Below are 45,459 nucleotides of genomic sequence, written 5' to 3'. Positions count from 1 at the left end.
CCACCCGATCGGGGCATGACCGCGCGCCCCACCCCGCCCCATCATCGGTGTCATGCCCCCATGGCGCTTACGCGACTTTCATGATGACGACCTGGACCAGGCCATCTCGGTCTGGGACCAGAGCCGGGAGCCGGCCGAGGCGGCCCCGGCGTTTCCGGTGTCCGAGGTGGTGTCGGCTGCCCGGGGCGGTCAACCCGCCGTGGTCGCCGTCGTCGACGACCAGCTCGTCGGCATGGCGGTGGCCCAGATCAGCGGCGACCGTGCGTGGATCACGATGATCGCGCTCAGCAGCGGCTGGCGGGACCGGGGGATCGGCAGCGCACTCCTCACCGAGCTCGAGGTCCGGCTGCGTACCTCGGGTGTGCGGCGCATCAGCGCGATGTTGCCCGAAGACGCCACCGGCACCGCCGCACTGCGCAACTTGGGATACACCGAGCGCACCGATCTGCGGTACTTCGACAGGGTCGATCACGTCGGGCCCGCCGACACCGGACTGCTCGCCGCACTCGGCGGCCGGATCATGACCCAGCGTTTGTGGGACGACATGGCCGGCATGGAGGCAGAGAAGCGGATGATCGAGCGCCGCATCGTGCTGCCGCTCGCTCAACCGGATTTGGCCGCCCGCTACGGGGTCTCTCCGCCCAAGGCGGCGATTCTGTTCGGGCCGCCGGGTACGGGCAAGACCAGCTTCGCCAAAGCTGTCGCCGGCAGGCTCGGCTGGCCGTTCATCGAGATCTTCCCGTCCCGGTTGACCGCGCCCGACGTCACGATGCCCAACGCCCTGCGGGACATGTTCGCCGACCTCGGCGAACTCGACGCAGCCGTGGTGTTCATCGACGAAGTCGAAGAGATCGCCGGCTCGCGGTCCGGCATCCCCTCGGACCCGGCACACGGTGTCACCAATGAACTCCTCAAACTCATCCCGACGTTCCGTCAGCAGGACGAACGGTTGCTGATATGCGCGACGAACTCCGTGCGATCACTGGATTCGGCGTTCCTGCGCCCGGGACGGTTCGACTACGTCATCCCCGTCGGGCCGCCCGATGACGCTGCGCGCAAGGCGATCTGGAAGCGCTACCTGGGCGCTGTCGCCGATGGCGTGGAGGTCGACAAGCTCGTCGAGGCCACCGCGATGTTCACTCCCGCCGACATCGAGTTCGCCGCACGCAAGGGCGCACAGTGCGCGTTCGAACGCGAGGTCGAGTTCCGCCGCGGCGAGCCGCCCAACACCGACGACTTCCTCGGCGCCATCGCCGACATCCGGCCGACGCTGACCGACGCGATGCTCGACGAGTTCAACGAGGACATCGCGATGCGGACCCGGCTCTGACGGTTCCCGAAACAGCAGGAAGCCTGCCGCTCCGGGGGGAAACGGCAGGCTTCCTGGTTTGTGGGTTGTCGCTAGGCGACGCTCTGCGCGCCCAGCACCCGCTGGATGTCGGGCTTCATCTGCAGCAACTGCTGTCCCCAGTAACCCCAGCTGTGCGTGCCCGCAGCCGGGAAGTTGAAGACGCCGTTGGTACCGCCGGCGGCGATGTAGTTGTCGCGGAAGCTGATGTTGGTCCGCAAGGTGAATCCCTCGAGGAACTGCGCAGCCAACAGGTTCTGGCCGGGGGTGCCCGCGTCCAGTTCCGACGGTGTGCCGGTGCCGCAGTACACCCAGACCCGGGTGTTGTTGGCGACCAGTTGGTTGATGTTGACCATCGGATCGTTGCGCTTCCACGCCGGATCCGAGGACGGACCCCACATGCTCTCGGCGTTGAAGCCGCCGGCATCGTTCATCGCCAGCCCGATCAGCATCGGCCACCAACCCTCGGACGGGTTCAGGAAGCCCGAAAGCGATGCGGCGTAGATGAACTTCTGCGGGTAGTAGATCGCATAGTTCATCGACGCGCTACCGGCCATCGACAGACCCACGACCGCGTTACCGTTCTTGGATACCCCGCGGTTGGCCTCCAGCCACGCCGGGAGTTCCTGCGTCAGAAAGGTCTCCCACTTATAGGTGTAGTCCTGACCGTTGCCCCGCGACGGCTGGTACCAGTCGGTGTAGAAACTCGACTGACCGCCTACCGGCATCACGGTGGACAGGCCGGACTGGTAGTACCACTCGAACGCCGGGGTGTTGATATCCCAGCCGTTGTAGTCGTCCTGGGCCCGCAGACCGTCGAGCAGGTACACCGCATGCGGACCGCCACCCTGGAACTGAACGCGGATGTCGCGATTCATCGCGGGGGAGAACACATCCAGGTACTCGACGGGAAGGCCCGGCCGGGAGAACGCCCCCGCGGTTGCCGAACCCCCGGCGAAGCCGATCAGCCCGGGCAGTGCAGCCGCCGTCAGGGCAGCAGCGGCCACCCGGCGCACCCACTTACCTCGAAACTTCTCTGTCAACCTCATAGCGGCAGCCAACCCACCTTTCCGTGCTCGCCTGGCAAAAACGCGGTCGCGTTGCACAGGTAATGCAACACGGTCGCCTCGGCGGGCCCGGCATTCGACACCACAAAACGACGTCGCGGTTGGCTAACGATTACAACTCGGCGCGGACTCGCCATCCGCCGATACGCTCTGTGACGGGTGTGAAATCTGTGACCACGATGGGCAGCGGCAATGGCCATGAACAGGTATTACGCCACTACCGCTCGGCTGGAGATGTCACCCGGTCCGGCGCGGCGAGTGGCATCGGCACGAATTCGCGGCAAACAGTCGTTGAAGCAGGTTCGGTGTCCTGCAAGACTCGGCGACACGATGAGTGAGGATCCGTTCGACCTCGGTCGCTTCGTCGAGGCCCAAGACCACGTGTACCCGACGGTGCTGACCGAACTGCGTGCCGGCGCCAAGCGAAGTCACTGGATCTGGTTCGTCTTTCCCCAGATGCGCGGCCTGGGCCACAGCGCGCCGGCACACCGGTTCGGGATCTCGTCGTTGGCCGAGGCGGACGCGTATCTGCAGCACCCGGTTCTCGGGTCGCGGCTACGGGAGTGCGCCGGACTGCTGCTCGCCGTCGACGGTCGGACAGCCACCGAGATCTTCGGCCACCCAGACGATCTCAAGGTGCGTTCGTCGATGACGTTGTTTGCCCGCGTAGACCGGGATCCGGTGTTCCGGGCGGTCCTGGACAAGTTCTACGACGGGTGCGAGGATCCCGCGACCCTCGAGTTGTTCGGCTAAGCGTCAGCGCGGTTCCAGCACCAGCCAGCCGTGGGGCGGCACGACGGCGTCGACCACGACCTCCGACGGTGGAGCACCCGACCCCGCGACCATCTCGCCAGCGGTGAAACCGAGGGCGGGCAGGGACAACGGCATCGCCGCGTCGTCGACGTTGAGTGCCACGACCAGAGTGTGGTCACCGTTGCGGGCGGCGTACACGTACCCGTGATTGGTCACATGCAGCGGGGTGGTCCGCGCGGTGTGCAACCAGGGATGGCGCCGCCGCAGGCCGATCAGGTGCTGATGAGCCCGGTACACCTGCACCCCGTGCTCGCCGACTCCTTTGTGGGGAGAATCGAATTCGGGCCGGACCGCGTCGTCGCCGCCGAACCTCTCCTCTTTGACACCCCGGTAGGCGGACTCGTCACCGGCATAGATGCTCGGGGTTCCGCCGGTGGTCATCAGGACGGCCAAGGCGTGTTCGACATGGTCGGGGTTGGTCAGCATGCTGGCGATCCGGGTGACGTCGTGATTGCCGATGAAGGTCATCGGCACGAAGGTGTCCAGAAACTCATTGTGACGGGTCAACGTCCAGTCCAGCTCATGGAAGTTCGCGTCGTTGAGGCTGCTCCAAATGGACTTCCACAGCTCGTACTGCGTGACGGAGTCGAATCCGGCCTGGTTCACGTGGGCGCCGTAGTCACCGTGGATGACCTCCCCGACGAACCACGCCTGCGGGTGCATCGCGCGCATCCGGGGCAGTACCTGCGCCCAGAAGCGGTCCGGGACCGCGTAGGCGGCGTCGAGGCGCCAGCCGTCGGCTCCACGGCCGAGCCAGTGACACATCACGTCGACGGTGTAGTCGATCACCTCGGCGTTCCGGTGGTTCAGCGTGATCAGCCCGTCATGGCCCTCGAAGGTCACAAAGTTGCCGTCGCGCTGTAGGAACCACGAGGTGTCCCCACCGTCGGCCGCCTCGCGGTAACGCGGGAAGTCGGCGCCCACGTGGTTGAAGACTCCGTCGAGCAGCACCCTCAGCCCTCGTTGACGGGCTTCGGCGACCAGGTGGTCGAAGTCGGAATCGTCACCGAGCCTGGGGTCGATGCGGTAGTGATCCGTGGTGTCATAACCGTGGGTGCGTGAGGCGAACACCGGCCCCAGCGCCAGCCCGGAGGCCCCGAGTTCGACTGCGTAGTCGAGCCAGTCGACGATCCTGCGGATCCGGTGTTCGTCAGCGGTGGGCGCGACGTCGGCCGGGTGCGCACCGACGAAGCCCAGCGGATAGATCTGCCACCAGATGACGTGTTCGACCCAGGCAGGTTCGGTCATCGGTCGACCTCCAGTCGGCACGCACACGAGGTCAGCACCGGGACGTCGGCCCGCGCCAGTGCGAGCTCGAGTTGTCTGCCGATGATCATGGCTTCGGCGTCACGGCCCAGCCGCGTCAGGCACTCGTGATAGCCGTGCAGGCTCCACACGTTGCCCGGATGCTGGCAGGGCCTGCTCAGCGTCGGGTCCAGCCCCAGGTCAGCGGCATACACCTGCGCCGCCTGCGCCACGTGGCCCTGCTCGAGCAGCAGCGCGCCGTACGCATGCCGGGTGGGCTGCATCCAACCCCATGGTTCGTCGTAGGGCAGGGAATCGTCGAGCTCGACCGCGCGCCGCAGATGGGCGAATGCCTCGTCGAATTGCCCTGCACGATAGTCGATTTCACCGTCGAGCATCTCGGCGGCGACCGCCAGGATGTCACGGCTGGTGTTGTTGAACAGATAGCGGCTCTCCGGGATCTGTTCGTACACCGTGGCGAACGACTCCCGCTCGGCCCGCGCTTTTCCGAGCTGCCCGGTCGCGGCGTACGCCACCCCCCGCCCGTAGTGGACGGTGGCCGCGGTTGTGCAGTACAAGGCTGGATCGTCGGGAACCGGCGTGGCGATCAAGTCAGCCCACCGGCCGAACCGGATCAGCACGTGCACCCGCAACGGCACGAACGCTTCCAGCCAATCAGCCATCGGCGGCGATTCGATGGCGAGCAACTCGGGGGTGAGCTGAGCCGCGAGCTGGTTAGCGGCCCGCAACGCGATCGCCGAGTTCCCTTCGAACATGGCCGAATACACCACGAAGTGCAGATTGTGCGCCCGGTAGAGCGAGTAGAAGTTCAGCGGGCCCTCACGCTCGACGAATCGCTGATCAGCCTGTACGGCAGCCAGATTCGCCACCACCGAGTCACGGTAGTTGCCGCACAACACGTCGATGTGGCTCGGCATGTGGCGCAGGTGCCCGGCGTCGGGCACCAGGTCACGCAGCAGGTCCGCCGCGGGAAGCGCCTCCTGGGGCGTCGTCGACATCTCCATGGTGTGCAGATACAGGTGCAGGATCCCGGGGTGTTCGCGGCCGGCCGGAGTCGCGAGCGCGTCATCGAGGATCCGCTTGGCCTCGACCACCCGCGAGCCGGGGGCGGGCTGCCCGGTTCGACTGTCCCACAGCGCCCATGCCGTGACGTTGACAAGTGCGTCGGCGGTCAGTGCGGCGACGTCGATATCGGCGGGATGGGTTTTCGCCAGTGCCGACATCGCGTCGGCGTAGCCGGTGTGACCGGACTGCAGCGCCGCGGTGTCATGCGGGTCATCAGTGCGATAGCGCGCGGTCAGCGCATCGATGAGGCCGCGTTCGACGGCGCCGGCGCGGCCGTCTGCGGCCCGTGCCAGCTCCGTTCGAGCCCGCTGCAGCGAAGCGGCCAGATCGACCGGGTCGAACGCCTCCCACGGCTTGTTGTAGTTGGGTCCGACGGCGTATGCGATGCCCCAGCGCGCGATCGCCAGGTCGGGGTCGAGTTCCAGCGCCCGGTCGAAGCAGCGAATCGCCTCGTCGTGATTGAACGCGTAACACCAGATCATGCCGCGGTCGAACCAGACCTGCGCTCCCGCCGAGGGGGTCTCAATCGGCCGATGGAACGAGCCGAGATCGTAGTAGTCCTCGGTGTCGCCGAGTCCACTCGGCGCGGCGTTCATAGAGGGCACGATAGTTCACCCTCGCGGCGGTGGCGAGGATCGCGAGCAGGCAGCCCGCGCCGGCCCAGATGCCCAGCGTGGCCAGGGGGACGGCGGCGCCGTGACCGCCGAAATAGGAGATGCTGCGCAGCAGCGACACCCCCGAGCCCTGGGGCACGACCGAGGTGAACGTCGCGTAGAAGCCGGACAGCAACGGACGGCCGACCGGGCCGGCCGCGGCCGCGTTGCCGACCACGACGAGGAAAAGTCCGAGCAGCACCGAGGCCAGCATCCCGAACGCCGCTGCGACTCCGGTCACCGCTCCGCCGACCGCCATCGCGTACAACCACAGCACGCCGAACACCTGCCACGTGTGGGTGGTGAGGGCACCCAGCACCGGCCCCACATACACCGTCACCGAACCCGCCAGCACCGCCGAGAACGCGGCGAGCGACAACGTGCGCCGGCCGAGGGTGGCGGGGGTACGCACCGGGCCCATCAGACGGCCGAGTAGTGCCGCCCCCAGGGAGGCGCCGATCGAGATGAAGATGACGGCGTAGAACTCGACGGTGCCGGACGGATCGCCCGCAGACGTCGGAGCCACGTCTTCGACTCTGGGGGTCAGACCGGCGCGCTCGGCCGTCGCCTGTCCCACGGTCTCGGCGGCCAGCGCCACGCTGTGCCCGCCGCCGCCGGCCACGTAGATCGTCATGTCGTGCTCAGAGGTGACGGCGAAGGCTGTGTCGGCGCGGCGCTCGTACACCTGCTGGCGGGCGGCGGCTGGATCGTCGACGACGTTGAGCGCCAATTCATGCTGGTGCCTGAGATTTTCGACGATCTGGTCCGGGGCGGACACCGCAACCGTCAGGTGGTGCAGCGTCGGTTTTGCGAATGCGCCCGAGTAGCTGGCGACCATTGCGAGGACGAAGACGGTCAACCCCGCCAGCGCGAGCGCCACGGTGCGCACCGCGGACCGGTCACGACCCGCGGTGGTCTCGGGGGAGTGGTGTCTACCCACGTCATGATCCTTTCTGAACTGTTGAGATGCCCAGCAGCGCATCGACGGTGTCCAGCGCCGCGGTCACCCGGGCGGACAGGTCTGTGGCCTCGGGGTCCTCCATCCACGACCGCAGAACCTCCATGAAGCCGCCGACCAGGAACCGGGTGACGGATTCGGGGGGGAGTGGACTGACGATTGAGAGCACCACCATGCCGTGCGCCGCGATCTCCTCGCAGGCCGGGAGCAGTGCGGCGCGAAACGCGGTGACGACTCGCTGGGTGACGGCGCTGGGCACGACATTGCGGTACATCGCACGGTGGTCCTCGGCGAAGCTGAAGAGTTGCAGGATGCGCCCGCGGGCGTCGTCGCCGCCGCAACCGGCCACGGCGGCGGTGAACGCGTGGGAGATCGCCGCGGCGACCGCATCGTCGCGGTCGCGGAAGTGCCGATAGAAGACCTGGCGGCTGACCTGCGCCCGGGCCACTAGATCGGCGACGGTGATCTCGTCGACGGGACGCTCGTGTGCCATCGCGAACGCCGCACCCCGCAGGCGGGCACGGACGCGTTCGGCGCGAGGATCGGCACTGTGGCCGCGATCCGGTGTTCGGGAAGGCACTGTCAGAGAATAGGGCACTTCGTAGACACATGACTACGAAAGATCAGGTTATCTAAGCCACGTCATGGTCGTGTTGTGACCGCCGTCGCGTCACGTGGGGGCGGCGGTATCCGGCGGGCATTAGGCTGCTGTGTCGTGCAGCGGACGCGCTTCGACACCGCTCGTATCCGGGCGGCGCGCCAGATGATCGACCCGGTTTTCCTCGATAGTCCGCTCTACCCGTGCGAGGCACTCGAGCCCGGCCTCGGGTGCGCCGTGAGCGTCAAGCTCGAGACGGCGAACCCGGTGCGCAGCTTCAAGGCTCGCGGCACCGAGGTGGTCGCGAGCCTGCTCGTCGCCGGTGGTCCACGAGCGGCGGTGTGCGCCAGCGCGGGCAACCTCGGCCAAGCCCTGGCCTGGTCCGGACGTAGCCGCGGGCTCGACATCACCGTGGTGGCGCCGCATGTCGCGCCAGCGGCCAAGCTCGACCGCATCCGCGCACTCGGGGCCAGGTTGGAGTTGGTGGACGGCGACATCGAGGCCGCACGCGAGCGGGCGGTGACGGTCGCTCGAGACGAGGGGATCCGGTTGGTCGAAGACAGCCTGGACATCGAGACGTGTGAAGGTGCAGCGACAATCGGGCTGGAACTGGTGGATTCTTCGGCCGGCTACGACGCCGTGCTGGTGGCCCTCGGCGGCGGCGCCCTGGCGACTGGCGTAGGTCACGTGATGAAGGCCTTGTCGCCCCGCGTCGAGGTGATCTGTGTCCAGCCGCTCGGCGCACCGGCGATGACGCACTCATGGCGTCAACGACGCGTCACCACCACCGAATCGACTGACACCATCGCGGACGGGGTCGCCGGTCGGCATCCCATCGCGGCCGTATTGGACGATCTCCTCCTGGTTGCCGACGACGCCGTGCTGGTCCGAGAAACCTCCATCATCATGGCGATGCGGATGCTTGTCGAACACGCCGGTCTCGTCGTCGAGCCGTCGGCCGCGCTCGGCATCGCCGCGATCCTCGAAGACCGCGAACGTTTCGCCGGCCGGCACGTGGTCACCATCGTGTGCGGCAGCAACGTCGACCCGGATGCCTATCACCGGTGGGTCACTGACTTACCCTCTTGACGGAACTGACCGGTTCAGTACCGATTCAGTGGCCTGCCACGACATCTGGTTCTTCCACATCGACGGGATCGTCGGCGCCGGGCAAAAACGAGAACACCACACAGACGATCCCGAACATCAGATACCCGAGGGCGACCTGTGGGCTCGCCGCCCACGCCACCTCCGGCGCATGGATCAGGCCGATGAAGGACAGCGCCGCACCCACTGCTGCGGCCCCTGCGGCATAACGGAACTTCTTGTCCAGGATGAAGGTGACCATGGTTCCCAGGATCAAGCCGACCAGCACGGCGCCCTCACCCAACGTTTTCAATCCGTCGTAGACCACACCTGCTCCGTTGAGCGCCTCGGAGGTCACCTCGGCTGCCGACGTGCCCGCCGCGCTGAGCGCGTTGTCGATCATCCCCCGTCCCCACTCGGCGAGATTGGGCAAAAGCGCAGCCACCACCGCCACGGCGTGCAGCCGGGGCACGGCCTGAAACGCCTGCGCGCCGATCAACAAACCGATGTAGAGCAGGATCGGCACGATGGCCGGAACCGGGAGCAATGCCGCGAGTACTCCGAAAAGTCCGACGAAGCAGAGCATCCCGATGACCGCGCCACTGGCCAGTGAGTAGCTAGCTCGGCCGCCGGCATCCTTCCATCCGGGGTGTCCGATGTAGACCGCAGGCGGAAACGGCGAACCGAATGCTGAACCGACCACCGCGCCCGCACCATCGGCCAGCAGCACGCTGCGCAAGTTGTAGCTGTCTCCGGCGGCCGCGGCACTCTCGACGTTGCTCATCGCCTCGGTGAAGTTGTAGACGCCGAGCGGAATGGCGGTACCCAGCAGCGGAGCGAGATCGGCAAGTCCGTTGAACAGCAAGTCGAATCGCAGGTCCGGGACACCGATGGCGATGTCGCTGACCGCCTGTCCGACGTCGGGTGCCGACATGTAGCCGCCCGCCCAGCCGATCGCGGTCCCGACCAGCAGTGCCACCAACCCGATCGGTACACCGCCCGGGATCCTCACATTGGTGAAGAAGCCGATCAGGATGATGGCCAGGACTGGCAAACCGATCCAGGCCACCTCCCACATCTGCGCCGCCGGACGCATCGAGATGAAGGTGATGGAGATGCCCGCGAGCGTGCCCAGCATCGCCGCGCGCGGGGTGAGCTTGCGGATGTAGGGCCCGACGAATGCGCCGATCATCACGATCACACCGATCAGGAACGCCCACGCCAGACCCGCCTGCCAGGCCTGGATCGGATCGTCGGTGGCCAGATACACCGGCAGCATCACGACGAAGACCACGATGAACATGTGTGGCACACTCGGGCCGTACGGCAGGGCGGTCACGTCGGATCTGTTCTCGCGCTGGGCCAGTCGGCGCGCAAGAAACGTGTAGTACAGGTTGCCGAGGATCAGCGCCACACCGAGCGCGGGCAGTACGGTGCCAAGGACGTCGTCGGCGGGCACTGCGACCACCGCGATCATCAGCCCTGTCAGCGTCAGGACGTTGACCAGGATGTTGAAGCCGAGACCAAAGAACGCATTGGTGTCTCCGCGGGTCCACCACGGGATGGAGACCGGTTTCTCGGTCGGAGGATCGGCGGGTGGATTGGTGACTTCGGTGCTCATCTGATCCTCTTTTCGGGCTTCTCAGGTGGGGATGGTGGTGAGATGACTCAATGCCGGGATGACTGCTGCGGAGGCGGCCACCCATCCGAAGATGCCGCCCTGCGCTTTGACCATTTCCAGGCCGATGCGCTGGAACTCGGGGAAATACGAACCCACACAGTCGGATACGACCAGGCATTCGTAGCCCCGGTCGTTGGCCTCGCGGGTGGTGGTGTGCACACACACCTCCGTGGTGACGCCGGTGATCAGCAGCTGGGTGATCCCCGCCTCGGTGAGCACAGTGGACAGCTCGGTGGCGTAGAAAGCACCCTTGCCGGGTTTGTCGATGACGATCTCGCCGTCGATCGGGGCGAGCTCATCGACGATGTCGTGGCCGTATTCTCCGCGGATCAGGATGCGGCCGTACCTGCCTGGGTCGCCGATGCGCTTCGACGGCGCTCCTCGGCTGAGCTTGGCGGGCGGGCAGTCCGACAGGTCGGGCTGATGCCCTTCGCGGGTGTGGACGACCATGACGCCGGCGGCGCGGGCCGCCGCGAGGAGGGTCGCCAACGGCGGGACCACCTTGAGCAACTGGCTCACGTCGTTACCCAGGCTTTCACCGAATCCGCCGGGCAACAGGAAGTCTCGCTGCATATCGATCAGGATCAGCGCGGTCTTACCGGCGACGATCGGAAACGGGGACGGCTCGGCCGGCACGTCTATCCTCGGTGTCACAGATGCTCCTCGGCGGTGAGTGGGTTGACGGACAGCGAAGGTGGTCCGGGCTGCGGGGTGCGCGGTTCGTCGAGGATCTGTGCGGCCAGCGCGAGCACGGTGTCGTCGGTGAGCGCCGCCCCCAGCAACATGGCGCTGTACGGACGTCCGTCGGCCGTCACGCCGAGGGGGAGTGCGGCGCCCAGGAGGTCGAGGAGGTTCCCGAAATGTGTGTAGTGCCCGAGCACCGTGTTGCAGTCGACCGGCGCGGCCAGAACCTCGTCGACGGTGAACGTGGTTCCGATCGTCGGTACCACCAGCACGTCGATGTGCTGCCACACCCGGCCGACCACCGCTTTGAGTTCCTGCAGGCGCTGGAGTGCGGTGAACGCGTCGACTGCTGTGTAGCCGTGCCCGCTCCGGAGGATCTCGCGGACCACCGGGTGTATCGACTCCGGCTGCCCGGCAAGGAAATCACCGAACTCGACGAGCCGCTCTGCCACCCACGGGCCCTGGTACAGCAGAGAACCGGCCGACAGAAACGGTTGGAGAGAGACCTCGACGACCGTGGCCGTACGGGACAGGTTCCGGCGGAAGGCCAGGTGCGCTCGGCGCATTTCGTCGTCGCCGAAGAAGTCCAGTTCGGATTCGGGCGGCAGTCCCACTCTGATCGGGCCGCCGGGGAAACGAGGACCGCGATCGCGCGACCACGGATCGCGGTCGTCGCGGCCGACCATGACGTCGAGCACCCGGTCGACGTCATCGATCGAACCGGCCATCACACTGATGCAGTCCAGCGACTTACAAGCGGGGACGAGCCCGACCGTGCTGATCAGGCCGCGTGACGGCTTGAAGCCCACGACCCCGTTGAGTGCTGCCGGCACCCGGCCCGATCCGGCGGTATCGGTGGCGACGGCGAACGGCACTTGCCCGAGCGCCACTGCCAGCGCCGAGCCGGAACTCGACCCGCCGGAGATCATGTCGCCGCCGTACACGCTGCGCGGAACGGTGTAGGGCGTCCGGGTTCCGTTCAGGCCCGTCGCGAACTGGTCGAGGCTGGTCTTGCCTACATACAGCGCTCCCGCGTCGAGCAGCCTCTGGACCGAAGGCGCAGTGGCCGATGCGACATACGAATAGTCCGGGCACGCCAGCGTGGTGCGCACGCCGCGGACGTCGATACTGTCCTTGACTCCGAACGGGACCCCGTAGAGCGGCAGAGTGCGGGCGCCGGGCCGCTGCTCGATCGCTTCGGCTGCCGCGATCAGCTGCTCGCGGGGGACGGTGGACAGCCAGGTGCCGTCGTCACCGCGTGCCGCGATGGCGTCGGCCACTCGAGCCGCCGTCTTGGCGGGCGAACCGGTTCCGCCGGCGTGCGAGGCGAGGACCTCCGCGACGGAGGGTCCGATGGATGGTCCATGGAGAGCGTCGGCCATAACTGTCGATTGTCGACAGAATGATGGCGATTTCGGGTCGCCCGTGTGTCGTTTGTGTTAGCGCTCGGACTCCAGGCCGAGATAATGCAGATGACCATGGTGCAGGAGCGCCTCCACCACCACGGCAGGGTCGTTCCTCTCCAACGCGGACAGGACGGCCTTGTGCCGCTCGATCCCGTCGCCGGGATCACGATGCCGGGCTTCTTCGCGCAGGTTCCTGGCCATCGGGAGCTGCAATTTCAGCAGAATGGGTTCCAGAGCGATGTCGAGTTGGCGATTCGCGGCCAGCGCCACCACCGCTGCATGGAACTCCCGGTGAGCATCGTCTCGATCCAGTTCGTCCTGAGCAGCATCCATCCGTTCGAGTGCAGCGCGAACCGGTTCGAGGGCGTGCTCGGGATCGGGCAGCGGCAGCGCGCTTTCCACGGCGTGCTTCTCCAGCACATGACGAAGCCCGAACAACTGGATGATGTCGGTGGGCGACCATGCGGCGACCCGCGAGCCGCGACGAGGGAGGTGCTCGACCAGGCCCTGCTGCGCGAGCAGTCGCAACGCCTCACGCAGCGGCGCCCTGCTTATCCCGAAGTCGGCGCACAGTTGCTCCTCGACGATCTTGTCGCCGGGCGCGAGTTCTCCGCTGAGGATCGCTTTGCGCAGTCGGTGGCCGGTTGCTTCGACGAGTGTGGCAGGCAACGCAACGCGCGACGGGTCATCGTTCGGCGCGGCCATCGCACCTATCGTAGGAACTCTTGGCCGTCGGCGCACCGGCACCGCCGCTCCAGCGCGGGGTCTCACGCAGCACACCGCACGGTTCGCGTCGCCGGCAGAAGACTGACTCTATACTCCGGCAACACTTTCATGGTCCTTGGTCGTGTTCGGGGAGTAGGTATCGGTGGGGGTGGTGGTAGTGGTTGATTCTGCTTTGTCCGGTGTCGAGGTGTGGTGGGGGGTGCCATTCGGTGTGGCCTTGGGGGTTTTCTGGTGGTGGTCCAGCCGGTGTTTTCGATGAGGCGGTTGTCGGGTCCGCAGGCCAGGGTGAGGTCGTTGATGTTGGTTTGGCCGTTGTTCTTCGAGTCTGCGGCGGCGTGGTGGACTTGGCTGTGGTAGCCGGGGGCGGTGCAGCCGGGTCGGGTGCAGCCGCGGTCACGGGCCAGTAGTGCGATCCATTGTGGCGGTGTGGCGCAGCGTTTCGCCCGGCCGAGGTGCAGGACTTCGTTGGTGTGGTCGTCGAACACTGTGAGGTAGTGGTGTGCGCCGCGGGCGGCCATCCGGATCAGGTCCGGGATGGGTAGTTTGGTGCCGCCGGCGGTGACACCTCACCCATACATCGAACACTAGTTCGAAGCTCTGACAAAAGTCCCGCTCTGCACACCGCAGGGGAGACATGTCGGCTAGAACGTGTTCTAGTCGAGGGGTGCTGGACTACACACACGTCGAGAACCTCAGCGCGGCCGACGTCGAGCGGCTTCGGGCCGTCTACGAACCCTTGACCCGGTCGGTTCGCGATCTGGTGGACGCCACCATCCGCACCGAGGTCGACGCAGGTGTGGTTGCGGCTGCCACAGCCGAGATCGAGTCGGCCACAGCCCGATTGCGCGAGAAGCAGCGCGCCCTGTCGTTCGGCATCCAATTGGGCGCCGACGGCGACGCGATGCCATGGGGCAACGCGGTGATCGGCGTGCGCAACCCGACCGCTCCGCCGTTGGTGGTCCGGCGGATGACAGACGACAGCGGAGAGCGGGTCACCAGCGACTTCTACCTGGGCGCCGCGTTCGAGGGGCCACCCGGCCACGTCCACGGCGGCGTCTCGGCGATGATCCTGGACCACGTGCTCGGTGACGCGGCGAGCACACCTGGCAAGCACCGTCTCACCGGAACCATCACGGTCAGCTACCGGCGGCTGACCCCGCTGGGGCGGGTGCACGCCGAGGCCAGAGTGTCGCACAGCGAGGGCGTGAAGACCTATGTGGTGGGGCACCTCGCCGACGGCCGGGGGGTGACCGTCGAGGCCGAGGGAGTGTTCATCGAGCCGCGGTGGGCCCGGGGCTGACGGCGATCATCAGCAGATGGCGGGTGATGGTGCCGATCTCGGCGACCAGAACCCGTGCCGCGCCGTCCTCGGACCGTCGTCCCGACACGGCGTCGCGTAGCCGTTGGTCGGCAGCCGTCAATTCTTCGGTGTCCACGGTCCAGGGTGACGCCGGCGTCGGCGGATCACCACACAGCGATTCCACGTACTCGTCGACCGCGCGCACGAACTCGCGACTCCATGCCGTCGACGGGTTGCCGGGGAAGTTGGCCTCGAGCGTCGTGCACGACGCCGTGACGACGTTCAGTGCGGTGCGGTAGGACCGCAGCCAGTGCCGCAACTCACGTGACTCCATCCGGGTGACACCTGCCGCGGCCTCGAAGGCGGCGCGTGCCCGAAACGCCCGCTGCCATGCCGAGGACAATGCGTCGTCGGGGTTGTCGAGTTCGTGCACGTAGGCCTTGATCACCGTTGCCGCGTAGTCGATCTCGGTCTTCAACAGCTCGCCGGCCCGTTGTCCCAGGCGGGCTAGTGCATGGTCGGGCAACAACACGTGGACGAGCACCGCGATGGCGCCGCCGACCAGCGTGGCGGACAACAACTCCCCGACGGTGGCCGGTTCGGCGGCGCGGTCGATGTTGATCAGGAACACCACCGCGGCGGCCAGCGCCGCCGAGAGCGCCAGGTACCCGAACCCGGCCGCGGCATACGACACGGCCAGGAATAGCACCGCCAGCACCGCCGACGCCACCGCACCGGGGTCCAGCAGGAACAACACCGTCGACGCGACAAGGACGCCGATCGCGGTACCGCCCACCCGGCCTACGCAGCGGGTGTATGTGTGTGCGGTCTCGGGGCGAAGAACCAGCAGCACCGTGAGGGGAACCCAGTAGCCGTAGGCGACATCGGCGTAGCGCTCCATCCCGCCGCCGACCGCCACCGCGACGCCGAGCCGCACCGCATGCCGGAACACCGGCGAGTGCCGGTCGAGATGGGCGCGTGTGCGGTCCACCGCCGCGCGCACCGAAGTCCTCAACTCGGGCCGCCTGAGCCGCACCACTTCTGACGACGACGGCGCGAAGTCACCCAACCGCATCGCCAGGGCGTCGTGCAGTTGCAGCGACAGCCGACCCACCTCCGCCGCCTCGGCACCGGTCAGTCCAGCGGCGGCGCTGTCCAGTCGGCGCATGGCAGCGTCCGCGGCACCCCGGGCCGAGCGCCCCGTCTCGGCGACCGCGGCCAGCGCGTCGGCGGCGGCGGTCAACACGTCAGTCAGCCCGTCGGTTCGACTCTCCCGGGCGGCCAGGCCTGTCAGCGTCGTGGCGATCCGCTCGGGCAGTCCGTACCAGTCGCGGTGCTCACCCGGGCGCCGTCCGGCCTGACCGTCGACTTGTGTGAAGGCGGCCCGCAACCCGATCAGCGGCTCCGTGTTCACCGTGGCGTCGCCGGCGGCATCCGCGTCGGCCAGCCTCCTCGCGTCCGCGGCCAGGCAGCGGTAGGCAGTGGCGAGGGCGTCGCGCTGCACACGCCAGCGGCGCTGCGGCCAGACCGCGAACAGGCCCGCCTGCAACAGGCCTGCGGCCGCTACCAGCGCTGCGGCGCCCAGCGTCGACATCAGCGTCGGCGGGACCGGCGGAGCGATGACGATCAGCGCACCCGACACCCCCGCGATCAGTCCGGCATGAGCGCCCAGCGCCCAGAGCATCGCTGCGCCGAAGCACCACAGTGCGATCACTGCCACGAACAGCGCCGAGTACGCCGACGTCAAACCACCCAGCAGCGCGGCGGCGCCCATCAGCAGCGAGACTGCGGCGACGCGAGCGATGCGCCCCCGTGGACTGTCCTGCAGCGCCGTGACACCGGCGATCGCGGCCGCACCGGCCGCGGCAGTGCCTGATCCCGGCGGCCCCCAGTTCCACGCGATGACCGCCACCGCCAGGACTCCCACGAGGCTGCGCATCACCGCAGCGAGGTCCGGCACCACAGGCAGCGTCAGGACCTTCAGCATTCGTCCATTCTGACCCGGGCTATGTTCGGCCAGTGGAGAAAGTCATCATCACCTTGCGGGGAACACCTGGCGACGACGCGTGGTGCGCCCGCCTGCGCACCGAGGTCGGCCAGGCGCTGCTCGACACCGGTGCACCGGGAGTGGCGATCCATGTCCGCGACTCGGCCGTCACCGATTCACTGATGACGCTGACCACATTGGACCCACCGGTGATCGGCTTCGTCAGTATCTGGACCGAGCAATGCTATGGCGAGCAGATCAGCACGGCGACAGCACTTTTGGCGGATCGCTGCGTCGAGGTGGCGGCGTATCTGGTGACCGAGTCGGTGCCGCTGACGCCCCCGGACACACCGGCCGGCGAGCGCAGTCCGGGTTTCGCGAACGTGGCGCTGCTGCGCCGCCCTGCCGAGTTGGACGAAGCGACCTGGTTGTCGCGCTGGCAGCTGGATCACACGCCGGTGGCGATCGACACCCAGTCGACCTTCGGCTACACACAGAACACGGTGGTGCGTGCGCTCACCCCCGGCGCGGCGCCGATCTCGGCGATCGTCGAGGAACTGTTTCCGATCGAGGCCACGTCCGATCTGCACGCGTTCTTCGGTGCGGCAGACGACGACGACCTCAGCGACCGGATGTCACGAATGGTGGCCAGCACCGCGGCATTCGGCGCCAACCGTGACGTCGATACGGTCCCGACAAGCCGCTACATGCTGCGCAGCCCCTTCACGACGGCCGATACGCTGGCGCGGTGACTCTGCAGATCAGTGACGACAACCGGGTCCGCACCCTGGTCCTGGACCGGCCCGAGGCTCTCAACGCGTTCAACGAGGAGCTCTATCTCGCGACGGCGACCGCGCTGCGCGATGCGGCCGACGACCCGGAGGTCGCGGTGGTGCTGCTGACCGGGGCGGGCCGCGCCTTCAGCGCGGGCAACGATCTCAAGGAGATGCAGGCCCGCATCGAGGATTCCTCGCTCAGTTCGCAGGGCAGCCACTTCTCCACGATGATCAACGCGCTGACCGAGCTGTCGAAGCCGTTGATCTGTGCGGTCAACGGAGTCGGTCTGGGTATCGGCACGACAATCCTGGGCTACGCCGACCTGGTGTTCATGTCGGCGTCCGCGCGGTTGAAGTGCCCGTTCACCAGCCTCGGGGTCGCGCCGGAGGCAGCCTCGTCCTACCTGTTGCCGCAGCTGGTCGGCAGACAGAACGCGGCGTGGCTGCTGCTGTCCTCGGAGTGGGTTGACGCGGCCGAGGCCCAGCGGATGGGGATCGCGTGGAAGGTGTGCGAGCCGGACGACCTGCTGCCGGAGGCACGCCGGCACGCTGAGATCCTGGCGTCCCGCTCGATCCCGAGCCTGGTGGCGGTCAAGCAGACCATGGTCGCCCCGTACCGGCCCGGGATCGCTGCGGCGACCGAGCTGGAGAACGCGCAATTCATGGAGTTGCTCGGTGGCGCCGCCAACGCCGCCGCGCTGGCAGAGTTCACCGGGCAGGGCAAGGCCTGAACCGTCAGCGGCTGACGCTCTGCTGAGCGGAGTCGACCGCCGCGAAATGCGCCTCGATCATCGCCCGCAGGGTCCGACGGCATCGCCCGCAGTCGCCACCGGCGCCGCAGGCCTCGGCGATCTCCCTCGATGTCCGCGCACCCTTGGCCACGACTTCACTGACCACGTGACTCGTGGTTCCGGTGCAAAGGCAGACGAACATCGTGGCGCCCCGCTATCCCTGCTCGCCGACGCTCATCAGATGCGCGAACCTGCCGACGAACCTGGTGGGGTAGGCCCCCAGACCGGCGTTGGACATCCACTCGGCGGCGGCGTCCGGATGCTCGATCCACTGCCGGGCGCTGATCTCGTCCTCGATCTCCTGCAGGATCAGCACTTCGTGCCCGTCGTCGAGGGCACGGTAGACCCAGATCTTGCGGACACCGCCCGATTTGAACCGCTCGAGTCCGTCGTGCACCTTGACCATCAGGGTGGGCACGTCTTCGACCGAGGACATGACGCCCACCACGACCCGACCGATGTGGTCCGCGGGCGTGGGAGGGTCAAGATCGATCTTCTCGACGACTTCGCCGCCGAAGATCGGCGGAATGTCATCGGCGCCCGAGATGTCGAACCATTCGAAGATCGCCGGCGAGCGCAGCACCTCACGAATCGAATTGGAATGCCGAATTCCGATGGTCACCAGAACCCGGCGCGGTTCCCATATCGATTCGTACAAAACGACGTGATGTGCGCCGATCGCGGATAACCCGTCGTGGTGCCTTTTGAGCCAGACCCACATTCGATCGACATCGTCGACACGGAAATCACAGGCAAGAATGAATGAGTGGAGATCGTACTCACCCATTGGTTATCCTCACCTACCTCCGCCAACCGAACAGTTAGCTCAGTCTAACCTTACTTAGCCTAGGCAGTCCAGACTAGGGGGTTGATCTGGCGCGCGAGTCCGTTCGCTGCTCGTCTCGGATCGCGGAAACGCGTCGCCCACAGTGGTAGTGGCGTGCATTCGGCACCCGCCTTGCACTAGATTGGAACCACTTGCACACAGCCCGTGCAAATAGCGAACGCGATCAGTGATCAAGGTGTTTAGGAGCAGTCATGCAAGGCGATCCCGAGGTTCTTAAGCTACTCAATGAGCAATTGACGAGCGAACTCACCGCCATCAATCAGTATTTTCTGCATTCCAAGATGCAGGAAAATTGGGGCTTCACCGAATTAGCGGCGTATACGCGCAAAGAATCATTCGAAGAAATGGTGCACGCCGAAGAGATCACCGATCGCATCCTTATTCTCGACGGGCTGCCCAATTACCAGCGGCTGTTCTCCCTGCGGGTGGGCCAGACGCTGCGCGAACAGTTCGAGGCCGACCTCGCGATCGAGTACGAGGTCGTCGAGCGTCTCCGGCCGGGCATCGTCATGTGCCGGGAGAAAGGTGACGCCACCTCGGCGAACCTCTTCGAGAAGATCCTGGCCGACGAGGAGTTGCACATCGACTACCTCGAGACCCAACTGGAGCTGATGGGCAAGCTCGGCGAGGAACTGTACTCGGCCCAGTGCGTGTCCCGACCCCCGAAGTAGGCGGTTCGGGGTAGCCGTCGGCGGGGAAGAACTTCCTGAGTCCGGTAACTTTCCTAGATCATCTAACGATGCATCAGGGAGTTCCCCGGTCGTCAGGAAGGTCAGGTCATGACGCCACCGACGCCAGCTTCCGTCACCCGTAGCGACTCCGCGGCGCCGGTCGGTGCCCGTCGCCGCAACATCATTTTCGTCGCGGTCCTGCTGGGCATGCTTCTGGCTGCGCTGGATCAGACGATCGTGGCCACCGCGCTGCCGACCGTCGTCGCCGACCTCGGGGGCGCGGGCCACCAGTCCTGGGTGGTCACCAGCTACCTGCTGGCGTCGACCATCGTCACCGCGATCGTCGGAAAGCTCGGTGACCTGTTCGGCCGCAAAGTGGTGTTCGGCACCGCGATCATGTTCTTCCTCGCCGGTTCCGTGTTGTGCGGAATCGCATCGTCGATGACGATGCTCGTCGCTTCCCGCGCGCTCCAGGGCATCGGCGGCGGAGCCATCATGGTCACCGCGATGGCGCTGATCGGGGAGGTCATCCCGCTGCGGGACCGGGGCCGCTACCAGGGCGCGCTGGGTGCGGTGTTCGGAGTCACCACGGTGATCGGACCGTTGCTCGGCGGGTACTTCACCGACCACCTGAGCTGGCGCTGGGCGTTCTGGATCAACATCCCCATCGCCGTCGTCGTGTTCGTCGTGGCGGTCGTCGCAATCCCGGCACTGGGACGTCGCACCCGCCCGGCGATCGACTTCGCCGGCATCGCCTTGATCGGGGTGGGCGCCTCGAGCCTCACTCTGGCCACCAGTTGGGGCGGGAGCACCTATGCGTGGTCGTCGCCGGTGATCATCGGATTGTTCGTCGGCGCGGTGATATCCCTGGCGGCCTTCGTACGGGTGGAGTTGCGCACCGCCGAGCCGATCCTGCCGATCCGGCTGTTCGCCAGCCCGGTGTTCACGGTGTGCTGTGTGCTCTCCTTCATCGTCGGTTTCGCCATGCTCGGCGCGCTGACGTTCCTGCCGACGTTCATGCAGTTCGTCGACGGGGTGTCGGCGACCGAGTCGGGGCTACGCACGCTGCCCATGGTGGGAGGGCTGCTGTTGACGTCGATGGGCAGCGGGGTCCTGGTCAGCCGCACCGGCAAGTACAAGGTCTTTCCGGTGGTGGGCACGGCGTTGATGACGCTGGGCTTCGTGCTGCTGTCCACGATGGACGCAACCACCCCGATGGTCGTGCAGAGCCTCTACCTGTTCATCCTCGGCGCCGGGATCGGGCTATGCATGCAGGTGCTGATCCTCATCGTGCAGAGCACCGCCGATTTCTCCGACCTCGGAGTCGCCACGTCGGGTGTCACGTTCTTCCGCACCATCGGAAGTTCTTTCGGCGCAGCGATTTTCGGTTCCCTGTTCGCCAACTTCCTGGGTGGTCGCGTCGCCCAGGCACTGGCCGCCGGGGGCGCGCCGCCGGAGGCCGCCGAGTCACCGCAGGCGCTGCGCGAGCTTCCCGCACAGGTCGCGGCACCGATCGTGGCGGCCTACGCCGACTCGCTGGGGATGGTGTTCCTGTGGGCGGCCCCGGTGGCGCTGGTCGGCTTCATCGTGGCGCTGACACTCAAACAGGTGCCGTTGCGGGAGATGGAGGCCGGGTCCGCACTGGACATGGGGGAGGGTTTCGGCATGCCGCTGACCGATACCCCCGAACAGATCCTCGAGGCGGCCGTCGGCAGGCTGGTGCGGCAGTCGCCGGAGATCCGGCTGCGCAGCATCGCCGGACTGCACGGCTGTGAATCCGACGTGGCGCTGCTCTGGGCGCTGATCCAGATCTACCGGCAGAGCCAGGTCTTCGGCTCCGCGCGACTGACGCAGATCGCCGAGCGACTGCGCGTCCCCGTCGAAGTCCTGGAACCGACTTTCGACCGGCTCGTCGGCTCGGGCCACGCCCTGCGCACCGGTGACCAGGTCTGGTTGACGCAGTCCGGCGTCCAGCAGGTCGACGCCGCATCCTCGGCGCTGGTCAGCCGGATCGTGGAGAAGTTGGCCGCGTCGTCGACATTCGAAGGACGGCCGGACCGCGATGACGTCGAGGCGGCACTGGAACGGATCGCGATGCGGCTGCTGGTGCAGCGGGACTGGGACGACGACCGGACCGAACTCACCACGGCCGGAAAGTGAAACACGTTACAATTCGCGGATGAGCCGAATCGGAGACTTCGCCGACGACGACGTATCGGGGTTTGCGGTGAAATCGCCCGACCTCGGTGCCGCCATGGCGAACTTCAGCCATGCGGTCTACACGAAGGGCAGGTTGCCGCTGCGGGTCCGCGAGGCTGCCCGCATCGTGATCGCCCATGCGAACGAATGCGTGGTGTGCCAGAACACCCGCGACGCCGACGGCGAGGCCGCCGGAGTCGACGAGGAACTCTACGACCACGCCACCGAGTGGCAGACCTGGCCCGGTTACAGCGATGCCGAACGCCTCGCGATGGAGTTCGCCCACCGCTTCGCCACCGACCACACCGGTCTGCGGGATGACGAGGATTTCTGGGCGCGCGCCGGCGAGCACTTCGACGACGAGTTGCTGACGGATCTGGCCATCTCCTGTGCGATGTGGGTCGGCATGGGCCGAATGCTGCGGACACTGGACATCGGCCAAAGCTGCAAGATCACGCTGTAAGCGCCGCCGTTCGACGGCACAATGACCGGCATGGCCGCCAAACCGCTCGCTGCCGCAGCCATCGCGCAGCTCGAATCCGATGGGGTCGCCACCCTGATCGGCACCGTCATCAACCCGGCCGGACTCATCCACGCCAAGACCGTTCCCCTGCGGCGGATGGGGGCCTTCGCCGAACCGGGCCTCGGCGCCAGCCCGGTGTGGCACGTGTTCGCCATCGACCAGGCCGGCATCGTCTTCGGAGACGCGACCGGTGTGGTGGGGGACCAGCGAATCCGCATCGACCTCGGTGCGCTACGCATCCTCGGAGATGGATTGGCTTGGGCCCCAGGCTCGTTCTTCAACCAGGACGGATCGCCTGATCCGTACTGTGCGCGCGGAGCGTTGTCCCGGCTGGAGGCGAGGCTGGCCGACGCCGGCATCCAGGCGCTGGTGGGTCACGAGATGGAGTTCGTGCTCGTGGATCCCGGCGGGGAGCGACTGCCCTCACACCTGTGGGCGCAGTACGGGTTGGCGGGGGTGCTCGAACACGAGGGGTTCGTCCGGGACGTCACCAACGCCGCGACCGCCTCGGGCGTGGCCATCGAACAGTTCCATCCCGAATACGGCGCCAACCAGTTCGAGATCTCGCTGCCGCCCCAATCACCCGTCGCCGCCGCCGACCAGTTGACGTTCCTGCGCATCATCGTGAGCCGGGTGGCCAGGCGGTACGGGATGCGGGCGAGCCTGTCGCCGGTGCCCTTCGCCGGGAGCGTGGGTTCTGGTGCCCATCAACATTTCTCGCTCGTCCGGGACGGATCGCCCTTGTTCTCCGGAGGCGACGGACCCGCCGGGATCACCGTGGCTGGCGGGTCGGCAGTGGCCGGCGTGGTCGCGGGACTGGCACCCGCGCAGGGCGTGCTGTGCGGGTCGATCCTGTCGGGTCTGCGCATGCAGCCCGGCAGTTGGTCAGGAGCCTACGGCTGCTGGGGCACCGAGAACCGGGAGGCAGCGGTGCGTTTCCTGCCCGCCGGTCAGCACAACCCGCACGGTGGCAACGTCGAGGTGAAGGTGATAGATCCCTCAGCCAATCCGTACCTCGCGTCCGCGGCGATACTCGGTCTGGCGCTCGACGGCATCGACCGGGAACTGGTGGCGCCGGGACAGGTCAATGTCGACCCCGCGACGCTGACCCAGGCGCAGCGCGACGAAGCCGGCATCACCGTGCTCACCTCGAATCACCTGCAGACCATCAACACCCTCGACGAATCCTCGCTTCTGCGAAGCATTCTCGGGAACGAAGTGGTCGACACCGTGGTCGCAGTGCGCCGCTACGAACACGACCACTACGGTGACCTGGAGCCGGAGCAGCTCACCGAGCGGTTCCGGCTGGCATGGAGCGTGTGAGTGACGGCGCTGCGCGAGCACATCGAGGCGGTGGCGCTGGTCGACCACCACGCGCACGGCTGCTGGCTCGCCCCCGGTGATCGCAGCCGGTTCGAGAACGCACTCAACGAGGCCAACACCGAGCCGCTTGCGGCGTTCGACTCGGGGTTCGACACCCAGTTGGGCTTCGCGGTCCGCGCCAGGTGCGGCCCCCTGCTCGGGATCTCCCGGCACACGGACGCCGACACCTACTGGCAGCACCGCAGCGGGATCCCCGAACCCGAGCTCGCCGAAAGGTTCCTACAGGCGGCGCAGGTCTGCGACTGGCTGGTGGACACCGGATTCGCCGCCGGCGCAGCCGGTCTCGACGAGATGGCTGCGCTCGGGGCCGGCCGGGTACACGAAGTGGTCCGGTTGGAGTCGGTCGCCGAAGAAGCCGCGGCCGCGCCCGGCGACTACGCCGCGGCGTTCGACGACCTGCTGTGGCGGCGGACCCGCAATGCCGTGGCGACCAAGTCGATCCTGGCCTACCGGGGCGGGTTCGCCGGCGACCTGTCCGATCCGGCACTCAGCGAAGTCGCCGAGGCGGCCGCCCGCTGGCGTGACAGGGGCGGCACCCGTCTCGACGATCGGGTGCTGCTCCGCTACGGGCTGCACCGGGCGTTACGAGTCGGCAAGCCGCTGCAGTTCCATGTCGGGCTCGGCGACCGCGACTGCGACCTGCACGCCGCCAACCCCAGTCACCTGCTCGACTTCCTGCGGGTCAGCGGTGATGTTCCGGTGATGCTGCTGCACTGTTACCCGTATGAGCGCGAGGCCGGTTACCTGGCTCAGGCGTTCAACAACGTCTATCTCGACGGCGGTCTGGCCGTCAACCACCTCGGTGCGCGTTCGGCGAATTTCATCGGCCGCCTGCTCGAATTGGCCCCGTTCCGCAAGATCCTGTACTCCTCAGACGGGTTCGGCCCGGCTGAACTGCACTACCTCGGAGCGCGACTGTGGCGCGCCGGCCTCGCAGCCACGCTGGCGCGCTTCGTCGACGCCGACGAATGGAGCCAGGCCGACGCCGTCAGGGTCGTCGACCTGATCGCGCACACGAATGCCAGGCGGGTCTACGAACTCGGCTAGCCGCGGCTCACACGATGCCGGTCGCGTCGAACACCCACGACATGTCGGCTTCGGCGAAGTCCGCCAACCACGTGGGCGGCGCATGGTTGGCCAGCGCCCCCATGTCCCAGTAATCCTTCCACAGGGTGATCTTGCCGTCCTGGACACGGTGCACGGTGACGAACTGCAGAACAGCGGATTCGCCTGTGGGCCAATGCCATTCTTCGTGATGCTCATACATCACGTCATCGCCGTCGCTGACCATCAGACCGTCGAAGTTCTGGTAGGAGGCCAGCGGCTCCAGACCGATCTTGAGTCGTTTGACGATGTCGTCGGGACCGCGTGCAGCCGCGGCCGGCCCGACCGGCATGTCCAGATAGATGCAGTCGGAGGCCAGGAAGGTCTTCAGCGAATCCCAGTCCCGCGCCGACAGCGCCCGCCACATGCCGTACACCGTCGCCCGGGCCGGGGTGACGTCGTGGACCTCGTCAACCGACATGGGCCAGCACACCTTCCTGCACGCCCAGCGCCGGCGCTCGGTGCGCGGCGCGCAGGAAGCGTCCGGTGCGTTGCGATCCGACCACGTCGGTGAGCTCACCATCGAGGAACACCGCTCGGCCCCCGACGAAGACCGCGGTCACGGTGTCGTCGTTGCGATTGACCATCCGGGACAGACCGCCGTACTGCGCCACCGGTTCTTCGGCATAGCGGTCGAGCACCCCGTCAAGGTGTTCGGGGTCGATGACGACGACATCCGCACGGTCACCGACCCGCAGATGGCCGGCATCGATGCGGTACCAGTCGGCGAGCTCACCGGTGAGCCGGTGCACGGCGCGCTCGACGCTCATGAACGGCCGCCCCGCGAGTTCTGCGTCCCTGACGTGCCGCAGCAACCGCAGGCCCATGTTGTAGAAGGCCATGTTGCGCAGGTGGGCTCCGGCGTCCGAGAAGCCCATCTGGATGCCGGAATCGCGGGCGAGTTTCTTCAGCACCTCCGGACGGTGGTTGGAGATAGTGGTGCGCCACCGCAGCGACCTGCCGTGCTCGACCACCAGGTCGAGGAACGCGTCAACGGGGTGCACACCGCCGCGGTCGCGGCCCACCTGGCCGAACGACTTTCCGATCACCGAGGTGTCGGGGCAGTCGACGATCTCGGCGTCGAAGAAGTCGCGGTGCCACACGCGCAGGCCGAACTTGCTCTCGTACTCCTTGCGGAACCGCCGCCGATAGGCCTCGTCGGTGAGCAGCGCGTCTCGTTCCACTTCGTCTCGCAGGTGCAGCGCCGCTGCACCCGCGCCGAACTCCTCGAAGATCACCAGGTCGATACCGTCGGCGTACACCTCGAACGGCACCGGGAGGTGCTGCCAGCGGAAGTTGCCGCCGAGCCGGTTGATCAGCCGGGCGGCGGGGCCCAGCGTCTTGACCGCAACCGGGTTGGACTTCACGTCGGCGGCCGAGAGCAGGCTGGTCTTGAGCGGATTGCGGATGACACCGAGCGACTGGACCAGTTGTGAGCCCAGGTTCGCCGGGTTCTCGATGTCGGGGCCGGACTGCAGGATTCGCCCGCGGCGTCGCAGCAGGGACTTCAGCCGACGCAGCTCGCGGGGTTTCGCGTAGGTCGATGGCAGGGTGCGTGACCGGCAGACCTCACCGTCCAACTTGTCGAAGAGCAGCTGCTGGGACGACATCCCCACGAAACCGGCCCTGAGCGCCTCGGCGAGCATCGCCTCCATCTGCGCCTGTTCGCTCCGCGTCGGACGCTCGTCCTTGCGGGTGGCGCGATCCAGACCCATTGTCGCGGCACGCATGTCGGAGTGACCGAGGAACGCTGCGAGGTTGGGGCCCAGCGGGCGCGACTCCAGAGCCGCGATGTATTCCTCGCCATTGGTCCATGTCTTGTGTCGGTCCACGGCGTCGATGACGTACTCGCGGGGGATGGCCTCGACCCGGCCGAAGATGTCCCCGGCGTCCGGTCCGTCGACGTAGACCGTCGACAACGAACACGAGCCGAGCATCACGGTGGTGACGCCGTGACGCAGTGATTCCGACAGCGACGGACCGCCGAGCACCTCGACGTCGTAGTGCGTGTGGATGTCGAGCATCCCTGGCAGCACCCATTTGCCGGTGGCGTCGATGACCTGAGGGCAGCCGGTTTCGTCGAGGTCGCCGGGGGTGACGGCGGCAACGTGCCCGTCCCGGATGCCGATGGTGCGCACCGCCGAGGGCGCGCCGGTGCCGTCGAACCATCGGCCGTTGCGGATGATCGTGTCGTAGCTCACAGCCCCATGCAACAGCCCGCGCAGGCGGGTGTCAACGAAATCTGTGAACAGATTTTCTTGAGTGTCTACTGTCCGATCTGACCTGCGGCGACGCTTCCCGGCGCATAATCGCAGGGGTGACGCCGCTGCAGCGCTACATCGCCGAGGAGATCGCCACCGACCACGTCGACGGTCTGATGTCGCGCCGGGAGGCATTGCGCCGGTTGGCGCTGCTCGGTGTGGGCACCGCCGCCGCCACCGCCCTGATCGCGGCCTGCGGCGAGAATCAGCAGAGCACCGACACCCCGGCCACGCCTGATCCCGCCCCGCCCGGCAGCCCGCCCGCCACCGCGGCCGNCACCCCGCCCGGCATGGCGGACGCCGCACCCACCACCGCGATCACCTGGGCCGGACCGCGCGGTGAACTGCAGGGCGCCTGGGCGCAGGCGCCGCAGCCCCGCGGCGGCATCCTGGTGATCCACGAGAACAAGGGGCTCAACGACTGGGTCCGGTCGGTGGCGGGGCGACTGGCCGGTGCCGGTTACTCCAGCCTGGCGATCGACCTGCTCTCCGAACGGGGTGGCACCGCGACCTTCCCCGATCCTGCGGAGGCCACGGCCGCGCTGGGCAACCTCGCGCCCGAGGACATGATCTCCGATATGAGGTCGGGCATCGGGGAAGTGGCGCGCCGCACTCCGGAGGTGAAACTGGCGGCGGTGGGATTTTGTATGGGCGGTGGCCTGGTGTGGCGGCTGCTCGCCGGCGGGGCGCCGGAACTGGCTGCCGCCTTCCCCTTCTACGGGCCCACTCCCGACGATCCGGACTTCTCCGGTTCCGCCGACGTCGCGGTGCTCGGCTTCTACGGCGAACTCGATCAGCGGGTCAATGCCACCGAGCCCACCGCCGCGGCTGCGCTGCAGGAAGCGGGTCTGGTTCACGAACTCGTCACTGAACCGGGCGCCAACCACGCCTTCTTCAACGACACCGGGGACAGGTACGACGCCGCCGCGGCCGCCGACGCCTGGCGCAGGACGCTGGACTGGCTGCGCACCTACGTCGGCTGACCGGCACCGACCGGCAACCCATCGTTCGGCCACCAGCCGACTCGCCGTCGCCCACCGCACACGCGGTCGGGATCTGATCTAGCCATGCGGGTGGTCCAGGTGGCGAACTTCTACGGCCCGCGCTCCGGAGGTTTGCGCACCGCGGTCGACCGTCTCGGTGCCGAGTACGTCGCGGCCGGACACGCGGTGTTCCTCATCGTCCCGGGGCAATGCACCCAGACCGTCACACTGCCGTCGGGGGTGATCCGGATATCACTGCCCGCCAGGCGCATTCCGCTCACCGGTGGCTATCGCGCGGTGCTGCCCCGTCCGGTCACCGATCTGCTGGAACGACTGCGCCCCGACGCGCTGGAGGTCTCGGACCGACTCACGCTGCGTTCCCTGGGAGATTGGGGACGCCGGCACGGAGCCTCGACGGTGATGATCTCCCACGAGCGTCTGGATCGACTCGTCGGACAGGTCCTGCCGGTGCCGCTGGCGCGGACGGTCGCCGACGCCGCCAACCGGCGCACGGCGGCCAACTACGACGCCGTGGTGTGTACCACCGAATTCGCCCGCGAGGAGTTCGACCGGATCGGGGCGACGAACCTGGTGACGGTGCCGCTGGGGGTCGACCTCGAACAGTTCCATCCCCGGCGGCACTCTGAGGCGGTCCGTGAGCGCTGGGCCGGTCCGAACCAGTTGCTGCTGGTGCACTGCGGGCGGCTGTCGGTCGAGAAGCACGCCCACCGCAGCATCGGCACCGTTGCCGCCCTGCGCGACTCAGGTGTGGACGCCCGGCTGGTGGTGGTCGGGGAGGGGCCGCAGCGGGCTCGGCTGCAACGCCAGGCCGCACAGCTCCCCGTCGCCTTCACCGGCTTCATCGGCTGCCGTGACACCGTCGCCGGCATACTCGCCAGCGCCGATATCGCCCTCGCACCAGGTCCGCACGAGACGTTCGGGCTGGCGGCGCTCGAGGCGCTGGCGTGCGGCACCCCGGCGGTGGTGTCCCGGACGTCCGCGCTGGCCGAGATCCTCACCAGCGACAGCGGCGCCACCGCGGACAACGACGCCGACGCGATCGCCGGCGCCGTCACCACGATCATGAGCCGTCCGGAATCACAGCGTCGGCGCAGTGCGCGACAACGGGCCGAACAGTTCAGCTGGCCACGCTCGGCAGCCGGGATGCTGCGCGCCCTCGGAGCGCGGTGATACCTGTGCCGCTCATTGCCTGATATCCACCCGCCGACGTGACCTACGATCCAGGGATGTTCCGCACGTTCGCCGTCGTAGCGGCCACGACGCTGGTGTTCGGCTCGACCGCGTCGGTCGCGGGCGCCCAACCGGCCCCGTCCGCATGCAACTACGAGCTCACCGCCCCCACCGTGGTGAACGTGTCCGGCACCGACATGGTCACCGCCACCGTCTCCCCGAAGGCATGCGACGGAGCGGTCACCTTCCAGACGGTGGCGTGCATCCAGATGCAGGGCAGCGACACCGCCGGCCAGTGCGCACAGGGCAAGGGCATCAAGCCCGCCCAGGTGTACTTCCAGCCGTATCGGCCCGGCACGACGTACACCGCGACAGGCCGCGGATGTGCGGCGAAGGGGAATCCACCGCAGACGTACTGCCAGGAGAACGGACCGATCACCGCGACGCTCTGACCGGCGCTCGCGCTGGTTTAGCGCTGGTTTAGCGCAGACTCCACCCGGGCATCCGGCGTGTCACCGGGACCGTCGACCCGACCGGCCCCGAAGGCAAGGAGCCGGCATTGCGGACACCGCCGCCACCCACCGTGACTCGGTCACCGCGTCCCGCGAAGACCTCGCGGCTCGCCGCGCTAAACCGCCCAGGAGATCGGCAGCCGTTTGATCCCGTGGATGAAGGCTGAGTGCAACCGGTCGGGCTCTGAGGTGGCGCGGATGCCGGGAACGCGGCGGTGCAGCTCTTCGAACGCCACGGTGATCTCACGGCGGGCCAGGTTTGCGCCCAGGCAGAAGTGGGCGCCGCCACCGCCGAACCCGACGTGTGGGTTCGGATGACGGCGCACGTCGAACGTCCACGGATCGACGAACTTGGATTCGTCACGGTTCGCTGAGCCGTACCAGAGTGTGACCTTGTCTCCCGCAGCCATTTTCACGCCGCCGAGCTCCACGTCCCGGGTGGTGGTGCGACGCATGTAGGCGACCGGGGACGCCCACCGCACGATCTCCTCGACCGCAGTCGGCGCCACGGCGTCGTAATCCGACCACCAGATGTCGCGCTGCTCGGGGAACCGGCTCAGCGCGAGCACGCCGTGGCTGATCGCATTGCGGGTGGTTTCGTTCCCCGCCACCACCAGCAGGATGAAGAACGAGGCCACCTCGGCCGAGGTCAGCCGCTCACCGTCGAGTTCTGCGTGGACCAGGCTGGTCGTCAGGTCATCGCCGGGGCGTTCCCGGCGATCCTCGGCGAGCTCTTTGGCATACGCGCCGATCGCCATCGCCACCGACACGAAGTCGTCGAAGTCGGTCGCGATGTCCGGATCACCGAAGCCCAGGATCACGTTCGTCCAGTGGAAGATCCGCGCATGGTCCTGCTCGGGGATGCCCATCATGTCGCAGATGATCTGCAGCGGGAGCGGACCGGCGAGTTCGGAGACCAGCTCGCCGTGGCCGTCGGGATGGGCGGTCACCATCTCGTCGACCAGCCGCCGCGCCCGCTGCCGCACTGAATCCTCGATCATCGCGAGCACTCGGGGGGTGAACGCGCTGCGCACGATGTTGCGCAGCCGAGTGTGGCGGGGGTCGTCCATCGCGATCATCGAGCCGAAGTACTCGTTGAGCTCGGGGGTCTGGTCACCGATCGTGATTCCGAGCGCTGAGCTGAAGACCTCGGGATGCCGGCTCGCGTAGAACACGTCGTCGTATCGGGTCAGTGCCCAGTGCCCGGCGACCGCAGCGCCGTCGTCGACGACAAACGACTCGTGGAACGTGATCGGCGCCTCGCGCCGGAGCGTGGCGAACGCGCCGTCGCGGATGTCGTCGTCGAGTCCCCAGAAATCCCAGGTGCCCAGATCGATGTCGGACAGCGGGACGTCGGGCGGAGCGATGCCGTTGGGGCGGGCGACGCCCGTTCTCAAGCCCATGTCCGCCCAGCGTAGCGTTACGGCCGGGCTTCGTGCCCTTTTCTGCCGTGTGTGCGGCGCCGCTCCTTCATCCGGGCCTCGTGCAGGTGACGGACACCGTCGGTGAGTTCGTCGCGCACCTGCCGCTCGTGCTCGCGCAGCCGCGACCAGTAGGTGTCGTCGAACTCCTCGACCACCTGGAACGTCCACCGCCCCTGGAGCACATTGCGCCCGATCATGTCGGTCTCCAACCGTTCGGCAGCGGCGTCGGCGCCGGCCTCACGCAGCGCGTCGCAGGCCTCGCCGAGCAGCAGGTCGGCATGGCCCATCAGCTGATGGAACGAGTAGAGGTGGCCCCTGGCCCGTTCGACGAACTCCAGAGCCTCGGTCACCTTGCCGACGGCGTCGGCCACGTCATCATGCACAGCACTCACCGAGCCGAAGTACCCGCCCGCGCGGGCCGACAATCAGCCTTTGCCCGCGGAGGCCCCGGTTTCCGCTCCATCAGAGGTCGGGCCGCGCCCCTCTCCATCAGAGTTCGGGCCCTCCGCCACCGTCACCGTCACCGTCACCGCGCCCTGCATCGCCACATCCCCCTCAACGATCGGACTCCCGATCATCCTCGGGGACGGGGATCGCCTGTTCGATGAGATCGGCTTCGCTGGCCTGCCAGTCGCGGTCCTCCGAGACCCGCTGTGCATCACTCCAGGAGTTGTCTTCGGTGTCGTCGATCGGGACGTGTTGCTCGGCCACGTCAGCTTCGGAGGCGGCACCGAGTGGGTCGTGGTCTGGTGTCGTCATGGGTGCTCCCTGTAGGTGGTCGGTGGTGAACGGACGTCTCGGCGTGCTCCGTCCGTGCTCCGGTGTACCCGTTCCGGCGCCGGCACGCACCCGACAGACGTTCCCGTTTGGTCACCGATCACCGTTGCTGCGCGCTGCGACCTAGTGATTCACTGAACGGGGTAGCTCTCGGGTATTGTGCGTGAGTTGCGCAGACGACGTACAGGCCCTCAAGCCGGGCGGGGCCGACCATGACCACCGACCATCATCCCGAATCTCAAAGGCTTGTAATTTGCCAGAAATCACCGAAGGCGCTCAGAACCTGAAGCCACACTTCGAAGACGTGCAGTCGCATTACGACCTGTCCGACGAGTTCTACAGGTTGTTCCTCGATCCGACGCAGACCTATAGCTGCGCGTACTTCGAGCGCGACGACATGACGCTCGAAGAGGCGCAGATCGCCAAGATCGATCTGTCGCTCGGCAAGCTCGGACTCGAGCCCGGGATGACGCTCCTCGACATCGGCTGCGGCTGGGGTGCGACTTTGCTGCGTGCCATCGAGAAGTACGACGTCAACGTGATCGGCCTGACGCTCAGCGAGAACCAGAAGGCTCACGTCCAGAAGGCCCTCGAGGCGCAGGGCAGCCCGCGCTCCAAGCGTGTGCTGCTGCAGGGCTGGGAACAGTTCGACGAGCCGGTCGACCGCATCGTGTCCATCGGCGCCTTCGAGCACTTCGGGCGCGACCGGTATGACGAGTTCTTCAAGATGGCCTACCGGGTGTTGCCCGACGACGGCGTGATGATGCTGCACACCATCATCAAGCCCACCGACGAGGAGTTCACCGAGCGCGGCCTGAAGCTCACGATGAGCATCGTGCGGTTCTCGAAGTTCATCATGGACGAGATCTTCCCGGGCGGAGATCTGCCCAAGCCCACCACCGTCGAAGAGCACGCCTCCAAGGCCGGCTTCCGGCTCACGCGCGAGCAGCGGCTGCGTCTGCACTACGCGAAGACCCTCGACATCTGGGCAGATGCATTGCGGTCACGCGAGGACGAGGCGGTTGCCATCCAGTCCCGCGAGGTCTACGACCGGTACATGAAATACCTCACCGGTTGCGCGGACCTGTTCCGCGGCGGCTACACCGACATCTGCCAGTTCACCCTGCAGAAGGGCTAAGCCTTAGCCGGCGGTTCCCCGGAGGGAATCCGCGTCGCGGTATGACCGCGCCGGCTGCCCCGGCTCCACCTTTGCCGCATCCCGGCGCCGCGCCGCCATGCCCGCAAGGGCCTCGAACACCACCCGGTGCGCTGCGTTGACCGTCAGTTCGGCGTGGTCGTAGGCAGGTGCCACCTCGACGACGTCCACGCCGGCAATGTCGTGCTCGTAGCAGAGTTGACGCACCATCCGCAGCAGGTCCGCGCTGGTGATACCGCCGGGCTCCGGGGTTCCCGTGCCGGGTGCGTGCGCCGGGTCGAGCACGTCGATGTCGACTGACACGTAAAGCTTGTCGGCCTTGGCGAGGGCTTCCCCCACCGCGTCGCGCATGACGCTCTGAAATCCTCGCTCCCAGATCTCCTGCATCGTGTGCCAGGTCATCTTCTGCTCGAGCATCCAGTCGAAGGTGTCCTGCGGCGGCCAGTAGCCGCGCAGGCCGACCTGGACGAAATGCGACCCGGGAACGGCGCCCGATTCGATCAGCCGGCGCATCGGGGTGCCGTGGCTGGCCAGGTTTCCCTCGATCTCGTCGGCGGTGTCTGCGTGCGCGTCGAAATGGACGATGCCGACGTTGCCGTAGCCGTGCACATCTGCGACCGCAGTGGCCGCCGGCCACGTGATGGAATGGTCACCGCCGAGGATCACCGGCACGATGCCCCGCTCGGCGAGGGTGTGGACGCGCTCCCGAATGTTGTTGTGGGACACCTCCGTCTGACCGTGCGGACAGTACGCGTCGCCGAAATCGACGACCTCCAGCCAGTCGAAGATCTCCAGACCGAGATCCATGTGGTAGGTGCCCGGCTCGTAGGCTGTGGCCCGGATCGCCCGCGGGCCGAACCGGGCTCCCGGACGGTTGGTGGTCCCGATGTCGAACGGTGCGCCGACGATGGCCGCGTCCGGTTTCCACTCGTCGAGTTGTGCCACCTCGGTCAGAAACGGACGGTGCCCGAAGGAGGCCAGACCCGCATAGGCGAGGTCGAGTTGCTCGGCCATCCCCGGCGGGATCTCGCGGCGGTGATCGTGGTCGTGGCCCATGGCATGACCGTACCGCTCAGCGGGTCACCGAACCGCTCAACGCAGCACGCATCGACTCGGGGATCGGCCGTTTCGCCCAATCGTCGGTCGACACCACGACATAGACGTTGTGGCCCCGGACCGCATACCGCTCGTCCGTCCCTGCGGACGTGCGGCACACCCCGAAGCCGACCGTGAAACTCGTCGTGCCGATGCGGGTGCACTCGGCGGTGACCCGCACCTGATCGCGCCAGCGCACCGGGGTCAGGAAATCGATCTCACTGTGCACCACCTGGAAGTCGAAGCCGTCCGACATCAGGTCGGGGTAGCTGACGCCCAGATGCTCGAGCAGTCCGGTGCACGCCTCGTCGAACCAGGTCAGGTAGTGCCCGTTGAACACCACGCCCTGCTGGTCGACCTCGGCGTAACGGGGAACGATCGGCAGCGAGAACTCGCTCACCCCGATCACCCTAGCCACGGTGTCCCCGGCCGCCACCGCGTGCCGCAGACTTGAGCGATGAAGTTCGTGACGATCGACGACGTCCGCGCGGCCGCCGACCGGATCCGGTCCCACGTGGTGCGAACCCCGCTGCTGGCGGCCCGGTGGGGTGATGAGCAGCGCCCGCTGTGGATCAAGCCCGAGAACCTGCAACCGATCGGCGCATTCAAGGTGCGCGGCGCGTTCAACGCGATCTCGGCCCTGTCCGGTTCGGCCGCCACCGGCAGCGGGCCGACCGACGTCGTCGCCTACTCGAGCGGCAACCACGCCCAGGCGGTGGCATACGCCGCGGCGGTGCACGGACTGACCGCCCACATCGTGATGCCCGAGGAAACGCCGAACATCAAGGTGCACGCGACCCGCGAGCATGGGGCTCAGGTCGTGCTGTGCGCTGCAGGGGAGCGGGAGACGGTCGCGGCGCGGGTCGTGGCCGAGACCGGTGGGATGCTGATCCCGCCGTTCGACCATCCCGACGTCATCGCCGGCCAGGGCACGATCGGCCTGGAGATCGCCGCCGACTTGCCCGAGGTGGCGAACGTGCTGATTCCGGTCAGTGGTGGCGGACTGGCGTCGGGCATCGGGGTCGCGATCCGCGCGCTGTGCCCGCAGGCCCGGATCTTCGGGGTCGAACCGGAACTGGCCGCCGACACCGCGCAGGGGCTGGCCCGTGGCCACCGGGTGGACTGGCCCATCGAGGACCGCAACCGCACCATCGCCGACGGCCTGCGATCACAACCGTCGGATCTCACGTTCGCGCATCTGCAACAGGTCCTCGACGGGGTGATCACAGTGGCGGAGAGCGAGATCCGCGCGGCCGTCCGGGAGTTGGCGTACCGGGCCCGCCTGGTGAGCGAGCCCAGCGGAGCGGTCGCGCTGGCGGCATACCGGCAGGGCGTCACGCCGCCCGGACCCACCGCGCTCATCGTCTCCGGCGGCAACATCGAACCGCAGATGTTGCGGCAGATCCTCGACGAGAGCGTCCCCGACTGATTTGACAGGTGTGCAATTGAGGGTGCGCAAAGGGTAGGGTCCCCCCGGTATTTCCGTCACGTGGTCCCGCAGGACCGGGACGCACGAAGGAGTGGTTGGTGGACGCGGTACTCGGCCTGTCGGTGACGCCGTCTGCCGTCGGCCTTGTCCTGGTCGAGGGTCTGGACGCAGACGGCGCGACCATCGACGGCGTGGGCTTCGATGTCAACACCCGCGGGTCCGAGGGCGCACTGCGGACCTGTGAACAAGCGGCCGCGGCGGTACTGCGCACCGAAGCCGGCGCCGCCGACCGGGGCCACCGGGTGCGCTCCATCGGCGTGACGTGGAGCGACGACGCCGACACCGAGGCGTCGCTCCTGCTGAAGTCGCTGAGCGATTCCGGCTTCGACAACATCGTCCCGGTTCGGCTGTCGGAGGCCACCGACGCGCTGGCCCGAGGCATCGCCGAGGTCACGGGCTATCCGACCACCGCCGTGTGCGTCATCGAACCCGAGCAACTCATCGCGATGATCGTGCAGACCGAACAGGGTGCGGTGCAGACGGCGGTCAATCACACCGTTGTGACCGAAGAGGACCTGATCGGCTGGCTGAGCGCGGTGTTCGCCAAAGCCGACTGGAAACCCCAAGCGCTGGTGCTGGTCGGTTCCGCCGAGGATCTCCACGGGCTTCGGCCCGTCCTCGAGGACGCGCTGTCGGTGCCGGTGTACACCCCTGCCGAGGCGCAGCTGGCGCTCGCACGCGGCGCGGCGCTGGCCTGCGCGCAGAACGGCGATCTCAGCCTAGGCGGTGGCGGCGGCGATGTCCGTCCGGCCTCCGACGCCGGGCGCCGGGCCCGCCGACTCGTGCAGACAGGACCGGCGGCAGTTCTGGCCGCCGGACTCGTCACCTTCGTGGCCTCCGCGTCCGCCGCGTTGGCATTGCAGGCCGCCCCCGAGCGGACGGCACCGTCGCCCCGACCCGCCGACACGTCCGCGCAGACTCCGGTCGCGGTTCGCGGCCCTGCGCCGGCGCCACCGCTACCGGCGGCCCCGGTCGGGGCCGCGGCCCAACTGCCCGTTCCCGAGGCGCCGGCCGTGCCGGTTCCGCAGGCCGAGCCCGAGGTCGCGCCGATCCCCGAGGCCCCGCCGCCACCCGAGCTTGCGCCGGTCCCCGAAGCGGTGACGCCGCCACCCGAGGGCGCGGCCGCCCCGCCCCCGCTCGACGTGCCGCAGCCGCCCGTCGGCCTTGCGCCCCCGGGCGCGCCGGCACCCGAGATGATGCCGCCGCCGGTACCCGAGGAACGCCCGGGGATCCTGCAGCGGATCCGGGATCGCCTCTCCGGGGGAGGCGACGACCAGCAGCAACCGGCCGCGGTGCCCCCGCCGCCTCCGTAGTGTCCGCGGGCACCTGAAGCCGGCAACGCTTACCCTCGCTGAGGTGAGTCTGCCCGTCGCGCTGCCCGACTCCTCGATCCTGCGCACCACCCTGCGGGTGGCGATCGTCACGTGCGTGGTGGTGGCCGTGGCGGTGGTGGCGATGACCTCGGAGTGGGGGGTGTGGTGGCGCCTGATCACGTTCACCTACCAGGCCAACCTCCTCGCCGCCGGGTACTACCTCTGGACGCTGGTCTCGCCGCGCGCCGATGCACGGGTGGGCCTACGCGGCGCTGTGGTGCTCTACGTGGTGATCGCAGGGGCGGTGTGGAACCTGTTCCTCACCGGGCACAGCATGGGTTACACCCCGGCGAATCTGCTGCTGCACGTCGTGGTGCCGGTGCTGGCGCTCACCGACTGGCTGCTTGTCGGCCGGGGGGCCGCGAGGGTGTCGTGGTGGCAACCCGTGGCCTGGCTCGCCTATCCCGCCGGCTACCTGGTGTTGGCACTGCTGGTGCTCAACGAGTTCGGCCGCCGCGCGCCCTACTACTTTCTCGATCCCGCGACCGTCGGCACCGCGACGGTGGCAATCAACGTCGTCGGGCTCGCCTGCTGCGTGCTCGTCACGGGGTACGCGTTGCTGGCCGCCCACCGCACCGCCACCAGGGTCGGCGTGGAGATGCCGTGAAACGTTACGACGTGGCAGTTCGATAGTCAGACCGAGGCAATGTGAAACCGACCCCGAATTCGCCCGTGCGACCAGCATGTCTGCGCCGAACCGGGACGATAACTAGGATGGCACCGTGGCGAGCGCCCCTCTGCAGCAAACTCGACGATGGCGGGTGGCCGCGCGTCGTCTGACGGCGCTGGTCGGTTCGGTCGTCGTTCTCACCGGACTGTCGCTGGGAGGACCGATCGCGGCGGCATGGGCAGGATCAGCCGCCCCGGCGGCAGTCGCGAGCGTGTCGCCGGCGGCGGGGCAAACCGTCGGCGTGGCGCATCCCGTGACGGTGACGTTCATCGGTGCGATCGCCGATCGGCGCACGACAGAGCGGGCGATCACTGTCGCTCCCGCCGGGGCCTCCGAACCGGCATCCGGATCGTTCACCTGGCTCAACGATCACACCGTGGAGTGGACCCCCGCGGAGTTCTTCCCGGCGCACACACCGATCAACGTCTCGGTCGGCGGGTTGAAGACCAGCTTCCAGACCGGCTCGTCGGTGGTGGGTGTCGCCGACATCAGTGCGTACACGTTCACCGTGAGCATCGACGGAGAGGTGGCCCGCCAGATGCCCGCCTCGATGGGCAAGGCCAAGTTCCCCACCCCGATAGGACGGTTCACGGCGCTGAGCAAGGAGCGCAACGTCACCTTCGACTCCCGCACCATCGGGATACCGCTCGACGATCCCGAGGGCTACCTGATCAAGGGGGAGTACGGCATCCGGGTGACCTGGGGCGGCGTCTACGTGCACTCCGCGCCGTGGTCGGTGGGCTCCCAGGGCTACGCCAACGTCAGCCACGGATGCATCAACCTCAGCCCTGACAACGCCGCCTGGTATTTCAACACCGTGCGGGTGGGCGACCCGATCATCGTCCAGGCCTGACGACGATCAGCAGTTGGTCTCGATCCTGAACTTCGCCGTGACCGCGTTCATCTGGTCGTCGGTGAAGGCGCCGTCCGCGGTGCCGGTGATCGTATAACGCCCGTCGGCGCCTTCCACCTCGGCGTCGCCGATGTTGTCGGCCCAGTAGTTCCCGGTGAAACCGCCGACATCACGAAACTCCACGGACTTCGGGGTGATCGGCCCGCCGGTTTCCAGGACGGCGGTGAAGCCGCTGTCTTTCTGCGGCGTTTCGATGTACCACGACCAACCGGATTGGTGGCAGCGCACCGGTTGCGCCCCACCGGTGTTGGCGCCGTCGATGGTGACCGTCGCCGTGGTGCCGCCCAGTGCCGGTTCCGGTGCCGAGCAGCCGGCCACACCCAGGAGGGCGATGCCGCCGATGGCAGCCGTGATGAAGTGTCGATTCTCCATGGCGACCGACTCTATGCGCTGCAGCGCTGGATTCCGGCCGAAATGCCGGGGTGATCACCGATCGGCCGGCCTTCCGGTCCCGTGCAGGGTGGCTGCAGTGGCGTCGTCGGCCGGAAGAAAGGTCTCGATGCTCAGTTCCGCGGCGGTGAGATCGAGCGCGGTGCCGAAGGTCGTCACCATGCTCAGCAAGCGCAATTGCCCGCCGTCCGGTGTCACCAGCTCGAGCGGCACCGCAACCCCGCCCAGATCGGTTGTGTCGTCGAATCCTCCTGGGTACGAATCGATCTCGGTCAGTAGCGCGGCGAGTTGGGCGGAACCACCGGCGGCGACCTCGCGACGCAGCCGGTTGATCAGATGGGTCCGCCACTGCGCGAGATTGGCGATCCGGGGCGCCAGACCGTCGGGGTGCAACGCGATGCGCAACGCGTTGGGCCGCTCGAGCAGATGCGCGGCGACGCCGTCGAGCAACACCCCGGCACCGGAATTGGCAGTGACGATCCACCAGCCCTTGTCGACGACAACGCAGGGATAGGGGTCGACGGCGTCCAACACCCGGTCGATGCCCGCGCGCACCGCGGCCATCTCCGGTGCGTCCAGCGCCCGTTCGGCGTACACCGGGGCCAGCCCCGCCGCGAGCAGTAACCGGTTCGTTTCCCGTGCAGGGACGTCCAGCACGGAGGCCAGCCGCAGCACCATGGTCCTGCTGGGGTTGGAACGGCCGGTCTCGACGAAGCTGACGTGCCGCGCGGAGACACCGGCCTGCACGGCGAGATCCAGCTGGCTCAGCCGGCGCCGGAGACGCCAGCCGCGGATCATCATGCCGAACGTCGCGGGCGCCTCGGACCGCCCGTAGCGGGTTGTCATGGGGATCAGTGTGGCCTGCCGGAGGACACCGGGCCACTACCTCTGAGGTAATTGCAACGCCTACCTGGGCGCGGCATCGTGGAGATGTGAGCAGCTCGGAATCCCCACCGAACATCCCCCGGTGGCTGCGCTTTGTGTTGATCGGCGACCGGGCCGGGTCATCGTGGTTCATCGGCGCCGGATTCTTCTTCGCGCCGGTGCTCGCAGTCGTCTCGCCCTGGCCGACGCTCACCGCGGCGCTCTGGGTCGCCATCGCCGCGGCCGGCGTGTGGCTCGGCGTGCTGGGTATCGCGATGGCCGCCGGCCTGGCGGTGGTGCTGCGTTCGAACGGGGAGATCCCGGAAGACTACTGGCGCTCCATCATCGACTATCCGCAGGTGCCTTAGTGCTGCACCGGGCACCCCGACTGGCCGGTGTAGTCCACCTGCCAGTGCTTGATTCCGTTGAGCCAGCCCGACCTGAGGCGTTCGGGGGTACCGACCGCGGCGAGATCGGGGAGGTGGTCGGCGATCGCGTTGAACATCAACTCGATCGTCATCCTGGCCAGGTTCGCCCCCACGCAGTAGTGGGCGCCGGTGCCGCCGAAACCGACGTGCGGGTTGGGGTCGCGCAGGATGTTGAACGAGAACGGGTCGTCGAAGACCTCCTCGTCGAAGTTCGCCGACCGGTAGGACATGACGACCCGCTGCCCCTTCTTGATGGGCACCCCGGACAGTTCGTAGTCCTGCAGTGCGGTGCGCTGGAACGAGGTCACCGGCGTGGCCCACCGCACGATCTCATCCACCGCGGTGACCGGACGTTCCCGCTTGTAGAGGTCCCACTGGTCGGGGTGCTCGGCCATCGCGATCATGCCGTGGGTGATCGAGTTGCGGGTCGTCTCGTTGCCCGCGACCGCCAACAGCACCATGAAGAACCCGAACTCGTCGTCGGAGAGCTTGTGTCCGTCGACATCGGCCTCGATCAGCTTGGTGACGATGTCCTCACCCGGCTCTTTCGCCCGGACCGCGGCCAGCTGCATGGCGTACATGATGAGTTCGGTTGCCGCGTTGCGTCCGTCGTGGTGCGCGTACTCCGGGTCGTCGTCGGCGACCATCTGGTTGGACCAGTCGAAGATCTTCTTGCGATCCTCCAGCGGGATGCCGATCAGGCCGGCGATGGCCTGCAGCGGCAACTCGCAGGACACCTGTTCGACGAAGTCTCCGGAGCCTTCGGCGGCCGCGGCTTTGGCGATGTTCTGGGCCCGTTCGTTGAGGTCGTCACGCAATCGTTCCACGGCCCGCGGAGTGAACCCCCGCGAGATGATCTTGCGAAGGTGGGTGTGGTGCGGCGCGTCCATGTTCAACAGGACGAACTTGCCGGTCTCGATCTGCTCCGCGGTGGAGCCTTCGGGGTACCGGGGCAGTGCCGTCTTCTCCAGGCTGGAGAACACGTCGCTGCGTTTGGAGATCTCCTTGACGTCGCGATGCTTGGTCACCACCCAGTAGCCGCCGTCACCGAACGGCCCGGCCCCGCCTTCGGTCTGCTCGTTCCACCAGATCGGCGCGCAGCGACGCAACTCGGCGAGTTCGTCGACCGGCAGTCGCTCTCGGTTGAGGTCGGGATCGGTGAAGTCGAATCCCGGCGGAAGGGTGGGAGTCGGCATGCGTTGGCTCCTAACCGTGGGGTGGCCTTAACGCATTGCTACACCACACCCGGGCCTCGGCGAGACAACTTGCGCGAAGTGTGCACCCCGAAGTCTTCCGGTGGACTCCACCGCCGGACGGTGTAACGATTTCAGGGCCACCGCAGATGCATCCAGTGAATAGCCGCGAGACCCGAAGGGGGCATCGGTGAAGTTCGGAAACGACGTGAAACTCGCTTCAATCGTCGGGGCTGCAGCGTTGGCGGCCCTGACACTCACCGCGCCGGCCGCCCTGGCCGAGCCGGGCCCACCGGCACCGCCGATTCCGGTTCCGGCGCCCGTCCCCGCGCCGCCGCCCGCGGCGCCACTGGGCGCCGAGGCTCCCGCGCAGGTGATCGAGACGGGCGCCGCCGGTGCGGCTGTCGAGGCCGCCCCCCATCTGCCGAGCCCGGAGAACCTCCCCCCTGGCACCAGTGACGCCCCGGTGGCGCCGAGCCAGCCGCGGCTGACCTATCTGCGGGATCTGTGGCACGCCATGCAGACCCAGGAGGTCAGCGGCGGTGACGCTCTGCTGCTGCTGACGCAGCGGCCGATGGTCGCCGACGCCCCATCTCCTCCGGGGCTGCCCCCGGGTCCGCAGGCTCCGCTGCCTGCCGCGCCGCCGCCGCCGGTCGCGCCCTAACCACCGGCGACCGCTGCGACGGGCACGGGTTCGATCCGCGCCGGGACATGCTTGTGCCAGGGCGTTGCGGCGTAGGCGTCGCGCCACTCGCTGGACGTCAGCGAGTTCGGTGCCACCCCGCGGGATTGCTCGCGGCCATCGCTGTCGACGAAGTCGAGTCCGTAACCGTTGGGCAGCGAGGCGTGGCCGGACATCATCGCGTCGCTGACCTCGACGGTCACCTCCGCGGCTCCGGCGGCGGTCGTGACCCGGGCGCGGCCGCCGTGGCTGAGCCCGAGCAGCGCCGCGTCCTCGACACTGACCCGCAGTGCACCGTCGGGGTCGCGCTTGCGCCATGACGGGTCCCGGAAGATGTCGTTGGCGGTGTACGCCCGACGCTCACCGGCCGACAGCACGATCGGGAACTCCGACGACGTCAGGCCGGCCGGCGCCGCCGTCAACCGGCGCACCTCGGCAAGCATCTCCGGGATCTCCAGCGCGATCCTGCGGTCCGGATGCGAGATCAGCGCGAAGTCGTCCTCGTACTCGTGGACAGTGAACGTGACACCGGAGCGACCTTCCAGAATCGCGTCGAACAACGCGTTGCCGTCGGCATGCCCGGCCCGCGCCACCGCCTCCGGGTAGGTCATCGCCGCCTTCTGTGCCAACCCCCACAGCGCCGCCGCGCCGCGGAGTTCGTCCGGCAACGTCGGGCCCAGGGTTTCGTACAGCACAAACGGCAACACCTTTCCCAGCCCGGGGTTGCTGCCGACGGCCTGCAGGAATGCCTCGGTGAACGCCGCGCGTCCCTCCTCGGCCGCACGGCGCAGAGGAGTCAGTTCAGCGTCGTCGACCACGCCGAGGGCACGCATCAAGCGGGCCCAGATCTCGGGTTCGGGCAGCGTGCCCGGCAACGGTTCCATCAACCGGTGCCGCAGGTGGAAGGTGTTGTGTGGGAATTCGAGGTTGAAGAACGTCGCCTCGACCTTCTCGAACTGCGTCGCCGCGGGCAGTACATAGTGTGCCAGCCGGGCGGTCTCCGTCATCGCCACGTCGATGACGACGAGCAACTCGAGTTCGGCGAACGCACTGGCCACCGCGCGGGAGTCCGCGACCGAATGGGCCGGGTTGCTGCTCTCCACGATCATTGCGCGGAACCGGTCGGGGTGGTCGGTCAGGATCTCTTCGGGCACCACGTTGCTCGGAACCAGACCCCCGATGATCGGCGCGCCGGTCACCGGAGTTCGACCGACGCCGCCGGACCGGAACAGCGGCGCGAACGACGAATGCAGATGTTGGCCACCACGTTTGGCGAAGTTCCCGGTCAGAATCCACAGCAACTTGTCGAGGTACGAGCACAGGGTGCTGTTGGGCGACTGCTGAACACCGAGGTCCTCGAACACCGCGACGCTGCCCGCCCTGCCGATGCGGCGTGCCGCGGCCCGCACCAGCTCCTCGTCGACGCCACAACGCGCGGCGTACTCACCGACCGGCACCTCTCCGAGGACCTTCCGAACCGCGGCGACGCCGGTGACGTGGTCGGCGAGAAACGTTTCGTCGCAGAGGTTCTCCTGCACCAGGACGCCGGCCAGTGCTGCCAGGCACCATGCGTCGGTGCCCGGCCGCACCCGCAGGTGGAAGTCGGCCATCTTCGCGGTGTCGGTGACGACGGGATCGATCACCACCATCGACCGCGACGGGTCGTTGGAGATCTCATGCAGCACCACGCGGGCCCGCGGGAAACTCTGCGACATCCACGGGTTCTTGCCGACGAACACCGACACCTCGGCATGCTCGAACTCGCCTCGGGTGTGGTTGCCGTAGAGGTGGGCGTCGACCCAGTGCTCGCCGGTCTTCTCCTGGGCCAGCGCATTGGAACGGTAATGCGAACCGAGCGCCTTGAGGAACGCGCCGCTGTAGGCACCGCCGAGGTGGTTGCCCTGGCCACCGCCGCCGTAGTAGAAGATCTTGTCGCCGCCGTGGGTGTCGGCGATCGCCCGGAACCCGGCGGCGATCTCGGAGATCGCGGTGTCCCAGTCGACTTCTTCGAAGGTGCCGTCGGGCCGCCGGCGCATCGGGGTGGTCAGGCGGGAGTGATTGTTCTGGTAGTGGTCGAGGCGCAGCGCCTTGTTGCAGGTGTAGCCGCGCGAGGCAGGGTGGTCCCGGTCGCCGCGGATGCGCGTCAGGGTTCGACCTTCGAGCTGAACCACGATTCCGCAGTTGCACTCACACAAGATGCAGGCTGTGGACTGCCAGGTGTCGGGGAGGTCGGTCATCGCGGTGCTCGCTTTCGTCCGGGGGGCGGGGTCTGGGCACCGATCAGCAACCGGAGCTGGGCCTGGACGGTGTCGAGGGGTTCGAGGTCGCGCGCCGCCCGGGCGATGACGAGCGCACCTTCGAACGAGGACAGCACCAGCAGCGCCAGCGCTCCGGCGTGCTGCGCGGGCACACCGTCGGCGATCAGCCGCTCGCCGATTACCTCCCGCCAGCGGCCGAACGCCGCCGCCGCCCGCTCGATGACAGGTTTCGCCTGGTCGGGCTTGGTCGGGTCACCGGCTTCGACGGCCACTGCAACCACCGGACAGCCGGCACGAAAGTCGCTGTGCTGCAATTGCTTACGAAACTCCGCGAAGAGTTCGTCGAGGGCATCGAGGGCCGAGGGCGCCGCATCGAGCTTGGTCGCCATGTACTCGCCGGCGTAGTCGACCGCCTCGCAGAGCAACTGGGTGCGCCCCCCGGGGAAGTAGTGATAGGCCGATCCTCGGGGCGCTCCGCTGTGCGCAAGGACGTCGGCGATGGCGGTCGGATGCGCGCCGCGTTCCCGGATCAGCAGAGCCGCCGAGACGACCATTCGTTCACGTGGACCCGTCACCCGTCCGCCTTCCTTCGCACTATGTATGTAACCCTACATAATGCGAAGCCGCGGCAGAAGATGCCTGAGGCGATTTCGGCGTAGTTGGTCAACGCCAGCGTGATGTTCTGTTTCGGGACATCGCTGACAGGTGTATGTCTCGGGACATCGCTGACACCTGAGTAGGGCCGTGAGGCCACGATGGTCCATGGCCCAGAAGGTGACCGCGATGGATATTCGTGCCGCGACGGCGTTTGCCGGGCAGATCGACAACGTTGCGCAGTTCTGCCGTGAGCAGCAGATCAGTCGACAGA

45 protein-coding genes and 1 pseudogene are annotated in these 45,459 nt (G+C 67.6%); 21 read left to right on the top strand and 25 right to left on the bottom strand.

Features of this window, described 5'->3' with window-relative positions; translation table 11 throughout:
* Nucleotides 1-52: 52 nt before the first annotated feature.
* On the top strand, nucleotides 53-1,330 hold the full coding sequence (locus tag BEMPMBAN_RS27005; protein ID WP_159234624.1) for an ATP-binding protein: 1,278 nt from the start codon (nucleotides 53-55) through the stop codon (nucleotides 1,328-1,330).
* 71 nt (nucleotides 1,331-1,401) lie between these two features.
* Here BEMPMBAN_RS27005 and BEMPMBAN_RS27000 read toward each other — a convergent pair whose 3' ends face one another.
* Nucleotides 1,402-2,397, bottom strand: a complete 996-nt coding sequence (locus BEMPMBAN_RS27000) for an esterase family protein (protein ID WP_159234623.1) — start codon at nucleotides 2,395-2,397, stop codon at nucleotides 1,402-1,404.
* A gap of 348 nt (nucleotides 2,398-2,745) precedes the next feature.
* Between BEMPMBAN_RS27000 and BEMPMBAN_RS26995 the strand changes: the two genes are divergently transcribed.
* The gene (locus BEMPMBAN_RS26995) at nucleotides 2,746-3,168 is read left to right on the top strand and encodes a DUF1810 domain-containing protein (protein ID WP_159234622.1); all 423 of its coding nucleotides are present in this window, start codon (nucleotides 2,746-2,748) and stop codon (nucleotides 3,166-3,168) included.
* Between the two features lie 3 nt (nucleotides 3,169-3,171).
* Here BEMPMBAN_RS26995 and BEMPMBAN_RS26990 read toward each other — a convergent pair whose 3' ends face one another.
* From BEMPMBAN_RS26990 to BEMPMBAN_RS26975, 4 genes are read right to left on the bottom strand one after another with little or no spacing between them, the layout of a single operon-like run.
* Entirely contained in the window at nucleotides 3,172-4,476 is a 1,305-nt protein-coding gene (locus tag BEMPMBAN_RS26990) for an alpha-amylase family protein (protein ID WP_159234621.1), read from the bottom strand.
* Nucleotides 4,473-6,155, bottom strand: coding sequence for a tetratricopeptide repeat protein (locus BEMPMBAN_RS26985; protein WP_159234620.1), 1,683 nt, complete (start codon nucleotides 6,153-6,155; stop codon nucleotides 4,473-4,475). The genes BEMPMBAN_RS26990 and BEMPMBAN_RS26985 overlap by 4 nt, the downstream gene beginning before the upstream one ends.
* Complete coding sequence (locus BEMPMBAN_RS26980) at nucleotides 6,082-7,152, bottom strand: hypothetical protein (protein ID WP_159234619.1); 1,071 nt, start codon at nucleotides 7,150-7,152, stop codon at nucleotides 6,082-6,084. The genes BEMPMBAN_RS26985 and BEMPMBAN_RS26980 overlap by 74 nt, the downstream gene beginning before the upstream one ends.
* Nucleotide 7,153: 1 nt before the next feature.
* Nucleotides 7,154-7,750 carry a TetR/AcrR family transcriptional regulator gene (locus BEMPMBAN_RS26975; RefSeq protein ID WP_200846137.1) on the bottom strand — a complete coding sequence of 199 codons (597 nt, stop codon included), beginning with the start codon at nucleotides 7,748-7,750 and terminating at the stop codon, nucleotides 7,154-7,156.
* Nucleotides 7,751-7,885: 135 nt separating this feature from the next.
* On the opposite strand from BEMPMBAN_RS26975, the gene BEMPMBAN_RS26970 reads away from it, so the two are divergent.
* A complete protein-coding gene (locus BEMPMBAN_RS26970) occupies nucleotides 7,886-8,857 on the top strand; it encodes a threonine ammonia-lyase (RefSeq protein WP_159234618.1) in 972 nt (323 codons plus the stop codon).
* 25 nt (nucleotides 8,858-8,882) lie between these two features.
* Here the strand turns inward: BEMPMBAN_RS26970 and BEMPMBAN_RS26965 are convergent, their stop codons facing one another.
* The 5 genes and pseudogenes from BEMPMBAN_RS26965 to BEMPMBAN_RS26945 form a co-directional block, all read right to left on the bottom strand.
* Nucleotides 8,883-10,475 (bottom strand): SulP family inorganic anion transporter, encoded by a 1,593-nt coding sequence (locus tag BEMPMBAN_RS26965; protein WP_159234617.1) that lies wholly within the window; start codon nucleotides 10,473-10,475, stop codon nucleotides 8,883-8,885.
* Nucleotides 10,476-10,496: 21 nt separating this feature from the next.
* Nucleotides 10,497-11,189 (bottom strand): cysteine hydrolase family protein, encoded by a 693-nt coding sequence (locus BEMPMBAN_RS26960; RefSeq protein WP_159234616.1) that lies wholly within the window; start codon nucleotides 11,187-11,189, stop codon nucleotides 10,497-10,499.
* The gene (locus tag BEMPMBAN_RS26955) at nucleotides 11,186-12,601 is read right to left on the bottom strand and encodes an allophanate hydrolase (RefSeq protein WP_159234615.1); all 1,416 of its coding nucleotides are present in this window, start codon (nucleotides 12,599-12,601) and stop codon (nucleotides 11,186-11,188) included. The genes BEMPMBAN_RS26960 and BEMPMBAN_RS26955 overlap by 4 nt, the downstream gene beginning before the upstream one ends.
* A gap of 57 nt (nucleotides 12,602-12,658) precedes the next feature.
* A complete protein-coding gene (locus BEMPMBAN_RS26950) occupies nucleotides 12,659-13,330 on the bottom strand; it encodes a GntR family transcriptional regulator (protein ID WP_159234614.1) in 672 nt (223 codons plus the stop codon).
* Between the two features lie 127 nt (nucleotides 13,331-13,457).
* Nucleotides 13,458-13,914, bottom strand: a pseudogene (locus BEMPMBAN_RS26945) (HNH endonuclease signature motif containing protein); the annotation flags it as partial.
* Nucleotides 13,915-14,015: 101 nt separating this feature from the next.
* On the opposite strand from BEMPMBAN_RS26945, the gene BEMPMBAN_RS26940 reads away from it, so the two are divergent.
* On the top strand, nucleotides 14,016-14,651 hold the full coding sequence (locus BEMPMBAN_RS26940; RefSeq protein WP_159234613.1) for a PaaI family thioesterase: 636 nt from the start codon (nucleotides 14,016-14,018) through the stop codon (nucleotides 14,649-14,651).
* Here BEMPMBAN_RS26940 and BEMPMBAN_RS26935 read toward each other — a convergent pair.
* Nucleotides 14,623-16,638, bottom strand: a complete 2,016-nt coding sequence (locus BEMPMBAN_RS26935; protein WP_200846136.1) for an FUSC family protein — start codon at nucleotides 16,636-16,638, stop codon at nucleotides 14,623-14,625. The two genes, BEMPMBAN_RS26940 and BEMPMBAN_RS26935, sit on opposite strands and share 29 nt — an antisense overlap.
* A gap of 32 nt (nucleotides 16,639-16,670) precedes the next feature.
* On the opposite strand from BEMPMBAN_RS26935, the gene BEMPMBAN_RS26930 reads away from it, so the two are divergent.
* Together BEMPMBAN_RS26930 and BEMPMBAN_RS26925 are read left to right on the top strand one after the other, a co-directional pair.
* Nucleotides 16,671-17,390 (top strand): EthD domain-containing protein, encoded by a 720-nt coding sequence (locus BEMPMBAN_RS26930; protein WP_159234612.1) that lies wholly within the window; start codon nucleotides 16,671-16,673, stop codon nucleotides 17,388-17,390.
* Nucleotides 17,387-18,145: an enoyl-CoA hydratase/isomerase family protein gene (locus tag BEMPMBAN_RS26925; RefSeq protein WP_159234611.1), complete on the top strand. Its 759-nt coding sequence runs from the start codon at nucleotides 17,387-17,389 to the stop codon at nucleotides 18,143-18,145. The genes BEMPMBAN_RS26930 and BEMPMBAN_RS26925 overlap by 4 nt, the downstream gene beginning before the upstream one ends.
* A gap of 4 nt (nucleotides 18,146-18,149) precedes the next feature.
* Here BEMPMBAN_RS26925 and BEMPMBAN_RS26920 read toward each other — a convergent pair whose 3' ends face one another.
* Together BEMPMBAN_RS26920 and BEMPMBAN_RS26915 are read right to left on the bottom strand one after the other, a co-directional pair.
* Nucleotides 18,150-18,347, bottom strand: a complete 198-nt coding sequence (locus tag BEMPMBAN_RS26920; protein ID WP_159234610.1) for a (2Fe-2S)-binding protein — start codon at nucleotides 18,345-18,347, stop codon at nucleotides 18,150-18,152.
* A gap of 12 nt (nucleotides 18,348-18,359) precedes the next feature.
* Nucleotides 18,360-18,992 (bottom strand): fatty-acid--CoA ligase, encoded by a 633-nt coding sequence (locus BEMPMBAN_RS26915; RefSeq protein ID WP_159234609.1) that lies wholly within the window; start codon nucleotides 18,990-18,992, stop codon nucleotides 18,360-18,362.
* Between the two features lie 251 nt (nucleotides 18,993-19,243).
* On the opposite strand from BEMPMBAN_RS26915, the gene bfr reads away from it, so the two are divergent.
* From bfr to BEMPMBAN_RS26890, 5 genes are all read left to right on the top strand, one after another.
* Nucleotides 19,244-19,723, top strand: coding sequence for a bacterioferritin (gene bfr / locus BEMPMBAN_RS26910; protein ID WP_159234608.1), 480 nt, complete (start codon nucleotides 19,244-19,246; stop codon nucleotides 19,721-19,723).
* A gap of 108 nt (nucleotides 19,724-19,831) precedes the next feature.
* The gene (locus BEMPMBAN_RS26905) at nucleotides 19,832-21,883 is read left to right on the top strand and encodes an MDR family MFS transporter (protein ID WP_159234607.1); all 2,052 of its coding nucleotides are present in this window, start codon (nucleotides 19,832-19,834) and stop codon (nucleotides 21,881-21,883) included.
* 19 nt (nucleotides 21,884-21,902) lie between these two features.
* Complete coding sequence (locus BEMPMBAN_RS26900) at nucleotides 21,903-22,385, top strand: carboxymuconolactone decarboxylase family protein (RefSeq protein WP_159234606.1); 483 nt, start codon at nucleotides 21,903-21,905, stop codon at nucleotides 22,383-22,385.
* Between the two features lie 21 nt (nucleotides 22,386-22,406).
* Nucleotides 22,407-23,768, top strand: a complete 1,362-nt coding sequence (locus BEMPMBAN_RS26895; protein WP_159234605.1) for a type I glutamate--ammonia ligase — start codon at nucleotides 22,407-22,409, stop codon at nucleotides 23,766-23,768.
* A complete protein-coding gene (locus BEMPMBAN_RS26890; protein ID WP_159234604.1) occupies nucleotides 23,769-24,875 on the top strand; it encodes an amidohydrolase family protein in 1,107 nt (368 codons plus the stop codon).
* A gap of 7 nt (nucleotides 24,876-24,882) precedes the next feature.
* Here the strand turns inward: BEMPMBAN_RS26890 and BEMPMBAN_RS26885 are convergent, their stop codons facing one another.
* On the bottom strand, nucleotides 24,883-25,353 hold the full coding sequence (locus BEMPMBAN_RS26885; protein ID WP_159234603.1) for a nuclear transport factor 2 family protein: 471 nt from the start codon (nucleotides 25,351-25,353) through the stop codon (nucleotides 24,883-24,885).
* Nucleotides 25,343-27,133, bottom strand: coding sequence for an N-acyl-D-amino-acid deacylase family protein (locus BEMPMBAN_RS26880; protein WP_159234602.1), 1,791 nt, complete (start codon nucleotides 27,131-27,133; stop codon nucleotides 25,343-25,345). Before BEMPMBAN_RS26880 ends, BEMPMBAN_RS26885 begins: the two co-directional genes overlap by 11 nt.
* A gap of 116 nt (nucleotides 27,134-27,249) precedes the next feature.
* On the opposite strand from BEMPMBAN_RS26880, the gene BEMPMBAN_RS26875 reads away from it, so the two are divergent.
* The 3 genes from BEMPMBAN_RS26875 to BEMPMBAN_RS26865 all read left to right on the top strand — a co-directional run bounded on the left by BEMPMBAN_RS26875 (nucleotide 27,250) and on the right by BEMPMBAN_RS26865 (nucleotide 29,819).
* Nucleotides 27,250-28,176, top strand: coding sequence for a dienelactone hydrolase family protein (locus BEMPMBAN_RS26875; RefSeq protein ID WP_159234601.1), 927 nt, complete (start codon nucleotides 27,250-27,252; stop codon nucleotides 28,174-28,176).
* Nucleotides 28,177-28,260: 84 nt separating this feature from the next.
* Nucleotides 28,261-29,367: a glycosyltransferase gene (locus BEMPMBAN_RS26870; RefSeq protein WP_159234600.1), complete on the top strand. Its 1,107-nt coding sequence runs from the start codon at nucleotides 28,261-28,263 to the stop codon at nucleotides 29,365-29,367.
* A 56-nt stretch (nucleotides 29,368-29,423) separates the two neighbouring features.
* Nucleotides 29,424-29,819, top strand: a complete 396-nt coding sequence (locus tag BEMPMBAN_RS26865; RefSeq protein ID WP_159234599.1) for a hypothetical protein — start codon at nucleotides 29,424-29,426, stop codon at nucleotides 29,817-29,819.
* A 176-nt stretch (nucleotides 29,820-29,995) separates the two neighbouring features.
* On the opposite strand, the gene BEMPMBAN_RS26860 is transcribed toward BEMPMBAN_RS26865, so the two are convergent.
* The 3 genes from BEMPMBAN_RS26860 to BEMPMBAN_RS26850 form a co-directional block, all read right to left on the bottom strand.
* Nucleotides 29,996-31,282 carry a cytochrome P450 gene (locus BEMPMBAN_RS26860; RefSeq protein WP_159234598.1) on the bottom strand — a complete coding sequence of 429 codons (1,287 nt, stop codon included), beginning with the start codon at nucleotides 31,280-31,282 and terminating at the stop codon, nucleotides 29,996-29,998.
* Between the two features lie 17 nt (nucleotides 31,283-31,299).
* Nucleotides 31,300-31,695: a hypothetical protein gene (locus BEMPMBAN_RS26855; protein ID WP_159234597.1), complete on the bottom strand. Its 396-nt coding sequence runs from the start codon at nucleotides 31,693-31,695 to the stop codon at nucleotides 31,300-31,302.
* 163 nt (nucleotides 31,696-31,858) lie between these two features.
* On the bottom strand, nucleotides 31,859-32,062 hold the full coding sequence (locus BEMPMBAN_RS26850; RefSeq protein WP_159234596.1) for an Rv3202a family protein: 204 nt from the start codon (nucleotides 32,060-32,062) through the stop codon (nucleotides 31,859-31,861).
* Between the two features lie 271 nt (nucleotides 32,063-32,333).
* Here BEMPMBAN_RS26850 and BEMPMBAN_RS26845 point away from each other — a divergent pair, with 271 nt between their 5' ends.
* Nucleotides 32,334-33,218 carry a cyclopropane mycolic acid synthase family methyltransferase gene (locus BEMPMBAN_RS26845; protein WP_159234595.1) on the top strand — a complete coding sequence of 295 codons (885 nt, stop codon included), beginning with the start codon at nucleotides 32,334-32,336 and terminating at the stop codon, nucleotides 33,216-33,218.
* Nucleotides 33,219-33,221: 3 nt separating this feature from the next.
* Here BEMPMBAN_RS26845 and speB read toward each other — a convergent pair whose 3' ends face one another.
* Together speB and BEMPMBAN_RS26835 are read right to left on the bottom strand one after the other, a co-directional pair.
* A complete protein-coding gene (speB, locus tag BEMPMBAN_RS26840) occupies nucleotides 33,222-34,292 on the bottom strand; it encodes an agmatinase (protein ID WP_234897728.1) in 1,071 nt (356 codons plus the stop codon).
* Nucleotides 34,293-34,308: 16 nt separating this feature from the next.
* Nucleotides 34,309-34,731: an acyl-CoA thioesterase gene (locus tag BEMPMBAN_RS26835; RefSeq protein ID WP_200846135.1), complete on the bottom strand. Its 423-nt coding sequence runs from the start codon at nucleotides 34,729-34,731 to the stop codon at nucleotides 34,309-34,311.
* A gap of 57 nt (nucleotides 34,732-34,788) precedes the next feature.
* Between BEMPMBAN_RS26835 and BEMPMBAN_RS26830 the strand changes: the two genes are divergently transcribed.
* The 4 genes from BEMPMBAN_RS26830 (at nucleotide 34,789) to BEMPMBAN_RS26815 (ending at nucleotide 38,716) form a co-directional block, all read left to right on the top strand.
* On the top strand, nucleotides 34,789-35,760 hold the full coding sequence (locus BEMPMBAN_RS26830; protein WP_159234594.1) for a threonine ammonia-lyase: 972 nt from the start codon (nucleotides 34,789-34,791) through the stop codon (nucleotides 35,758-35,760).
* A 98-nt stretch (nucleotides 35,761-35,858) separates the two neighbouring features.
* Nucleotides 35,859-37,133: a DUF7159 family protein gene (locus BEMPMBAN_RS26825; protein ID WP_159234593.1), complete on the top strand. Its 1,275-nt coding sequence runs from the start codon at nucleotides 35,859-35,861 to the stop codon at nucleotides 37,131-37,133.
* A 43-nt stretch (nucleotides 37,134-37,176) separates the two neighbouring features.
* Complete coding sequence (locus BEMPMBAN_RS26820; RefSeq protein ID WP_159234592.1) at nucleotides 37,177-37,800, top strand: Pr6Pr family membrane protein; 624 nt, start codon at nucleotides 37,177-37,179, stop codon at nucleotides 37,798-37,800.
* Nucleotides 37,801-37,915: 115 nt separating this feature from the next.
* A complete protein-coding gene (locus BEMPMBAN_RS26815) occupies nucleotides 37,916-38,716 on the top strand; it encodes a L,D-transpeptidase (RefSeq protein ID WP_159234591.1) in 801 nt (266 codons plus the stop codon).
* Between the two features lie 6 nt (nucleotides 38,717-38,722).
* Here BEMPMBAN_RS26815 and BEMPMBAN_RS26810 read toward each other — a convergent pair whose 3' ends face one another.
* Both BEMPMBAN_RS26810 and BEMPMBAN_RS26805 read right to left on the bottom strand, forming a co-directional pair.
* A complete protein-coding gene (locus BEMPMBAN_RS26810) occupies nucleotides 38,723-39,148 on the bottom strand; it encodes a lipoprotein LpqH (RefSeq protein ID WP_159234590.1) in 426 nt (141 codons plus the stop codon).
* Between the two features lie 54 nt (nucleotides 39,149-39,202).
* The gene (locus BEMPMBAN_RS26805) at nucleotides 39,203-40,012 is read right to left on the bottom strand and encodes a helix-turn-helix domain-containing protein (protein WP_159234589.1); all 810 of its coding nucleotides are present in this window, start codon (nucleotides 40,010-40,012) and stop codon (nucleotides 39,203-39,205) included.
* Nucleotides 40,013-40,098: 86 nt separating this feature from the next.
* On the opposite strand from BEMPMBAN_RS26805, the gene BEMPMBAN_RS26800 reads away from it, so the two are divergent.
* Nucleotides 40,099-40,398, top strand: a complete 300-nt coding sequence (locus BEMPMBAN_RS26800) for a hypothetical protein (protein ID WP_234897727.1) — start codon at nucleotides 40,099-40,101, stop codon at nucleotides 40,396-40,398.
* Here the strand turns inward: BEMPMBAN_RS26800 and BEMPMBAN_RS26795 are convergent.
* Nucleotides 40,395-41,654, bottom strand: a complete 1,260-nt coding sequence (locus tag BEMPMBAN_RS26795; RefSeq protein WP_159234588.1) for a cytochrome P450 — start codon at nucleotides 41,652-41,654, stop codon at nucleotides 40,395-40,397. The two genes, BEMPMBAN_RS26800 and BEMPMBAN_RS26795, sit on opposite strands and share 4 nt — an antisense overlap.
* Before the next feature lie 187 nt (nucleotides 41,655-41,841).
* On the opposite strand from BEMPMBAN_RS26795, the gene BEMPMBAN_RS26790 reads away from it, so the two are divergent.
* Complete coding sequence (locus BEMPMBAN_RS26790; RefSeq protein WP_159234587.1) at nucleotides 41,842-42,315, top strand: hypothetical protein; 474 nt, start codon at nucleotides 41,842-41,844, stop codon at nucleotides 42,313-42,315.
* On the opposite strand, the gene BEMPMBAN_RS26785 is transcribed toward BEMPMBAN_RS26790, so the two are convergent.
* Both BEMPMBAN_RS26785 and BEMPMBAN_RS26780 read right to left on the bottom strand, forming a co-directional pair.
* On the bottom strand, nucleotides 42,312-44,570 hold the full coding sequence (locus BEMPMBAN_RS26785) for a molybdopterin-dependent oxidoreductase (RefSeq protein WP_159234586.1): 2,259 nt from the start codon (nucleotides 44,568-44,570) through the stop codon (nucleotides 42,312-42,314). The genes BEMPMBAN_RS26790 and BEMPMBAN_RS26785 overlap by 4 nt on opposite strands.
* Entirely contained in the window at nucleotides 44,567-45,166 is a 600-nt protein-coding gene (locus tag BEMPMBAN_RS26780) for a TetR/AcrR family transcriptional regulator (RefSeq protein ID WP_159234585.1), read from the bottom strand. Before BEMPMBAN_RS26780 ends, BEMPMBAN_RS26785 begins: the two co-directional genes overlap by 4 nt.
* Nucleotides 45,167-45,459 lie beyond the last annotated feature (293 nt).

Origin of the sequence: Mycolicibacterium austroafricanum, from assembly GCF_902705885.1 — a bacterium.
GTDB lineage: Bacteria > Actinomycetota > Actinomycetes > Mycobacteriales > Mycobacteriaceae > Mycobacterium > Mycobacterium vanbaalenii_A.
This window is presented reverse-complemented; position numbering and strand designations above follow the sequence as displayed.

Coding starts and splice junctions, on each gene's coding strand:
- BEMPMBAN_RS27000 (WP_159234623.1), bottom strand. CDS start 2,397: ATGAGGTTGACAGAGAAGTTTCGAGGTAAGTGGGTGCGCCGGGTGGCC.
- BEMPMBAN_RS26990 (WP_159234621.1), bottom strand. CDS start 4,476: ATGACCGAACCTGCCTGGGTCGAACACGTCATCTGGTGGCAGATCTAT.
- bfr (WP_159234608.1), top strand. CDS start 19,244: ATGCAAGGCGATCCCGAGGTTCTTAAGCTACTCAATGAGCAATTGACG.
- BEMPMBAN_RS26785 (WP_159234586.1), bottom strand. CDS start 44,570: ATGACCGACCTCCCCGACACCTGGCAGTCCACAGCCTGCATCTTGTGT.
- BEMPMBAN_RS26995 (WP_159234622.1), top strand. CDS start 2,746: ATGAGTGAGGATCCGTTCGACCTCGGTCGCTTCGTCGAGGCCCAAGAC.
- BEMPMBAN_RS26935 (WP_200846136.1), bottom strand. CDS start 16,638: ATGCTGAAGGTCCTGACGCTGCCTGTGGTGCCGGACCTCGCTGCGGTG.
- BEMPMBAN_RS26870 (WP_159234600.1), top strand. CDS start 28,261: ATGCGGGTGGTCCAGGTGGCGAACTTCTACGGCCCGCGCTCCGGAGGT.
- speB (WP_234897728.1), bottom strand. CDS start 34,292: ATGGGCCACGACCACGATCACCGCCGCGAGATCCCGCCGGGGATGGCC.
- BEMPMBAN_RS26915 (WP_159234609.1), bottom strand. CDS start 18,992: ATGGGTGAGTACGATCTCCACTCATTCATTCTTGCCTGTGATTTCCGT.
- BEMPMBAN_RS26965 (WP_159234617.1), bottom strand. CDS start 10,475: ATGAGCACCGAAGTCACCAATCCACCCGCCGATCCTCCGACCGAGAAA.
- BEMPMBAN_RS26850 (WP_159234596.1), bottom strand. CDS start 32,062: ATGACGACACCAGACCACGACCCACTCGGTGCCGCCTCCGAAGCTGAC.
- BEMPMBAN_RS26810 (WP_159234590.1), bottom strand. CDS start 39,148: ATGGAGAATCGACACTTCATCACGGCTGCCATCGGCGGCATCGCCCTC.
- BEMPMBAN_RS26955 (WP_159234615.1), bottom strand. CDS start 12,601: ATGGCCGACGCTCTCCATGGACCATCCATCGGACCCTCCGTCGCGGAG.
- BEMPMBAN_RS26950 (WP_159234614.1), bottom strand. CDS start 13,330: ATGGCCGCGCCGAACGATGACCCGTCGCGCGTTGCGTTGCCTGCCACA.
- BEMPMBAN_RS27005 (WP_159234624.1), top strand. CDS start 53: ATGCCCCCATGGCGCTTACGCGACTTTCATGATGACGACCTGGACCAG.
- BEMPMBAN_RS26860 (WP_159234598.1), bottom strand. CDS start 31,282: ATGGGCTTGAGAACGGGCGTCGCCCGCCCCAACGGCATCGCTCCGCCC.
- BEMPMBAN_RS26805 (WP_159234589.1), bottom strand. CDS start 40,012: ATGACAACCCGCTACGGGCGGTCCGAGGCGCCCGCGACGTTCGGCATG.
- BEMPMBAN_RS26865 (WP_159234599.1), top strand. CDS start 29,424: ATGTTCCGCACGTTCGCCGTCGTAGCGGCCACGACGCTGGTGTTCGGC.
- BEMPMBAN_RS26900 (WP_159234606.1), top strand. CDS start 21,903: ATGAGCCGAATCGGAGACTTCGCCGACGACGACGTATCGGGGTTTGCG.
- BEMPMBAN_RS26920 (WP_159234610.1), bottom strand. CDS start 18,347: ATGTTCGTCTGCCTTTGCACCGGAACCACGAGTCACGTGGTCAGTGAA.
- BEMPMBAN_RS26830 (WP_159234594.1), top strand. CDS start 34,789: ATGAAGTTCGTGACGATCGACGACGTCCGCGCGGCCGCCGACCGGATC.
- BEMPMBAN_RS26895 (WP_159234605.1), top strand. CDS start 22,407: ATGACCGGCATGGCCGCCAAACCGCTCGCTGCCGCAGCCATCGCGCAG.
- BEMPMBAN_RS26905 (WP_159234607.1), top strand. CDS start 19,832: ATGACGCCACCGACGCCAGCTTCCGTCACCCGTAGCGACTCCGCGGCG.
- BEMPMBAN_RS26885 (WP_159234603.1), bottom strand. CDS start 25,353: ATGTCGGTTGACGAGGTCCACGACGTCACCCCGGCCCGGGCGACGGTG.
- BEMPMBAN_RS26985 (WP_159234620.1), bottom strand. CDS start 6,155: ATGAACGCCGCGCCGAGTGGACTCGGCGACACCGAGGACTACTACGAT.
- BEMPMBAN_RS26795 (WP_159234588.1), bottom strand. CDS start 41,654: ATGCCGACTCCCACCCTTCCGCCGGGATTCGACTTCACCGATCCCGAC.